Below are 57533 nucleotides of genomic sequence, written 5' to 3'. Positions count from 1 at the left end.
GCTGTCCGCTGGAGCGTACGAAACTGCCCTTGCCGTGACGGACGTCGATGAGGCCTTCCGCGCGCAGAGCCGCGATGGCGTTGCGGACGGTCGGCCGCGACACCTCGTAGCGGGCCATGAGCTGTGCCTCGGACGGCAACAGGGAGTCGGGCGCGAACTCGCCGGACAGGATCGCTTCGCGGATGGCGGCGGCCACCTGCTGGTAAAGGGCGCCGGGACGCTGGATCTCCGACATCTGGGTGTCTCCGTCGGGTTGGGGTCATAGTCACGTCGCACGCGCGACATCACTCGTCAGCATAAGTAGTTGCACTCGTCCCGTACAGAGCTCCATAGTCGTAACTCGTAAGGACAAGTGACGTCAGCACTATAGCTGACGTCCCGACTGGCCAAGGAGGCCGACGAAATGCAGTCCATTCCCGTGGACACGGCACGGCTGGGCGTACTGCGGTGCGCCAACGTGCCCGAAGTGAAGTTCAGTAACTTCGAGACGCAGGAGGTGAAGAAGGACCGAGACGGCAACCCGGTGTACACCGTGGCCGTCATCGTGCGGCCGGACGGGCGGCGTATATCCGTCATCGAGATCGCCGTGAGCGGTGAGCCCCAGGGGCTCGAACCGGGCCAGGCCGTCAAGGTCACCGGACTGACGGCGTTCGTCTGGGCGATGGGCGACCGCAACGGCGTCAGCTTCCGCGCGGACGCCGTCACGCCTGCGCACGCAACTCCCGCGCAGCGCAAGGGCGGTGACGCGTGATGGGACCCATCCTGCTCGCCCTCGGCGTGGCAGCGCTGGCCTGGGTGCTCGTGGTCGGTGACCTGGTTCGCCGGCATCGCCCGGTCTGGCACTGGTACCTCGTCGGCTACATGGTGACCGCGTGCCGGGTGCTCGCGACGTGGCGCAAGGTCGCCATGCTCAATGACCTCGCGGTGTCACGTCGCCCGCCGCGCGGGCTGCTCGGGGACCTGGTGGTCAAGGGCGACCCGCTGCGCCCGGTGGCTCCCCGGATCTCGTTCCCGCGGGCTACCCGCGTGGGCCTGACCGTGACGGTGCGGCTGCACGCGGGCCAGACCCCGGCGACGTATCTGAAGGCAGCTGACGCCCTGGTGCACGCGTGGAAGGTTCACGCGGTCCGGGTCACCTCACCGGAACGCGGCCTCGTGTTGCTGACGGCGACAGCCACGGATCCGCTGGAACGCCCTGGGTTAGCCACGGCCCCGGCCGAACTCCTCTCCGCGCTCATCGGCGTCCTGGAGAGCGGCGGCGCCTGGGTGATGAACCTACGGCTCGTGCCGCACTGGCTGATCGCCGGGGCGACTCGCTCGGGTAAGTCCACGTTGCTGGCACGGCTGATCACCCAACTCGCGGGGCAGCCCGTCGCCCTGGTCGGCATCGACTGCAAGGGCGGCATGGAACTCGGCCTGTTCGCCGGGCGGTTGAGCGCGCTGGCCACGTGCAGGCGTGAGGCGGTGACCGTGCTCTCTGCCCTGGTGGTCGACATGCAAGCCCGGATGAGTGCCTGCCGGACGGCGGGTGTCCGCTCGATCTGGGAGCTGCCCGACAAGCTGCGTCCGGTGCCCGTCGTCGTGATCGTCGACGAGATCGCGGAACTCTATCTTTCCGACGGCACGCGCGAGAGCAGGGCAGAGACGGAGCAGTGCTCGACGCTCCTGCTCCGCCTCGCCCAACTCGGGGCCGCGCTCGGCCTGCACCTGGTCGTCGCCGGACAGCGCGTCGGCTCCGACCTCGGCCCCGGCGTCACCGCCCTGCGAGCGCAGCTCGGCGGCCGGATCTGCCACCGGGTCAACGACCCCGGTACGGCAGAGATGACCTTGGGCGACCTGAACAAGGACGCCGTGGCCGTCGCGCAGTCGATCACGGCGGAGGAACGCGGCGTGGCCGTGTGCACGGGACCGGACGGCGGCTGGAGCCGCGCCCGCTCCCACCTCACGCCGACCGAAGAGGCCATAGCGATCGCGCGGAAGTACTCGACCGTTGCTCCCGTACTGCCCACCCTGCACGGCGCCGTCGAGGTGCTGGAAGGAGACGACCAGTGATCAGCGAAGGAACGGCGGTCACGTTCGCGGTGATCTTCGGGATCATCACCGTCCTCCTCGTCCGCTCCCGTGATGTGCGGGCCTGGGAAGCGGTCTGCGTCGGCCTCTTCGGCCTCTACCTGGGCCAGACCCCGGTGGTCTTCACCATCCACGGACTCGTCACCTGGCTCGTCAGCGGCTTCTCCCACACCTGAGCAGAAAGGACGCACGGCCATGCCGATGCCTCGCGTGAGGTGCCCCCACTGCAAGGGCGACGGAGCCCGCAAGACCTGGACCGGACGGCTGCGGCGCTGCCGCGTCTGCCGGGGCACCGGAACCATCCGCTGAACCCCACCCCGCCTGCCGCACAAGAAAGGTGATCCCCATGACGGACCACGCGCCACCACCCACCCACCGTGCCGCCTCGGCGGCCCACCCCGGAAGGTCACCACCATCACCCCGGACTTCACCCCGGCTGACAGGCGCGCCGTCCTCGACCGCGCGGCGCGCCTGCGTCAGCTTCCCGAAGCAGACCGCGACGCAATCCGCATCGCCCAAGACCCCAAGTTCTCACGCTGGCTGGAGCAGATCACCGCCACCGGCGGCTGCTCCCACCCCATCCACCTCTCCGGCTCGACCACCACCGTGGACGGCACAACCGGCGAGATCCTGCACCACTACGACACCCGCAACGAACCCGGTGAACGCCTCCTCGTCCGTTGCCGCAACCGCCGCGCCACCGTCTGCCCGGCCTGCTCCCGCCTCCACGCCGGAGACACCTTCCACCTGGTCCGCGCGGGCCTCCTCGGCGGCAAAAACGTCCCCGCGACGGTCCGGCACCGCCCCCGGCTCTTCGTCACTTTGACCGCCCCGTCCTTCGGCCCGGTCCACCGTGCCGGAGGGGTCTGCCGTCCTCGCCGCGACGGCGGCAACTGCGAACACGGCCGCCCCCTCGGCTGCGGCACCGTGCACACTCCGGACGCCCCGGCCGTCGGCCAACCACTGTGCCCCGACTGCTACGACTACACCGCCCACGTCCTGTGGCACGCGCACGCCTCCAAGCTGTGGGACCGCTTCGTCATCGACGTCAGGCGGCGCCTGGCCTCCTCGGTCGGCCTCGTACAGTCCCACTTCGCCCGGCACGCTCGGCTGTCCTTCGCCCGCGTCGCCGAGTACCAGAAGCGGGCGGCGGTCCATGTGCACGCTGTCGTCCGCCTCGACGGGCCGGACGGGTCGGGTGACGAACCCCCGGCGTGGGCAACGACCGAATTGCTCACCGACGCCGTGCGCGCCTCTGCCCGCCGCGTCCTGGTCCGCTCGCCCTACAGCCCGGCCACGGGTGAGCTGGCCTTGCGCTGGGGTGCGCAGGTCGACGCGCGGCCGCTGCGCAGTAAGGGCGACGGCCCTGATGACGATGCGGTGGCCGCGTACGTCGCGAAGTACGTCACCAAGGGAGCCAGCGAGACAGGCGCCGGCCTCGACCACCCACTCACCGCCTGGGCAGACATCGAGTCGGCCCCCGTCAGCACACACGTCCGCACCCTCATGCGGGCCTGCTGGCGCTTCGGCGGCCTCCCCGAGTACGAACCCCTCCGCCTCCGGGCCTGGACACACACCCTCGGCTACCGGGGCCACATCCTCACCAAGTCCCGTGCCTACTCCACTACTTACGCGGCCTTACGCGCCCAACGCGCCGATCACATGGGCCACGGCGACGGGCCCGACGCGATCACCGAACGGCAGTGGCGCTACGTCGGCTCCGGCCACACCCCTGGCGCTGCCCTCATAGCCGCTGGAATCGCCGACGACCTAGCAGAGTCGCGACGGCTCTACGTCGAGGCGGTGCAAGGGGCGACAGGGGGGTGGAGCCGATAACGCCTCTGCCCGAGCCTGAGAGCTCCAGGGATGACGGGACCAAGAACCTGATCGAGAGTGAGATCGTGATTGTGGATGAAGACGGCACGGAAAGACCGTTTGACGCCGAGTCGTGGTTCGAGTGAGACACGAAGCCGCCTCCCCCGAAGCTGGGGAAGGCGGCTAATTCGTGTGCGGGCCGGACTAGGGTCAGAGGGCGTCGGCGAAGTCGTCCTCACGGATCACGAGGCGCTCGCGTACATCCTTCGGGATCAGCAGGCGAAGGTGCACCTTCGGGGCTCGGACCTTCGGCACCTTCGTACGGGTGACCTCACACCGGATGCCGACTCGGTACAGGTCTGCGGCCATGGCTTCCATGCCACCTTCCTGCCAGTGCTCACGGAACGTCTTGCCTCCGTGGACGTTGACCCATCGGTCCTTCGCCGTCTCGGGGTCGATGGCTTCGAGTTCTCCGATGAGTTTGTCGAGCGTCGCTTCTGCCTGCTCCTTCGTGAACCGGGTCTTCGTGTATCGGCCTCCGGGTTCGAGTTCCTTCATGTACAGCGCGATGGACTCTTGCAGACGTTTGATCTCTCGGCGTACTTCGGCACCCTCGGCGTACTGGCGCACCTGCACCGGGAAGTCGCCGAGGACCTTGAGCACGTCTTCTACCAGGCGCTCGTAGACCCGGTCGGGGTTGGGCGCTCCGAGTCCGCCACTCTTGCAGTTGCGGCATCGGAGATACCGGTAGGTCCCCCAGGTGTTGTTCGTGATCTGCACGGTCATGTTCGTCTTGCAGTCAGCGCACAAGAGGACGCCAAGGAACTGAGTCGCTCCGCCGACGCGGCGCGGGGGCTGGTTCTTCTTACGCTTGTCGAGGGCGGCGCCGAGCGTCTCGAACTCCTCCTCGGTGAAGATCGGGGGACCAACCTTGATCGGCCTGCCCTCCTTGCCGAGAACAGGCTTCGAGCGCCGTTGCCCTCCCTGCTTGTCCTCCTCTACTCGGTAGCCAAGGAGTGCAGGGTTACGGAGGCGGCGGTGCAGTGTTGCCACTGTGAGCCCTTGGCTCATGAGGCCGGAGCGCTTTAGGCACCGCACCATGAAGCGGGCGGAGCGCCCTCGAAGCGCCATGCGCCGAGCCCAGTGCAAAGCCTTGTACGCGTCGGGATCGATGACGAGCTTGGGCTTGCCCGAACCGTCTTCACCTGTGACGTAGCCGTACGCCGGCTTGCCAATGATCCACTCTTCCTGGGTCTTCGCGTAGTCCCACAGGCTTGCGACGCGGGTGGAGGTGTTGGCCGATTCGATCTCAGCGATACCGCCGATGATCGTGACCATGATCTTTCCAGCTGTTGTTGTGAGATCAAGGCTGTCGTGCTTCGAGACCAGGTTCTTCCCGCGCTTCAGACTCCACTCGATCATCGTCGAGAGATCAGAAAGGCGCCGAACGAAGCGATCCAACTTCCAGAACAGCAGCTCGTCGAACTCGGGGGAGCGGTTGTTCAGCCAGTCCCCGAGCTCCTTCCTCTTCCACGGTGGCACCTTTGTCGCCGACACGTTGAGATCGGAGGCGACGCCGACGACTCGACAGCCGCGCTCTCTGGCGAGGATGCGTAGGTCAAGCTCTTGCCGTACGGGCGATGTGCTTTCGTCCGTCAGTACAGACAGGCGGATGGATAAGAGGGCCCGCGGCGCGTCCTCGGGTAGTAAGGCCTCTGCCTGCTTCAGCTCCTCCAGGAGCGCGAGATCCGCGTCAGTCCACTCGGCCTCGACCGAGTACTGCCTCTGGTCGGCCGCCGTGCGCTTACGTGTACGTGTCACCATGCCTGCGACCGTAGAGCTGGTTTTAAGCGTGTGTCCATATGCCCGCAGATGGACACTTCCATTCAAATCGGCCCGACTGGTAAGAAGTTGCTGCCGCTCACGGTGAAGAACGCGGGTCCGACGCCGGCGGGGAGTGGGCACTCGCATTGAGGAGCCGGCTGTGGGGGATGAGGCGGCTCGCGAGGGCGTCAGAAGGTTTCTGGCTGGGCTCCGCGTCGGGGACGTCTGTCACGGGACGGTCGCTGGGGTCTCCCAGTCCGAGATGTCGGTGACCCTGGACGGTTTCCCTGGCCACCCGCTCGGTTCGGTGGGGTGGTCGGACGGTTCCTGGCAGCGGAGCTTTGCCGACGTGGCTGTGGTCGGACGGAGCATCACCGGTGAGGTGATTGCTGTGGATGTGGATGCCGGCCGGGTGCGGCTGTCGACGGCGGCTACCGAAAACCCGGAACTGTGGGCGTTCCTCAAGAGGCTTCGCCCTGGTGAGCTCGTGGCCGGCACAGTGGCGGCGATCGAGACGTTCGGGGTGTTCGTGGCGCTGGACGAGGGGCCCGACCATCCGGTCTATCCCGGCGTCGGGTTCATCACCCATCCCGAGCTGTCGTGGCGCCGTTTCGAGGAGGCGTCCGAGGTCGTTGAGATCGGGGAGCGGGTGTCGTGCGTGTTCTTGCAGTTCGACACCTGGAACGGGGAGGCCCGGCTTTCTCTGCGGGATGCTCGGCCGGACCCCTTCCTGGGGTTCGCCGAAGGCATGGAAGTGGGCCAGAGACTGAGCGGGCGGGTGACCAAGCTGCTCCCGTTCGGCGTCTTCGTTCAGGTCGCCGATGGCCTTGTGGGCCTGGTGCATGTCTCCGAGTTGAGTGCGGTGCCTGTAACGGCGCCGGAGGAAGTCGTAAAGATCGGCGACCAGTTGACGGTCCTCGTCACGGGCGTCGACAGAGAACGACGCCGGCTGTCGCTGTCTCTGCGACGAGCTTGAGCGGCGGGAGCTCGGAATGCCTGCAGCGGAACAGGTGTCCAGAACAGTGGTCCGGTGCCGACTGCGAGGAAGAGCTGCCGTCATGAAAATGAGTCTGAGGGCTGGTCCCGAAGCAGTACTCGGCTGTCTCTCGGGGGATGGGGTTGGGTTGGATCTCGATGCGTCCGAAGCCGCCGCTGGTGAGGCGGTAAACGCCCCGGTAGTCGCTTTCGCGCTCGGTGAAGTTGGCTTCGAGGAGATCGGTGACTAGCCGGACGAGTTCGCTCGTCGAGTGGACGTCTGTGCCGTAGGTGTCGTATGCGGTCACCGGTCGACCCTATGGCGCGAGGTCAGAATCGGTGAGGGCTGGGGCTCTGGTGCGAGCGGCCTTGGTGGGGTCGCTCGATTCGTGTGTCGTCACCTGAGTGGCCGCTCTGGTTCGCCGTGGGTGTCCTGGCTTCCTAGCGTTGCGGTATTCGCTGCGGAGGAGGTTCGTATGCCGGGGAGTGATCCATCGGTGGGCGGAGGTCCGGAGGGCGGTCCGCAATGGGGGCCCCGCCCGGAAGGTTCCCCGCCGCCTGCCGGGACGTGGGGGCCTCCTCCAGGGCCGCCGCAGAAGAAGGGCCGGGGGCGGGGCTGCCTCTGGGGGTGTGCCGGGGCCGTGGCGGCCGTGATCGTCATCTTGGTGGTCGTGCTGGTGGTGGCAGTCGGGGGCAGCGACGACAGCACCACACCTGCGCCGAGCGCGACCGCCACCCCCAAGGCATCTCCGGGGCAGGCGAAGAAGCCTGCGAGCGAACGAGCCGATCTGATCAGTTTCCGGTTGGACGACCGATCGACAGCCGATATCGCCGATATCTGGGTCGTTTGGACCATCAAGAACAGCAGCGGAGAGAAGTCCGACTACTCATGGCAATGGGAGGCGGTCGACGCCGGTGGCACTCGCCTGGAGAACGGTTCGGAACTGGAGACCGACGTGAAACCCGGCCAGACGGCCCGGGGCGAGGGCATCACGACGCTCAAGAGCGTCAAGGGGATCAAACTCAACATCACCCGCTTCGACCGCACCGCCAGTTACTGAACCGCACAGATCGCGCGTGCTAGGGCAGCTGTTGCGCCAGGCCCACGATGATGCCCTCCGGGCCGCGGAGGTAGCAGAGGAGATAGGTGTCCTCGTAGCGGGCGATCTCGCCGACGAGTTCGGCGCCGTGGGGGCGCAGGCGGGCGATGGTGTCCTTGAGGTCGTCCACGGCGAACATGACGCGGTGCGTGCCCAGGATGTTGTGCGGCTTGTCGCGCGGCTCGGTGGTGATCGCTGTGGGGTTGAGGTACTTCGCCAGTTCGAGCCGGCCGTGGCCGTCCGGGGTCCGGACCATCGCGATCTCGCAGCGCACCCCGTCCAGTCCGGTGCACTGGTCGGCGAAGGCGCCCTCGACCTGCGCCCTGCCCTCCAGCTCCATACCGAGTTCCAGGAAGAACGCCACGGCGGCGTCCATGTCCTCGACGACGATGCCGACGTTGTCCATCCGCTGAATCGCCATGCCAGGTTTCTCCTTCGTACGTGTGCGGCCATCGGCGGCCGCTGACGTCCCTGGGACGGAGCCGGCGGCGCGTTCTCGACATGCGTTTGCCGCTGCCCCGCCACATCGGCAGCGGCATACTGGCAGACATGAATACGGATCCGCTGGATGCGGGACACGTTTCAGCGGACGCTGTCGCCGACGAGCGGGAGCGTCAGGCCGATGAGCGGCAGCGCGTCGCTGACGAGCGGGAGCGCCAGGCCGACGACCGCGAGCAGCGGCTCGCCGCGTGGGAGACCCGGTTGGACACTCAGGCCCGTGCGCAGAACCGGGCGATCCCCAGCCACCGGCAGCGTTCGTACGAGGCGATCGAGCGGGCCCGGGGACTGGTGGAAGCCAGCCGGGAGCGGCTAGACCGCAATGCGGCGGCGCTGCGCCGCGCGGATGCGCGCGACGAGCGGGAGCAGCGCATCGTCGACGGCGAGGCGGCCGACACCCGGCAGCGACAGGCCGACGAGAGGCCGTCCGCGCAACAAAGCGCTCCCGAAGACAGGGCGTGACCCCTACACCTGCACCGGCGCCGACTGTCCGCGCGTCGTTACGGTGATCGTATGACTCCCGAGTCCACCCCATCCGCAGACATCGCTTCCATGCCCACGGCCGAGTTCGGGTTTCCCGGGCCGCTGCGGGACCAGCTCGTCGGAGCGATCCTCAACGGTTCCAAGACGTCCACGACGGGACTGGTCGTCGACTACGAGCACGAGGGAGAGGCTCTTCCGGAGGTCGGGGACCGTTGCGTGGTCGTCGACTCGGACGAGCGTCCCGTCGCCGCCATCGAGGTGACCGGCGTGCGCGTCGTACCGCTGGCGGAGGTGGATCTTGCCCACGTGGTGGACGAGGGGGAGGGGGACACCAGCGTGGCCGAGTGGCGGGCGGGGCATGAGCGGTTCTGGCACAGCGAGGAGGTGCGGGGGGCCCTGGAGGACCCCGGCTTCACGGTGGACGATACGACGCCGGTGGTTCTGGAACGCTTCCGCCTCGTCGAAGACCTTCGCCTCGGCGATTGAGCCCACCTCACCGGTGCCGCCTACCGCGTAGCGTTCCAGGCGTCCGAGCCCTGGCCCTGCCCCTGTCCGGAGGGGCCACCGGCTACCAGTCGATCCCGGCCGGTACGAAGGGCTCGTTCTCCGGTGCCTCTTTACGGGCCTGCAGAAGTCGCTCGGCGGGAGCGCCAACCGGTACGCGCAGTGGGGGCTCGGGCCGTTCCACGGTGTCGGCCACCGCGGCGGCCACCTCCTGCGGCGTGATCAACTTGCCGCGCAGTGCGGGGAGTTGGTCGTAGAGGGGGGCGTAGGGGTCGTCCTCGCGCAGGAACACTCCGGCGCGCTCGGCGCCGCCGGAGGAGACGGCGCCGGGCTGTACGACGCTGACCTTGATGCCGAAGTGGCCCGTCTCGATGGCCAGTGTCTCGGCGAGCGCCTCCAGGGCCCATTTGCTGGCGCCGTACGGCCCGACCATGGGCAGCACCAGCCGCCCCTGGATGCTGGAGACGAAGACCAGGCGACCCGCTCCCCTTTCGCGCATGGCGGGCAGCACGGCCTGTGCCACCCGGAGCGCCCCCAGCGTGTTGAGCTGGAAGAGCCGGTCGACCTCGGCGAGCGGGACGCTCTCCAGGGGCGCGCGCACGGTTTCCCCGGCATTGCTGATCAGTACGTCGACGTCACCGGCGTCCTTGACGGCCCGGTCGACGGACTCCTGGTCGGTGACGTCGAGACGCAGGCGCTGGTCGACGGGCAGGTCGGCCAGGGTCTCCGGGCGCCGGGCGGTGGCGACGACCCGGTGGCCCCGGTGCGCCAGTTCGAGGGCGATGGCCCGTCCTATGCCCTTGGACGCGCCGGTGATGAGTACGGATGACGTGGGTGACATGGGTGACCTCCGGTCGGCGCAAGCCGATTCGCTCGGTTCAGTGAATGAACTGTTCCTGGTGGGGACCGTAGCACAGTAGGTTCAATGATTGAACTGGAGTGGGTACCGGCTCACGGGCAAAGGCGTCGCGCTCTGGCCCACCGCGATCCGGTGTCCAATTCATTTCTCGAAGTCAACTTGCAAAAATGAAGTGTTCGGGCTTACGGTCGCTGTCATAAGCGACCGCTGCTGATTGCCCGAAGGAAGAAGATCGCCATGTCCATTTCCCTGTTCGGCACCACCTTCGACGCCCGTGACGCCAAGGTCGTAGCGACCTTCTGGGCCGAGGCCCTCGGGCGCAGCGTCGACGACGGCGCCGACGAGACCAGTGCGAGTGTCGCCGCGGACCCGGCCGTCGCCGGATCGCGCATCGGGTTCCGTCAGGTCCCCGAGGACAAGAAGGTCAAGAACCGGATGCACTTCGACTTCGTCACCACGGACTTCGACGCCGAGGTGACCCGGCTGACCGGTCTGGGCGCCACCAAGCTCAACGAGGTCGACGCCGGCCTGCACTACGCCACCTTCGCCGACCCGGAGGGCAACGAGTTCGACGTCATCGCAGCCTGAATCACCCTTGGCCCCCGGCCCGCCTTCTGGCCCGGCCGGGGGCCGCGCCCGGACGGAGAAGGGCGCTTGCGCGGAAGTCGCCATAGTCTGACGGCATCACGTGTTCTTCCTCACCCGTCGAACATGCGCCACCGTCGCCCACCGGAGGGCCGATGACTGAGTCGAGCGATCTCCTCACCACGGCACGGCAGCAACACCTGGCGTACTACCGGACGTTGAGCGAGCACCTCCCCGAGCTGGACGGTGACGTGATCGCCGCGGCGCACCAGGCCATCCGCGCCCTGACGTCGCCCCGCCCGGACGCCACCGTGCCGGTGCCCGTCTCCGCCTATGCGCCGGTGATCGAGGCGGTCGCGGCCGCCGTCGAGTACTGCGAGTTCACCGGGCACGGGGAGGGCGTCCGTTACTACAGGTACTGGCACGCACTGCTGCTCGCCGATCAGACCCTGGGCGAGTGACCGATCAGGGATCCATGGGCGCGACCGCGGCGTCTAGCTACGTATGGACCCGCAGAAGCCGCCCGCCGAGCCGCCGGAACACCAGCCCGTACGACAACACCAGCCCGTACGACAGGCGCAGCCCGAGGGATGCCTCGTCGTCGCGATCCGCCTTCCGGTGCGGATCGTCGTACTCGTGCTGGTCCTGCCGGTGCGCATGGTCTGGGACGCGCTCGTCGTCGCGGGGCGCTTCCTGAAGGACACCGTGCTGCGGCCGCTCGGACGGGGGCTGCAGTGGCTCGCGCGGGCCCTGCTCGTCCGGCCCTTCGTCGGGCTGTGGCGCTACGTCGTCGTGCCTGTCGGCAGGGCGCTCGGCCGGCTCGGGCACGTGCTCCTCGTCGTACCTCTCGGCTGGCTGTACCGCTGTGTGCTGACCCCTCTCGGACATGGCCTCATGTGGCTGTACGCGCGTGTGCTGACGCCTCTCGGCCACGCCGTGATGTGGGCGCTGCGCGGGATCGGGAAGGGCCTTGCCCTCCTCGGGGCCGGACCCGCCCTCCTGGCGACCGGTGCGTACGCCGCCGTCAAGTGGCTCGCGCGGTACTTGCTCGTCGTCCCCGCCACCTGGCTCCACCAGCAGGTGCTGGCGCCGGTGGGGCGGGCGATCGCCTGGTGCGCCAGGGGGCTCGCGCACCTCGTGGGCCTGCTCGCCACCGGCATCGGGATCGGCCTGTACTGGATCCTGCGCGTCCTCCTCGTCCTGCCCGCGCTCGCCCTGTGGCGCTGGGTCCTCGTGCCCGTCGGACACGTCCTGGCCGTCGTCGGGCGCGAGGTCGGGCAGGCCCTCGGACATGCCTGGCGGGTCGCCGGACGGATCTCGCTCGCCGTGGGGCGGGCGCTGGGGACCCTCTTCCGGTGGATCTTCGTCGAGCCCGTGCGGTGGGCCTGTCGGACCGTGCTCACCCCCGTCGGTCATGCCGTGCGGGACGTCGTGCTGCGCCCCGCCGCCCAGGCCGCGCGCGGCGTGGCACGCGCGACCAGGATGGCCCTGGCGTCGGCCCGGGAGTCGGTACGGCAGGCCCGCGCCGACTTCCGCCGGATGCTCTTCGGTACCCCCGTGCCGGCCACGACACCGGAGCCCGTGCCGATCGAAGCCGGGGAGCCGCTGTCGGTCGAAGCCGGAGAGCCGTTGCCCGTCGAGGCTGTGGACCGGCGGGAACCTGTGGGCCCCGCGGCACGTACTCTTGGTAGAGGTACGACCGCTCTCACGAAGGACTGAACGACACTGGGCAAGCGACAGCCCGAAGGCCCGCCGCCCGCACCCGCGGTGCAGCGCATCCGACTGCGCTACACCAAGCGCGGCCGCCTCCGGTTCACCAGCCACCGTGACTTCCAGCGCGCCTTCGAGCGTGCGCTGCGCCGCGCCGAGGTGCCGATGGCGTACTCGGCGGGGTTCACGCCGCATCCGAAGGTGTCGTACGCCAATGCCGCACCCACCGGCACGGGCAGTGAGGCGGAGTATCTGGAGATCGCCCTCACCGAGGCGCGGGATCCGGAGCGGCTGAGAGCGCTGCTCGACGAGTCGCTGCCCGCCGGGCTCGACATCGTCGACGCGGTCGAGGCACGCGTCTCCGGACTCGCCGACCGGCTCACCGCTTCCGTGTGGGAGCTGCGGCTGGACGGCGTGGACCCGGCCGAGGCGGAGCGCGCCGTGGCGGCCTTCAACGCCGCCGGGACGGTCGAGGTGCAGCGCAAGACCAAGAACGGCATCCGCGCCTTCGACGCCCGCTCGGCGGTTGCACAACTGGAAACGCACAGTTCGACGGCTGATAGGCCGACCGACCAGCCCTGTGCGATACTGCGGCTGGTTGTTCGGCACGTGACGCCTGCCGTACGACCCGACGACGTCCTGTCCGGTCTCCGCGCCGTGGCCGACCTGGCGCCGCCGGTCCCCGCAGCGGTGACCAGGCTGGCGCAGGGGCTGTTCGATGAAGAGACCGGCACGGTGACCGACCCGCTCGCGCCTGACCGCGAGGCGGCGACGGCCCTACCCATGGCCGACTCCGCTGCCGCCGCGAAGGCGCCGGCGTAAGGAAGGTCCCGCGAAGGACGGTCGTCGAAGCGCCGCCCTCGTACTCGGGAGCCACCTGGGTCGGGCAGCGCACTGACCACAAGACTTTCGCCAGGCCGTGCACACGAGGTGTACGGAACCGGCGAGACAGGACACAGAGAGCTCCCGAGCGGCGCCCGCGCCCCGGACGGCGGCACTGCGCATCGCGCGAGCCGCGGACGTCACCGGCCATCTGCCGGACCAGGTGCGGCGCCCGGGAGCCTGACGGGAGAAATGCCCGCATGCTCGAACCGACCGAACCCGCCGAGGGTTCCGAACTGAACACTCCGAGCGACACCTTGCCGCCGCGTCGTCGGCGCCGTGCCGCTTCCCGCCCGGCGGGACCGCCCGCCGCGGCTGCCTCCGAGACCCCGGAGGAGATCGTCACGCCGGCCATACCGTCCGACGACGATCAGAAGGCCGATGAGGACGAGACCGCTGAGGCCGTCGAGACCGATGAGGCCACAGCGGCTGAAGAAGCCGTAGCGGCCGAACCCGCCGAGGAGGCCGCACCGGCGCGTACGCGTCGCCGTGCGACCCGTCGTGCGTCCGCGCCCGCCGGGACGCCCGCTGCCGCAGACGCGGTCGAGGCTGTCGCACCCGCCGCCCCTGAGGAGGCCGAGGAGACTCCGGCCGTGGCGGGGACTGCCGCCGAGCCCGAGACCGCCGAGGAGGCCGCTCCGCCGCGCACCCGTCGCCGTGCCACGCGCCGTGCGTCCGCGCCCGCCGGGGCACCTGGGACGGTCGAGACGGCCGCCGCCGAGGACACCGAGGCAGCTGCCGCCGCCGAGACCGCCGCCGCGCCCGTGGAGAGTGCCGAGTCCGGTGAGCCGGCCGAGGACGCCGCTCCGCGCCGTACCCGCCGTCGTGCCACGCGCCGTACGGCCGCGCCCGCCGAGGAGGCGGCCGTGACCGCCGCCGAGGACGCGAGTGACGAGAAGGCGGACGAAAAGGCGGACGAGGCGCCCGCGGTCAAGGCGGACGAGAAGACCGCCGACAAGAGCGCCGAGAAGACCGACGACGAGGCCGCCCCGCGGCGCACCCGCCGTCGTACCGCCCGTAAGGCCGCGACCGGGTTCGCCGAGCCCGCCGCACAGCACGCCCGGGCCGCAACCACCGCCGATGCCGCCGAGGAGGCCGACGTCGCCGAGAGCGAGGAGTTGCGCAAGCCGTCGCGGCCCGCCGTGGCCGTCTTCCAGGCCCCGGTGTTCACCGAGCCGAAGTTCCAGACGCCGGAGCGGGCCGCCGCCGAAGCGGCTGCCGAGGCCGGTACGGTCGCGGAGCCCGAGGAGGTCCCGGAGGAGCGGCCCGGCACCAAGCGCCGTCGCCGTCGCCGGGGCGGGACGTTCGGCGAGGAGGGCGAGACGCAGGCCGCCGAGACCGCCGAGACCGCCGCGTCCGCCGCGTCCGCCGCGCCCGTCGACTCCGCCGACGACGAGCCGGAAGAGGCGGACGACCAGGCCGAGGACAGCGCCGAGGGCGACGAGTTCGAGGAGACCGGTTCGCGCCGTCGCCGTCGCCGCGGTGGCCGCCGTCGCCGTCGGGGCGAGACCGCCGAGTCCGCCGGCGAGGACGACTCGGAGGACGCCGAGGAGACCGCCGCCGCACAGGCCGCGCAGGACGCCGAGGACACCGCCGAGCAGGTCGAGGAGGACGACGAGGACGAGGCCGGCGACAGCGGCGGCTCCTCCTCCAGCAGCCGCAGGCGCCGCCGTCGGCGCCGTCGCTCCGGCGACTCCGCCGACACCGAGCCCGGCGATGGCGACCCCGAGCGCACCGTCGTCAAGGTCCGTGAGCCCCGCCCGAAGCCCGAGCCGTCCGACGAGGTGCAGTCCATCAAGGGCTCGACCCGTCTGGAGGCCAAGAAGCAGCGCCGCCGCGAGGGCCGCGAGCAGGGGCGCCGCCGCGTCCCGATCATCACCGAGGCCGAGTTCCTGGCCCGCCGCGAGGCCGTCGAGCGCGTGATGGTCGTGCGCCAGCACGGCGAGCGCACGCAGATCGGCGTCCTGGAGGACGGCGTGCTCGTCGAGCACTACGTCAACAAGGAGCAGGCCACCTCCTACGTCGGCAACGTGTACCTGGGCAAGGTGCAGAACGTCCTGCCGTCGATGGAGGCCGCCTTCATCGACATCGGCAAGGGCCGCAACGCCGTCCTGTACGCCGGCGAGGTCAACTTCGAGGCGCTGGGAATGGCCAACGGCCCGCGGCGCATCGAGTCCGCCCTGAAGTCCGGCCAGTCCGTCCTCGTCCAGGTGACGAAGGACCCGATCGGGCACAAGGGCGCCCGGCTCACCAGCCAGGTCTCCCTGCCCGGACGCTACCTCGTGTACGTGCCCGAGGGCTCGATGACCGGCATCAGCCGCAAGCTGCCCGACACCGAGCGGGCCCGGCTGAAGAGCATCCTCAAGAAGGTCGTCCCCGAGGACGCGGGCGTCATCGTGCGCACCGCCGCCGAGGGCGCGAGCGAGGACGAGCTGCGCCGGGACGTCGAGCGGCTGCAGGCGCAGTGGGAGGACATCCAGAAGAAGTCGAAGAGCGGCAACGCGCCGACGCTGCTGTACGGCGAGCCGGACATGACGGTCCGGGTCGTCCGCGACATCTTCAACGAGGACTTCTCCAAGGTCGTCGTGAGCGGCGACGAGGCCTGGTCGACCATCCACGGGTACGTCGCGCACGTCGCGCCCGACCTGGCCGACCGGCTGTCGAAGTGGACCTCCGAGGTCGACGTCTTCGCCACGTACCGCATCGACGAGCAGCTCGCCAAGGCCCTGGACCGCAAGGTCTGGCTGCCCAGCGGCGGTTCGCTGGTCATCGACCGGACCGAGGCGATGGTCGTCGTCGACGTCAACACCGGCAAGTTCACCGGCCAGGGCGGCAACCTCGAGGAGACCGTCACCAGGAACAACCTGGAGGCGGCCGAGGAGATCGTCCGTCAGCTCAGGCTGCGCGACCTCGGCGGCATCATCGTCATCGACTTCATCGACATGGTGCTGGAGTCCAACCGGGACCTCGTGCTGCGGCGCCTCCTTGAGTGCCTGGGCCGGGACCGGACCAAGCACCAGGTCGCCGAGGTGACCTCGCTGGGCCTGGTGCAGATGACCCGCAAGCGGGTCGGCCAGGGCCTGCTGGAGTCGTTCTCCGAGACCTGCGTCCACTGCAACGGCCGCGGTGTCATCGTGCACATGGAGCAGCCCACCTCCTCCGGTGGCGGCGGCAAGCGCAAGAAGCGCGGTCGTGGCGGCGACACGCACGTCCACGAGCACGAGGGCGCGGCTGCCGTCGAGGCACCCGAGGCCGCCGAGGAGACCGAGGCCGAGGTCGCCGCCGAGGTCGCGGCGCCGGTCGCGCTCGCCGAGCCCGCGTACGCCGTGGACGAGGAGCTCTACAACAGCGCCGCAGAGGCGGAGGCCGCGGCGGGCCGTGGCCGTTCGCGCCGCCGCGCGAGCCGCCGGGCATCGGCCCCGGCGGGTGCGCCGAGGCGCGAGGAGACCAGGAGCGAGCGCGCCGGGGGCGAGGACAAGAAGCGCGAGGAGCCGAAGTCCGAGGCGCCGACCGCTCAGGACGTCACCGCCGAGGCCGAGGTGGAGCGTCCGGTGCAGCCGGAGCGGGCCGCCGAGGCGCTCGCCGAGCCCGCCGCCGTCGAGGACGTGGTCGTTCCCACCGAGGCCGCGCAGGCCCCGGAGGAGTCCGCACCCAAGGGGCGTACGCGCCGTCGGGCCACCCGCAAGGTGTCCGCGCCGGCCGGTTCGCCCGCGGGGGCCGAGGCCTCCGTGGTGACGATCACCGAGTCCGCACCGGTCGCCGACGCGGACACCGCCGCCGAGCCGGCCGCTGCCGCGCCGAGCGAGGCGCAGTCCGAGGCCCCGGCCCCGAGCGCGGCCCCGGCCCGTCCGCGGCGCCGTGCCGTGCGCAAGGAGGCCGCGCCCACCGCGTCCGTCGAGGAGGCCGTCACGGTCGTTCCGTCGGGCACGGCGGACGAGGCGCCGGCCCCGGCGGAGGACGCCGAGGAGGCGGCTCCGGCCAAGAAGACGGCCCGTAAGACGGCCAAGAAGGCCACCGCCAAGAAGGCCGCGACCAAGAAGACCGCGGCGAAGAAGACGGCGGCCAAGAAGGCCACGGCCAAGAAGGCGACGAAGACCGCCAAGACGGCCGCGGCCAAGACGACGGCGAAGAAGGCGGTCTCGGCCGCCGCCGACGAGAGCTGAGCTCTCGGCGCAGCCCGAGCAGTAAGCGTGCGGCCGGTCCCTGTGACCGGCCGCACGTCTGCGGGGCTCGGCCCGGTTTGACCCCCTCGCCACCGGCCCCGTAACCTTGACCCTCGGTGTGTCCGCTGTTGAGGACGCACCACATCCTCGTAAACCTCTTCCTCCAGAGCATCGGGTGCCTCGCACCAACCGCCGCGGAGAGGCCGGACGCGTGCCGGACGGCTGGACTGCGAGGGTGCCGTTCCCGAGCGAGAGAGTGAGATCCGCGTGTACGCCATCGTGCGCAGCGGTGGTCGCCAGCACAAGGTTGCTGTCGGCGACATCGTTGAGGTTGACAAGATTTCCACTGCCAAGGTTGGCGACACGGTCGAGCTCTCGACCCTGCTCGTTGTCGACGGCGACGCTGTGACCAGCGACCCGTGGGTGCTGGCCGGCATCAAGGTCCAGGCCGAGGTCGTGGACCACCACAAGGGCGTCAAGATCGACATCCTTCGCTACAAGAACAAGACCGGTTACCGCCGTCGCCAGGGCCACCGCCAGCAGTACACGGCGATCAAGGTCACTGAGATCCCCACGGCTGCGAAGTAAGGGACTGAGGAGAAATGGCACACAAGAAGGGCGCATCGTCCACCCGGAACGGTCGCGACTCCAATGCCCAGCGGCTCGGCGTGAAGCGCTTCGGCGGTCAGGTCGTCAACGCTGGTGAGATCCTGGTCCGCCAGCGCGGCACCCACTTCCACCCCGGTGCGGGCGTCGGCCGTGGCGGCGACGACACGCTGTTCGCGCTGAACGCCGGTGCGGTGGAGTTCGGTACCCACCGCGGCCGCAAGGTCGTGAACATCGTTCCGGTCGCCTGAATCCCAGGCACCTGACCGGAAGCTCTCGCGAGGCGGACCTCACTTCCCTGGTGGGAAGCGGGTCCGCCTTTCGCGTGTTGACCTGGTAAGACCCGTAAGCAACTGGAGGCACATCCCATGACCACCTTCGTGGACCGCGTCGAATTGCACGTCGCCGCGGGTAACGGAGGCCACGGCTGTGCCTCCGTCCACCGTGAGAAGTTCAAGCCGCTCGGCGGACCCGACGGCGGCAACGGCGGGCGCGGCGGCGATGTGATCCTCACCGTCGAGCAGTCCGTGACCACGCTGCTCGACTACCACCACTCCCCGCACCGCAAGGCCACCAACGGCAAGCCCGGCGAGGGCGGCAACCGCTCCGGCAAGGACGGCCAGGACCTGGTGCTGCCGGTACCGGACGGCACCGTGGTGCTGGACAAGGCCGGCAACGTCCTCGCCGACCTGGTCGGACAGGGCACCTCCTACGTAGCCGCACAGGGCGGCCGCGGCGGGCTCGGCAACGCCGCGCTGGCCTCGGCACGGCGCAAGGCGCCCGGCTTCGCGCTGCTCGGCGTGCCGGGCGATCTGCAGGACATCGTCCTGGAGCTGAAGACCGTCGCCGACGTGGCGCTCGTGGGATACCCGAGCGCGGGCAAGTCCTCGCTGATCTCGGTGCTGAGCGCCGCCAAGCCGAAGATCGCCGACTACCCCTTCACCACGCTGGTGCCCAACCTCGGTGTCGTGACGGCCGGTTCGACCGTGTACACCATCGCGGACGTGCCCGGACTGATCCCCGGCGCCAGCCAGGGCAAGGGCCTCGGTCTCGAGTTCCTGCGCCATGTGGAGCGGTGCAGCGTGCTGGTGCACGTGCTGGACACGGCGACGCTGGAGTCCGAGCGGGACCCCGTCTCCGACCTCGACGTCATCGAGGAGGAGCTCAAGCAGTACGGCGGGCTCGACCGGCGGCCGCGGATCGTCGTCCTGAACAAGATCGACGTACCGGACGGCAAGGACCTCGCCGAGATGGTGCGGCCGGACCTGGAGGCGCGGGGCTACCGCGTCTTCGAGGTGTCCGCCGTCGCCCATCTCGGGCTGAAGGAGCTGTCGTTCGCGCTGGCCGACCTGGTCGCGAAGGCGCGGGCCGCGCGGCCCGCGGAAGAGGCGACGCGCATCGTCATCCGGCCCAAGGCCGTGGACGACGCGGGCTTCACCGTCACGCGCGAGGAGGCCGACGGGGAGCCGCTGTTCCGGGTGCGCGGCGAGAAGCCCGAGCGCTGGGTGCGGCAGACCGACTTCAACAACGACGAGGCCGTGGGCTATCTGGCCGACCGCCTCAACCGCCTCGGTGTGGAGGAGGAGTTGATGAAGGCGGGCGCCCGGTCCGGCGACGGTGTGGCCATCGGACCCGAGGACAACGCGGTCGTCTTCGACTGGGAGCCGACGGTGATGGCCGGCGCGGAGATGCTGGGCCGCCGCGGTGAGGACCACCGCTTCGAGGCACCCCGTCCCGCGGCGCAGCGGCGCCGGGACCGGGAGGCGGAACGCGACGAGTCCAGTCGGGAGTTCGACGGGTTCGAGCCCTTCTGACCGGTCTTGAGCGGCCGGCCGCCGGTCAGCGGCGGCCGGCGCAAGAGCCCGAGAATCGGCTCGAAGCTCTCCTACCGCACATCCTCGCCATGCCCGTCAATTGAGGCGACACGCGACCCGTTGTGACCAGAGCACGTTCATCCACGTTGTTCCTGTGTCGCAACGGGTCTCTCGTTGTCTGCTCATTTGTCATGCACGCGAAGGCTTGCGTTCAGCCCGTGGACCGTCCGGCTGCGTGAGCTTTCACGTGTCCAACTGGCCTGCGAGGCAAGGGAGTCAGCCGATGACCGGAGCAAGCTCGCACGACCGACGCCGCTTTCTGACCGCCGGTACCGCCGTCCTCGGCGCTGCCGCCTCCGCCGTGCTCTGGCTGCCGGGCACCGCCCGCGCGGCCGGGGCCACGCTGCCCGACGGGCTGTTCAGCCTCGGGATCGCCTCCGGCGACCCGTTGCCCGACGGCATCGTGCTGTGGACCAGACTCGCCCCCGACCCGCTCAACGGCGGCGGTATGCCCGACCGCGTGGTCCCGGTCGAGTGGGAGATCGGCGAGGACCCGCGGCTGAGAAAGCCGGTGCGCCGGGGCGTCGCCCACGCCCGCCCCGAGTACGCGCACAGCGTTCACGTGGACGTCCGCGGTCTGCGCCCGGACCGCGCGTACTGGTACCGCTTCCGGGTGGAGGGCCAGGTCTCGCCCACCGGCCGTACCCGCACCGCGCCCCACCCGCACGCGCGCAACGGCTCCCTGCGCGTCGCCCTCGCCTCCTGCCAGAACTGGCAGCACGGCTATTTCACGCCGTACGCCGACATGCTGGAACAGGATCCCGACGTCGTGCTGTTCGTCGGCGACTACATCTACGAGTCCACGCCGTCGTCGGCGGGGCCGCGGCGGCACGAGGGCGCGGGGGAGCCGTACACCCTGGAGCAGTACCGCAACCGGTACGCGCAGTACCACACCGACCCCGACCTGGCGGCGATGCACGCGAACGCGCCCTGGGTGGTCACCTTCGACGACCACGAGGTGGACAACGACTGGGCCGGACAGATCCCGCAGGACCCCGCCAAGCAGCCGCACGACGCCTTCGTGGCCCGGCTGACGGCGGCCTTCCAGGCGTACTACGAGCACGTGCCGGTGCGGGCGAGCGCGATCCCGGACGGGCCGCACATCCAGATGTACCGCCGCCTGGAGTTCGGCCGCCTGGCGCGCCTGAACGTGCTCGACACCCGGCAGTTCCGCAGCGACCAGGTCATCAGCCAGGCGGACGCCGAGGACCCCTCGCTCACGATGCTCGGAGCCGAGCAGAAGGAGTGGCTGCTGGACGGGCTGCACGACTCGCCCGCCCGCTGGAACCTCGTCGCCTCGCAGATCATGATGGCCGAGACCGACCTTTTGCCAGGCGAGGGCAAGCTCTGGTACTACGACGCCTGGGACGGCTACCAGGTCGAACGCAACGCCCTGCTGGAGGAGTTCGCCGACATCCGCAACCCGGTCGTGCTCAGCGGCGACCGCCATCTGACGATGATCAGCGACCTGAAGACCGACTACTCCGACCCGCAGTCCGAGGTCGTGGGCGCCGAGTTCGTCGGCACGTCCATCTCCAGCAACGGCGACCAGGACCAGGCCGCCTTCCACGCCCAGTGGGACCCGCTGAAGGCGGACAACCCGCACTGGAAGCTCATCGACGCCCACCGCGGCTACCACCTCTTCGACATCCGCCGCGACGGCATCGACGCGCGGGTGCGGGTGGTGGACACGGTGGTGCAACCGCAGGCCACGGCGAGCACGCTCGCGCGGCTGCGGGTGGAGAACGGCCGTCCGGGCGTCGAGCCGGTCTGACCCGGCGGTGGCCTGCGCGTAGGCGAAGTGACGGGAGCCTGGGGCTCATCAGCGTCCCAGGCCTCTCTCAGGTAAGTCTCACGTGAGGCTCTTACCATCCTCTGACCATGGAGACCGACTGTACGAAAGATGACGCCCGGGTGGAGGGCGCCGCCCGCCCCGCCCCGCTGCCCGCCGGCACCCGGCTGCTGCACATCGGCCCGCACAAGACCGGCACGACCGCGATCCAGGGCGCGTTGTTCGAGGCACAGGACCGACTGCCCGCGCACGGCGTCGAGTTCCCCGGCACCACCCGGCACCCCATGGAGGCCGTCCTGGCCGCCGTCGCGCGCCCCGCGATGATGGGCGACGTCGTGCCCACCGAGCAGCACTGGGCCGGACTGGTGCAGCAGGTGCGGGCGGCCGGCCGGCGCACGGCCGTGATCAGCAGCGAGTTCTTCGCCGACGCCGAGGACGACACCACGATCGCCCGGATCGTCGAGCAGCTCGGCGGGGACCGGGTGCACGTCCTGGTCACCCTGCGCCCGCTGGCGCGGATCATGCCCTCGCAGTGGCAGCAGTACGTGCAGAACGGTCTGCGCATGGGCTACGAGGACTGGCTCCGGCACATGCTGCGCAAGGCCCCGTACGAGCAGCCCACCCCCAGCTTCTGGCGCCGTCACCGGCACGACCGGCTGGTCGAGCGGTGGGCGCGGGCGGTCGGACCGGAGCGGGTCACCGTCGTCGTGGTCGACGACCGGGACCGGGACCGGCTGATGCGCACCTTCGAGGCGCTGCTCGGACTGCCCGAAAATCTCCTGCAGCCCGTTCCGGACACCGCGAATCGGTCACTTACCCTCGCCGAGACCGAAATGCTGCGGAATCTTAACAAGGAATTCCGCGGCAATGAGCTGCCGGACGAGCTGTATTCCAAGCTCGTACGCAACGGCGCGGTCATGCATATGAAGAACACGTGCAGTCCCACGCCCGAGGACGTGAAGATCTCGACCCCGCGGTGGGCGGTCGAGGAGGCCGCCCGGATCGCCGGCGAGATGATGGACGGCATCACTCGTACGGGCGTACGCGTCCTCGGCGACCCCGCGCTGCTGTCCGCCGTGCCGGAATCCGCCGGTGAGCGGCCCGAAAAGCCGCGGATCGCCCCCGAGGTGGCCGCGCACGCCCTGTACGGAGCACTCGCCGCGGCCGCCGGGGTGCCGGTGCGGCACTCCGCCCCGGCCAAAGCGCGTACGGTTCACCAGACGTCCTCCGTGGAACTCGTGAAGGTGCTCGGCCACCGCTGCCTGAAGAAGCTGCGGCGGCGCTGACCGCCTGTGCAGTTACTCACAGCAATTCCACGGGAACTCGCGACGGACGCCCCGGCGTCACCAGCGGTGCGAGGTGAATACCAGGTAGCGCGCACATATGCAGCGGACGGCGCTCACCTTGCACAGCGGTAACCGCAAGTGGGACCATTTCCCCGTTCCCTGACGCCCCAAGGTAGGTCCTCTGTGTCCCAGCACATAGCCAAGCCCCGTACCACCGCAGTGATCCTGGCCGGTGGCACCGGCCAGCGGGTGGGTCTCTCGATCCCCAAGCAGCTGCTGAAGATCGCCGGCAAGGCAGTCATCGAGCACACCATGACGACCTTCGAGAAGGCCGACTCGATCGACGACATCATCGTGCTGATGGCGCCCGGATACGTGCCCGACATCGAGAAGATCGTCGCCAAGGCCGGCTTCAAGAAGGTCAAGAAGATCATCGAGGGTGGCTCCACCCGCAACGAGACCACCGAGCGCGCCATCGAGGCCCTCGGCGAGGGCTTGGCCGAGGGCGAGGACGTCAACGTCCTGTTCCACGACGCCGTGCGCCCGCTGCTCTCGCGGCGCGTCATCGACGACTGCGTGACCGCGCTCGAGCGCTTCCAGGCCGTCGACGTCGCCATCCCGTCCGCGGACACCATCATCGTCACGCGCAAGCACGGCGAGGACGGCGAGTTCATCACCGAGATCCCGGACCGCTCCCGGCTGCGCCGCGGCCAGACCCCGCAGGCCTTCAAGCTGTCCACGATCAAGCGGGCCTACGAGGTCGCCGCCGGCGACCCCAACTTCCAGGCCACGGACGACTGCTCCGTCGTGCTCAAGTACCTGCCGGACGTGCCGATCCACGTCGTGGCGGGCGACGAGTACAACATGAAGGTCACCCAGCCCGTCGACGTCTTCATCGCCGACAAGCTGTTCCAGCTGGCCTCGACCGCCGCGCCCGAGCAGGTGGACGAGGCGGCGTACCGCGAGCTGCTGACCGGCAAGACGGTCGTGATCTTCGGCGGCTCGTACGGCATCGGCAAGGACATCGCCGAGCTCGCCGAGTCCTACGGCGCCAAGGTGTACGCGCTCGGCCGCTCCACCACCGGCACCCACGTGGAGAACCCGGAGGAGGTCGACGACGCGCTGTCCAAGGCGTACGCGGAGACCGGCCGGATCGACCACGTCGTCAACACCGCGGGCGTCCTGCGCATCGGCAAGCTCGCCGAGACCGACAACGCGACCATCGAGGAAGCGCTGAAGGTCAACTACCTGGCGCCGGTGCAGATCGCCCGTTCCGCGTACAAGTACCTGGCGGAGACCAAGGGCCAGCTGCTGCTGTACACCTCCAGCAGCTACACCCGCGGCCGGGCCGAGTACAGCCTCTACTCCTCGACCAAGGCCGCCATGGTGAACCTCACCCAGGCCCTGTCGGACGAGTGGGCCGGCGACGGCATCCGGGTCAACTGCATCAACCCGGAGCGCACCGCCACGCCCATGCGCACCAAGGCATTCGGCCAGGAGCCCGCGGGTAGCCTGCTCTCCTCCGAGGCCGTCGCCCGCACCTCGCTGGACGTGCTGCTCTCCGAGCTGACCGGCCACGTCATCGACGTCCGCCAGCAGGACCCGACGGCGGGTGCGGCGAAGGCGTCCGGGTTCGAGCATGCGCTGGCCTCGGTTCTGGACCGACAGGACGGCGTGTAATATTCGACAGGAATTAGCCTTCCGTTATTCAGGCCTCTGCTTTCCGGTGTTAATGCGTTTGCGTTGACCGGGCGTTCGCAGGGGCCTGAATCCGTACACCCGTCGAATTACTACACACCCTGCGCAGTCCAGAACAAAACCGGCACTCCCCCTCCCAGAGCAGGTTCTCCGTGATATCCACCGCTATTCGCGTCGCCCGGGTGGGCAGCGCGGCCGAGCTGGCCGCGGCGGCGCTCATGATGCTGGGCTTCCCGGCCCTCATGCTGGCCGCGCTCGTCCCGAGCGTCTACGCCTTCGCGGCCGCGGCCGCCGTCACGTATCTGGCGGACCACTATCTGCACCGCAAGGGCAGTTACCTGGTCAACCGGCTCAGCAAGGTCCGCGCCGGCCTGTCCATCCGCTTCCTGATCCGGCAGCTGCTGCTGATACTGCTGCTGGCCCGGATGTCGTTCGCGGACAACCTGATCTACTACGGCGCGATCGCCTGCTTCATCGCGTTCTACGGTCTGCAGGCCCCGCACGGTGCCCTGGTCACGCTGATCCGCAACCGCCGCCGGATGCCGGTCGCCACCCGCAACGTGGATCTGAAGTCGCGCATCCGCATTCCGGACGCCCCGCCGCGCTTCCTGCTGGACCGCTCCGCGGAGAAGATGCTCCACCTCGACCTCGCGGCCGTTGTCGGCATCCTGGTCGCCGCGGCCATGAAGTGGTCCGTGCCCGGCTTCATCGGCATCGGCGTCACCCTGTTCCTGGGCTGCCTCTACGTCGGCGCCCTGGTGCCGTACATCCGCGGCAGCAAGATCCCGCCGAACGCGGAGCAGGTGCTCGCGGCCGTCGACGACTGGCTGCGCGAGTACGGCCCCGAGACGGTGCTGTACTTCTCCGGCTCCAAGGACTCGGCGTACCAGGTCAACATGTGGCTGGAGACCATGGAGCAGCTGGACTCCAAGCCGCTGGTCATCCTGCGCGAGCGGGTCATCCTGGCGAACCTGGCGCCCACCACCGCCCCCGTGATCTGCGTGCCCGGCGGTGTGCACCTGATGAACATGGAGCTGTCGACGGTGCGCGTCGCGCTGTACGCGGCCAACGTCGGCAAGAACATCCACATGCTGCGCGTGCCCACCATGAAGCACGTCTTCATCGGCCACGGCGACAGCGACAAGCTGGCCAGCGTCAACCCGTTCAGCAAGGTGTACGACGAGGTGTGGACCGCCGGACGCGCGGGCCGCGACCGCTACGCCATCGCCGACGTCGGCGTCCGTGACGACGACATCGTCGAGGTCGGCCGCCCGCAGCTGGCGCCGATCCGGACCCGGCAGAGCGCCCCGGACGGCCCGGCCGCCGACGGACGTTGCCCGACCGTGCTGTACGCGCCCACCTGGGAGGGCTGGGACGGCAACCCGGGCAACACCTCGCTGGTCCTGGCCGGCGAGAACATCGTGAAGAAGCTGATCACCGCCGACCCGCCGGTCCGTGTCCTGTACAAGCCGCACCCCTTCACCGGCACCGTCAGCAAGGAGGCGGGCGCCGCGCACCGGCGCATCACCGCCCTGGTCGAGAAGGCCGCCGCCGAGCGCGCCGCCGACCCCCGCTTCGCCCCCGACGCGGCCGCCCTGCAGCAGGCCAGGAGCGATCTGGCCCGGATCGAGGCCCGCCTCGCCGAGCTGTCCGGCACCGCGGGCGACCGCGGCGACGAGGCCGAGGCCACCCGCGACGGCGTGGTCGACCTCGGCAGGCACGAGGAGGTGGCCCGGTTGCGCGGCGAGTGGAACGACGCGTACTGGCGTTCCTTCGGTGCCGCCGAGCACCGCGTCATCTCGGGCGCCGAGCCGCGTCTGTACGACTGCTTCAACGTCTGCGACGCGATGGTCTCCGACATCTCCTCCGTGGTCTCCGACTTCATCGCGAGCGGCAAGCCGTACGCCGTCACAGACTCCGCCGAGCTGGGCGTGGAGGAGTTCAAGCGGCAGAACACCGCCGTGCGCGCCGCGGTGATCCTCTCCAACAGCGCTGCCGAACTGGGCGAGTTGCTGAGCGCGGTGCGCAATCCGGCCGCCGACGCGCTGGCCGAGGACCGCAAGGAGCTGAAGGAGTATCTGCTCGGCCCGGACGAGCCCTCGTCCATCGAGCAGTTCAATGCCGCGGTGGCGGACCTGGCGCTCAAGGCGCATTCGCGCAACCTCGGCCAGGAGTCCCGCAGCGCGGGCGGTGCGCCCGGGGCCGACGAACTGTCCGACCAGCTGTCGCCGGCGCAGCCGGTGCCGGCGACCGGGGAGCCGGACGGCACCAAGCAGCACTGACGGCCCTTTCCGCACTTCGCACGAAGAGCTCGGCCCCGAGGAAGCGATCCTCGGGGCCGAGCTCTTCCCCGTTTCTTACCGCTTTGCGGACCTCCCCGTGAGCAACTCTCACCCTTCCTGCGTACTTTCCGGTGTCTGTCCTTTCCTGCGGTTTGTGCCGCCCGTGTCTCCTGTGACGTACCTCACCAAAATCGAGCAGTAAGGCAACCTCCTCAAGTGGCCACCCGTCTAACAGGTAGCCAATATGTGGATTCGGGGGAAATGCACCTTGACCAAGGGGGAAATGTGACCGTCGCGCAGCCTGATGTCAGCGTGATCATCGGGGCGTACGAAGCGATGCCGTATCTGATCGAGTGCCTCGCGTCCGTGGAGGCACAGACCATCGACTCGGAGCGCATCGAGGTCATCGCGGTGGACGACGGGTCCACGGACGGGACGGGGGAGTACCTGGAGGAGTTCGCGCGGCGGGCGTCCATGCCGGTCACGGTGATCCGGCAGGACAACTCCGGTGGCCCGAGCGGGCCGCGCAACGTCGGACTCGGCAAGGCCGCCGGACGCTACGTCTTCTTCCTCGACGCCGACGACCGGCTCGGCCCCGAGGCACTGGAGCGGATGGTCGCGATGGGCGACCGCAACGGCACGGACGTGGTGCTCGGCCGGGTGGAGGGCATCAACCGCAAGCCGCCGCGGTCGATGTGGGGCAAGACGCTGGAGCGCACCGACGTCTTCTCGTCGAACATCAAGTTCACCCTGAGCGCGCAGAAGCTGTTTCGCCGGCAGTTCCTTGAGCAGCACGGAATGCGGTTCGACGAGTCCCTGTGGACCGGCGAGGACGCGCTGTTCACGATGGAGGCGTATCTGCGGGCGGGCGGGGTGTCCGTGCTCGCCGACTACACCTGCTACTACCTCGTCGGCCGCGAGGACGGCAAGCATGTGACGAAGAGCGGCGGTTACGCCCTGCGCTTCGACTCCGCGCGCGCCCTGATGAACCTGATAGCCGAGCACGTCCCGGCGGGGGAACGCCGTGACGCGCTGATGATCAGGCCCTTCCTGGTGACGCTGCTGCCGCAGTTCGGGCCGAGGTACCTCAAGGACAGTGAGAAGGTGCGCCGGCACAAGTTCGAGCTGGCGAAGCCGCTGATGGAGCAGTTCTGGGACGAGGGCGTCGCCCGCCGACTCAAGGTCGAGGAGCGGCTGCGGCTGCATCTCGTCGCCGAGGAGCGGCCCGAACTCCTCAAGGAGGTCGTGGAGTTCATCAAGGCGAAGAAGCAGCCCGCGGCCCTTCTGGAGAAAAGGGGCCGCCACCTCTACCTCGCCTACCCCCACTTCCGCGACACCTCGGCGGGCATACCCGACACGATCTACCTCGCCTCACCCCGCGAGGCCCGCCCCTTCCCCGGCTACCGCGAACACTCCGCAGGCGGCACAGTCCTCCGCCGCGCAGCCCGCAAGGCCCGCCGAGTACTCAAGCCCCGCACCCCCAGGCCGGGTTCACGCACTCCGGGGGGATCGGCGGCGGCGGCCTGAAGGGGGGTGCTGCCGCCGGCTCGACGGGAGGTGCCTGAGCGGGGGCGGCTGCTGCGGGGCGGCATGCGCCCCTGGGCGGCTCGCGAGGGGTGCCGGGCGCGGCGGTTCCGGCACGAGCGGGGTACTGCGGCGTGGCCGGGACGGGGCGTGTTCTGGTGTCGGCGGGCGCTGCGGTGAGCCGGGTTGGGATGGCTGTCGTACGGGTGCCGAGTCCGGCCGGACCGGTCGCGGTCCCTTGGTCTGTCGGCGATGCGCGCCGGGCGTGGTGGAGCGGGCTGACGGGTCGGCGTGGGCGGGGTGCTGCCGCTCGGCCGGGGCGGGGCGTGTTCGTGCGCCGACGGCCGCTGCGGTCAGCCGGGTTCGTCATACGGGTGCCGAGTCGAGCCGGATCGGCGCGGGCCGTCGCCCTCCGGGCCGCGCGCAGGAGGCCTCTGTGAGTCGGCGGCCGCTGCGGTGAGCCCGGGAGGCGGTGTCGTCGTACGGATGCCGAGTCGGGCCGGATCGGCATCGGGTTGCCATTGCCTCACCGGTTCGGGTCAGCGCCGGGGCCCGGCCGAGCGCCCCGCACGACCCTGGCCCTGCGCGGCAGCGGCGTCCGGCCCGGTCGGGACGCTTTCGTGAGGCGGGTGGCAGGGCGCTTGCGTTTGTGCGGGGTCCCGCACGGCCCTTGCCCCTCGCCGGAGCTGTGCCCGGTCCGCCAGAGCTACTGCTTACCGGCCTGCAGTGCGCGGCGGATGGGGCGGCCCACTGCGCTTCTGGCGCGGCGGTAGACGGAGGATGAGCCCGGGGTGGCCGTTTTGGCGGCCCTCCGCTCCAGTTCTCGCTTCAACTGGGCGTTGTCCAGGGTCAGTTCGCTGATGCGGGTGTGCAGCCAGCCGAAGCGGGAGGTCAGGGAGGTGATGTCGGTGTCGTTCCAGGGGCGGACGCCGGGCGGGAAGTCCAGGGAGCGCAGGCGGGCCTCGAAGGCGGCGCCGCCGTCGCCGTGCGTGAACGTGTTCTCCAGGCCGTTGCGCTCCAGGAAGCCCGTGAACCGCTCGAAGCGCTCCAGGTGATTGCCGGTCAGACCGGTGAAGTCGGCCTCCTCGTACAACTGCGCGGGATCGAGCCCCGGGGTCTGCTTGTCGATGCGGCGGTGCGGGATCTCGAAGTACCGGCACAGCTCCAGCGTCCGCGAGTCGCCGCACAGCACGGTGGCGGGTGTGCCCGCGAGCAGCGCGGCGATGTTGCCGTGGATGCGGGAGCCGAAGGAGAAGTCGTAGTCGCGCAGGTCGTCGATCCAGGTCACCGGGTCGACGTACACGCGGACCTTGTCCTCGCGGAACATCGGGTGGTCGGGATGCGTCGGTATCCCCGTCACGGCGGCGTTCGGGTGGGACAGGTCCCGCCAGTGCAACTGCCGTGCGTCGCTGAGGTTCTGGCCGACGAAGGTCAGGTTCGGATAGCGGGCGTGGGTGCGCTCGATGAGCTTGTCCAGGCCCTGCTTCTGCACCACGCTGTGCGACCCGTTGATCGCGATGCGGGAGTCGGCGGTCAGCGCCGGCGCCCGCTTGTCCACGGCGAGTTCCTTGCCGTACATGAACAGCGACGGGCAGCCGATCACCTCGACGTCGCGGTACCCCAGGTCCTTGAGGTACTTCTCGGTGAACTCCCCGCGCACCCCGATGGAGGCGCTGCGGTCGAGGACCGCCGAGACGAAGGCGCGCACCGACTCCTCCATCGGCTTCAGCCGCGCCGCGTTGTAGTTCAACCCGGCCTGCGCGCCGATGCCCACCACCACGACCGGGATCCGCAGTCTGCTGATCAACCGGGTCAGCCGCTTCAACGAGATCTCGAACGAGGGCCGGAACGCGTTGGCCAGCGGCACGACGAAGGCGTCGTACTCCTCGTTGATCTGCTCCGCCGCCGCCACATCGGTCCGCATGCCGTTCGCCACGACCTCGGTGCCGGGTGCCTCGAGGATCTTGTGGGCGGCGTCACTGAAGATCAGATTGCCGGAGTTGGTGGCGATGACGTCCTGATGGAGGGCCTCCTCCACGGGAAAGACGTCGAAGGGACTCTTGCCCGAGCGCAGCAGGATGCGCTTCACACGGCGAACTTCGTTGGGTTGCACATCGTTCAAACTAGATTTACCTGCACTTTGATTTCTATAGGCAACCAGTGCAACCTTTTTGCCGTGCGCAATGCGTGAGCAAACGGTTACGTCATGTCTGTCCGGCAACTGGACCGGCACGCGAGACCCGGTCCCCTTCGCGTAGATTGCCGGTCGGGAAGCCGGAATGCGCGAGGGGACGGAAGACCAAGGTGGCAGGGGCAAGGCAGGCCGTGAGCAAGGCCCGCAGGATCGTCGTCAAGGTGGGTTCCTCGTCGCTGACCACCGCCGCCGGCGGTCTGGACGCCGACCGGGTCGACGCGCTCGTCGACGTACTCGCCAAGAGCCGCAGCGGGGGAGAGAAGGAGATCGTCCTGGTCTCCTCCGGCGCCATCGCCGCCGGACTCTCCCCACTGGGCCTGCGCCGCCGCCCCCGTGACCTCGCCCGCCAGCAGGCCGCCGCCAGCGTCGGCCAGGGCCTGCTCGTCGCCCGCTACACCGCCTCCTTCGCCCGCTACGGCGTCCGGGTCGGCCAGGTGCTGCTCACCTCCGACGACATGAGCCGCCGCGCCCACCACCGCAACGCCTCGCGCACCCTCGACAAGCTGCTCGCGATGGGCGCCCTGCCCGTCGTCAACGAGAACGACACCGTCGCCACCGACGAGATCCGCTTCGGCGACAACGACCGGCTGGCCGCACTCGTCGCCCACCTCGTCCACGCCGACCTGCTGGTGCTGCTCTCCGACGTCGACGGCGTCTACGACGGCGACCCCGCGAAACCCGGCACCTCGCGGATAGCGCAGGTGCGCGGACCGCAGGACCTGGCGCACGTGGAGATCGGCAGCGCGGGCAAGGCGGGCGTGGGCACCGGCGGCATGGTCACCAAGGTCGAGGCCGCCCGGATCGCGGCCGCCGCCGGCATCCCCGTCGTGCTGACCAGCGCCGTCCACGCGGCCGACGCCCTGGCGGGCAAGGACACCGGCACCTACTTCCACCCGGCGGGCAAGCGCTCCGCCGACCGGCTGCTGTGGCTGCAGCACGCCTCCACCCCGCAGGGCTCGCTCACCCTGGACGACGGCGCGGTGCGAGCGGTGGTCGAGCGCCGCACCTCGTTGCTGCCGGCCGGAATCGCCGCCGTGGAGGGCGAGTTCAGCGCCGGGGACCCGGTCGAGCTGCGCGACGGGGAGGGCCGCGCGGTGGCCCGCGGACTCGTCAACTTCGACGCCAAGGAGATCCCCCAGCTGCTCGGGCGTTCGACGCGAGAGCTGGCACGCGAGCTGGGCCCGGCCTACGAACGCGAGGTCGTGCACCGGGACGACCTGGTGCTGCTGCATCCCTGACAGCCGCGCACACACGAAACACACGCCACGCCGAGCAGTGGCCGAAAACAGGGGGAACGCCCGTTTCACGAGTCGCCCTGAGGTGGACGTTCCGCAAAAGCGCCCCGCGAACCCTTGCGGCCTGCTCAACTTTGTCCCAGGGACACATTCGGTACGAGCGCTGCTCGGCCGTCGCGTGAAGGAGGCCGTCGTGAGACGAGTGCGCCCTGGGACGGTGTCCCGAGGCGGCACCGGGGGCGCCCGGGGCGCCAGGAGTGCCGTCTCCCGCGCGGTCGGCGAGGAGCGCGCCCTGACCAGCGTCGCGACCGGCGACCGGTACGAAGGGCCGGAGGACCTGCCGCGCCTGTGGCACGTCACCCTCAGCGTCTCCGGCGAGGAGGCCCCCCTGAAGGAGGTGCGGCGCGGCCTCGAACAGCTCGCCCACGACCACCCCTTTCTGCTGACCAGCAGGTACGCCAACGACCACGCGGAGATCCGCTACTGGGAAGAGGCCCGCGACCTGCACGACGCCGCCGCCGTAGCGCTGCGCCTGTGGGGCGAGCACCGCCAGACCGCCAAGCTGCCGCCCTGGGAGATCGTCGGCCTGGAGGTCATCGATCGCGAGACCTACCACCTGCGGGTCGCCGAGGGCTTCGGCCCGCCGCCCGCGAGTCCGGTGGGCGTGCACCCCTTTTAGGGCGCCTTCGGCGGGTGTCTCGGGGTTTGGGATGCCCGGTGGACGGCCCCCCGGGGCGCACTACGCTTCCCCCATGACCACGCTCTCGCCGTACGACTCGATGTCCCCGGTCACGCAGGCCGCCTACCGCGCCAAGTCCGCCGCCGCGGACCTCGCCCCGCTGCCCCGCGCGGAGAAGGACGACGCGCTGCTCGCCATCGCGGACGCCCTGGAGGTCCGTACGAGCGAGATCGTCGAGGCCAACGCCAAGGACATCGCCAAGGCCCGCGAGAACGGCACCAGCGAGGCCATCATCGACCGGCTCACGCTCACCCCGGAGCGGGTGCGCGCCATCGCCTCCGACGTGCGGGACGTCGCCGCCCTGCCCGACCCGGTCGGCGAGGTCGTGCGCGGCTCGACCCTCCCGAACGGCATCGACCTGCGCCAGGTCCGCGTCCCGCTCGGCGTCGTCGGCATCATCTACGAGGCCCGCCCGAACGTGACCGTGGACGCCGCCGCCCTCTGCCTCAAGTCCGGCAACGCGGTCCTGCTGCGCGGCTCCGCCTCCGCCTACGAGTCCAACACCGCCCTGGTCAGGGTCCTGCGGGACGCCGTCGGGGGCGCGGGGCTGCCCGCCGACGCCGTTCAGCTCGTGCCCGGCGAGAGCCGCGAGAGCGTGCGCGAGCTGATGCGCGCCCGCGGCCTGGTCGACGTCCTGATCCCGCGCGGCGGCGCCTCCCTGATCCAGACGGTCGTCGCGGAGTCCACCGTCCCCGTGATCGAGACCGGTGTCGGCAACTGCCACGTCTACGTCGACGCGGCCGCCGACCTCGACATGGCGATCGACATCCTGATCAACTCCAAGGCCCAGCGGCCCAGCGTCTGCAACGCCGCCGAGACCCTCCTCGTGCACCAGGACATCGCCGCCGAGTTCGTGCCGCGCGCCCTGGACGCCCTCGCCGAGGCCGGGGTGACCGTGCACGCCGACCCGCGTGTGCTGGCGTACGCCAAGGACTCCAAGGCGACCGTCGTCGAGGCCACCCCGGAGGACTGGGACACCGAGTACCTCTCCTACGACATCGCCGCCGCCGTCGTCGACTCGCTGGACCGGGCGGTCCAGCACATCCGGCTGTGGTCGTCCGGTCACACCGAGGCGATCGTGACCTCCTCCCAGCAGGCCGCCCGCCGCTTCACCAAGCTGGTCGACTCCACCACGGTCGCCGTGAACGCCTCGACCCGCTTCACCGACGGCGGCCAGTTCGGCTTCGGCGCCGAGATCGGCATCTCCACGCAGAAGCTGCACGCGCGCGGTCCGATGGGGCTGCCGGAGCTGACCAGCACCAAGTACATCGTCACCGGCGACGGCCACATCCGGCGCTGAGATCCGGGCAGGCGGATGAATTTCCATACCGTCTGCCCAAATTGACCCCCCAGGTCTACTCTGGACATGTGCCGGAGGACGTGGGGGGCACGCCGTTCCCTGACGGCTGGGAGCCCGACGACGACCACGACCGCGGGGTGTCGGACGAAGAGTTCGCCTCCGTGGTGTTCGACGAGGCCTTCGTACGGGCGGCCGTGGTGCACGAGCCCACCGCCGTCGAACGCCTCCTTGCCGCCGCCCAGGCCAGAGCCGAGGCCTCCGAGGCGGAAGCCCGCCGGGCCCACGCCAGGGGCGAGCGGTACGAGGAAGGGTTCGGCTCCGACGACCGCACCGGTTTCGGCCATGATCCCGAGTTCGACGACCTGGACGACGCCGACGTCCTCGAAGGCCGCTACGGCACCTCGGGGACGTACGGGAAGCAGGTCCGCTGGCACCGCCCCGTCGCCTGGATGCTCGCCATCGTGATGGGCATCGGCATGGTCGCGCTGGCCTTCGCGGCGGTCTACCGCGGCGCCTCCTCGGGCAACCGGGACCAGGTGCCACCGCCCGCCTCGACCGGCCTGGAACAGGGCAGCGCGTCGGCCCCCTCCGCTTCCGTCGACACCTCCCAGCCCGCCATCCCGGTGATCCCGCGCAGCCCCTGAGCGGCGCCCGGAACCGCCCCCCGGCACCGCTGTCGGAACCTGGTGAGAACCTGTCAGAAGTTGTCGTGCAGCAGGGCGTTTACCGCGGGTCCCGGAGACCTACCCTGAAGGTATGGGAGGGCCTGGAGACCCACCTGAGGGGACACCCGAGGGCGCCCCCGGAGGTGGCGAGGACGAGTACCGATCCGTCGTGTTCGACGAGTCGTTCGTCCGTGCTGCCCGCCTCCAGGAGTTCTCCGCGCAAGAGCGCATGGCCGACCACGCGCCCGCCGTGCGCCGCCGTCCGCCGCTGCACCGGGGCCTGTCCCGGCAGGCGCTGATCCTCGTCCTGCTGATCGCGGTGGCCTTCGGCACCGCGATCTACATGGGCGTGCGCCACCCGTACCAGACCCCCGTCGCCCGGCAGCCCGTGGAACCCCTGCGGATGACCGTCATCCCGCTCTCCCCGCAGGGCCGCGTGCCGGGCGCCACCGATCCCGAGTTCCTGTACGCGCACAGCCCGGCCGCGCGGTTCCGCATCGGCGCCGAGGGCATTCCGCTGCCCGCCGCCCGGCGCACCGCGCACTTCTCGGACAGCCAGGTGGTCGCCGCCCTGAGCGCGGCCAAGGACTACATCGTGAAGTCCGCGCTGTATCCCGAGGTCATCGGCGGCCAGGACGTCCATGTCGTGCGCGTCCTGCTCGACGGCGCCCAACTCGACCAGTTCGACCAGAGTTTCGAGCATCCGGCGGCCGACGGGCGGCACCAGCCCACCGGATGGCTGGTTCGCTTCGACCAGACCCGCGCCGAGCTCGCCGACGACAGGATCCGCGTCCAGGGCAGCCTGCAGGTCGCCGAGACCGACGCCTCGACGCTCGAGGTCACCGCGGACCACACCTTCGTCTACGCCCTCAGGCCGACCGGCTCGGGCGCCAAGGCGCAGGCCTCGCTGTTCACCGTCCGGCGCGAGCTGCACTTCCGCTTCGACCGCGACGACCTGCGGCTGCGCCAGGCCCAGCTGACCGTCTCCTATGTGCAGGCCGGCCCGCTGTCCTGCGCCGAGGACTCGACGAACCACCTGCGCCCGCTGCTGGCGGGCCAGACGGCCAGGGCGGGCGGCCCGGCAGGCACCGACCCGTACGCGACGGGCGGGTTCACGGCTTTGTGCGGGACGTTGGCCACCGGGGCGCAGCCAAAGGTGTGACGGGGGCGCAGGGGGCTGCCCACCGGACGCGCACGGCCGGTCGTCCACCGCGGCCCGGTGGGGGCCGGTCGCGCAGTTCCCCGCGCCCCTGAGGGCGGAGCAGTCGCCCGGAGGCGCTCAGTGTTCCTCCTCCGTGGGCGGCTCGTCCTTCGGGGGGTGCTCCTGCGAGGTCGACGAGCCCGTGAACCCGTCGAAGCCGCGCCGCACGCGCCCGCCCAGGCCCCCGGCGCCGCCGGCGATGTCGCTGACGAGCTTCATCAGGGGGTCCTTGGAACTCTTCACATGGCCGGCGTAGCTCGCCGCGGACTCGCGGAAGGAATCGGAGACGGAGGTGTTCTTGTCCTCGTCGCGGCGCGGGTAGTGGCCGTCCATGATCCGCTGGTGGTCGCGGGACTCGGCCCACTTCTTCAGCTCGGCCGCGCGGACGGTGGTGAAGGGGTGGGTCCGCGGCAGCACATTCAGGATCTTCAGCACGGAGTCGCGCAGGTCGCCGCCCGCCTCGTACTCCTCGGCCTGCTTGAGGAAGGCGTCCACGTTCATCTCGTGCAGGTGGTTGCCGCCGGCGATCTTCATCAGGCCGCGCATCGAGGCCCGCAGGTCCTGCCCGACCAGCAGCCCCGCCCGGTCGGCGGAGAGCTCCGACTTGCGGAACCACTCGCGCAGTGCCGTCACGATCGCCATGATCGCGAGGTTGCCGAGCGGGATCCAGGCGACCCGGATCGCCAGCTGGGTCAGGAACAGCAGGATCGTGCGGTACACGGAGTGGCCGGACAGGGCGTGGCCCACCTCGTGCCCGACGACCGCCCGCATCTCCTCCTCGTCGAGCAGCTCGACGAGCCCGGTGGTGACCACGATGATCGGCTCGTCCAGGCCGATGCACATGGCGTTCGGCTGCGGGTCCTGGTTGACGTACATCGGCGGGACCTTCTCCAGGTCCAGGATGTAACAGGCGTCCCGCAGCATGTCGTTGAGGTGCGCGAACTGCTCGTCCGAGACTCGCACCGAGTCGGACAGGAACAGCAGCCGGAGACTGCGCTCGGGCAGCAGCCCGCTGAGCGCCTTGAAGACCGTGTCGAAGCCGCTCAGCTTGCGCAGCGCGACCAGGGCGGAGCGGTCGGCCGGGTGCTCGTACGCACGCGAGGAGATACCGGGGAAGCGCCTGCGCTGCCTGCTCGGTACGTTCTCGGGTCCGTTGTGCTCGTGGCCGTCGTCGGACATGTGTCCCCCATGTGCGTGTGAGTGGCCCCGTGCGGGCCCTTGTGCGGCCTTACGCGCCCCCGAAGCAAGCACCAGCCTAGGCGGAGTTACCGTGGACGGGCACTACACCGAAGGAGTCCAGCACCATGGAGCACACCGCAGCCGCCACGTGGCTCGCAGAGGCCGCGAGCGCCGCCCCGCACCAAGGGCCGGGGAATCTGCTCCGGATCGTGCTGATCGTGATGATCGTGGGGTGCGCGCTCACCGGGTGGTTCCTGATGCGGGGTTACAAGCAGAAGGACGACTGAGGACCGCCCCGGGTTCCCCAACGGCGGAGTCGGCGTGATCGCGGCGAGGGCGCCCGATTACGATTGGCCGACATCTTTGTCCCGCCCACACCGATAGGTTCTGTCGATGACGAGCTTCCACAGCGCTGCCGCCCAGTTGCTTCCTCTCGCCGCCGAGGGCGAGCACGGCGGCAATCACGAGAGCCTCAGCCCCTACCTCACCGGCGGCGGCGCCCTGTTCGTCCTGCTGCTTCTGCTGTGGATCACCACCCGTTTCAACCGCGACCGCTGAACCCCCTGCGGACCGCCCCGAAGGACCGGCCGGGCCGGACCTCTCAGGCCGGGCCGGTAGGGTCTGCACGCATGGGAGAGCAGGACATGCCTACCGGTCCGGTGAAGGGCGCGGCGAACAACGGCAAGCGCCGCCTGGGCGTCATGGGCGGAACGTTCGACCCGATCCACCACGGGCACCTCGTGGCGGCCAGTGAGGTCGCCGCGCAGTTCCAGCTGGACGAGGTGGTGTTCGTGCCGACCGGCCAGCCGTGGCAGAAGACGCACCGCGACGTCTCCCCGGCCGAGGACCGCTATCTGATGACGGTGATCGCGACGGCCGAGAACCCGCAGTTCTCGGTGAGCCGCATCGACATCGACCGGGGCGGCGCCACCTACACCGTGGACACCCTGCGCGACCTGCGGGCGCTCAACCCCGACACGGACCTGTTCTTCATCACTGGCGCAGACGCCCTCGGCCAGATCCTCACCTGGCGGGACTCCGAGGAGCTGTTCTCGCTGGCACACTTCATCGGCTGCACCCGGCCCGGCCACCATCTGACCGACCACGGCCTGCCCGAGGGCGGCGTCTCGCTCGTGGAGGTTCCCGCGCTGGCCATCTCCTCCACGGAGTGCCGTGCGAGAGTCGCCAAGGGGGACCCCATCTGGTACATGGTCCCGGACGGGGTCGTGCGCTACATCGACAAGCGCGAGCTGTACCGCGGCGAGTGAACCGAAAGGGGCACCGGTGAACGACCGATACGACGCGGGGTACGGCGGCGACCAGGGCGACCAGTACGAGGTCGTCGGCTACGACGAGTACGGCCGGCCCATATACCGGCAGATCGCCGCGCAGCAGGCGCCCCAGCAGAGTTACGACCCGTACGCGCAGCAGCAGGGCTACGGCTACGACCCATACGCGACCGGCACCCAGCAGCCGGTGCCGCAGCAGTACGACCCCTACGGCACCGGCCAGCAGCCCGTCACGCCGTCCTACGACCCCTACGCCACCGGCGGCGCGCCCCAGCAGCCGTACGACCCCTACGGGCAGGCCGCGGCCGGCGGCCGGCAGCCCCGCGTCGCCGAGCAGACCGCCCAGACCGCCTACATCCCGCAGCAGGCCGGTCCGGCCGAGGACACCGAGGCCCCCGAAAGGCCCGAACAGGACTACCACACCGAGCAGTTCGCCTTCGTCGAGGAGCCCGACGGGGACTCCGAGGACGTCATCGACTGGCTGAACTTCACCGAGAACCGCACCGAGCGCCGCGAGGAGGCCAAGCGCCGCGCCCGCAGCCGCCTCATCGGTCTCGTCGTGGTCCTGGCGCTGGTCGCGGTCGGCGGCGTGGGCTACCTCTGGTACGCCGGGAAGCTGCCGGGCCTGTCGTCCGGCTCGAAGAAGGGCGGCACCACGACGGCCGCGGGCGCCCAGAACCGCGACGTGATCGTCGTCCACCTGCACAACACCAAGGGCGGCGGCACCTCCACCGCGCTGCTCGTCGACAACACGACCACCAAGCAGGGCACCACCGTGCTGCTGCCCAACTCCCTTTCCCTGACGGACGACGACGGCACCACGACCACGCTGTCCAAGTCGGTCGACGACGACGGCTCCTCCGGCACCCGCGACTCCCTCGACACGGTCCTCGGCACCGACATCGAGGGCACCTGGCGGCTGGACACCCCGTATCTGCAGAACCTCGTCGACCTCGTCGGCAACATCGAGGTCGACACCAACACGGACGTACCGGACCCGACCGCCAAGAAGAAGGGCACCGAGCCGCTCGTCCACCAGGGCAAGGACCAGACCCTCAGCGGCAAGGCGGCCGTCGCCTACGCCACCTACCGCGCCTCCGGCGAGGCCCAGAACGCCCAGCTGCAGCGGTTCGGCCAGGTCATGGCGGGCGTGCTGCGCAAGCTGTCCTCCGACCCGACGGCCGCGACGACCACCGTGCAGACACTGGCCCAGATCCTGGACCCGTCGCTGACCGACAAGGACCTCGGCACCTTCCTCGCCAAGCTCGCCGACCTCGCCAAGGGCGGCGACTACAAGACCGCCCTGCTGCCGGTCCAGAGCGACGGCACCCTGAGCGCGCAGGCCAGCGCCAGCGTGGTCAAGGACATCCTCGGCGGCACCGCGAAGAGCCCCGACCAGGGCTCCGCGGTCCGGGTCTCGGTGCAGAACGCCAGCGGGGTCAAGGCCAACACCGACAAGGCCCGCGTGGTGCTCCTCAACGGCGGCTTCACCTTCCTGGAGGGCGGCACCGGCACCGCCAGGGCCACCTCCGAGGTCGTCTACGCGGACGCCAAGGACAAGGAGAACGCCACCGAGGTCGCCAAGACCCTGGGGCTGCCCGCCGGCTCGGTGAGCAAGGGCAAGACCACCTCGAACGCCGACGTCTCGGTGGTCCTCGGCCAGGACTACAAGCCGTCGTCGTCCTGACCGGCGACAACCGCCCGGCCCCGACGCCCCACGTGATCCGATAATCACGTGGGGTGCTCCCGGCGCTCCGTGAGACCCTTGATGTCAACAGACCGCCGACCGAAAGCCACGTAGTGACCGCCACTGACCGTTCCCTCGAGCTCATCAACACCGCCGCCCAGGCGGCCGCCGACAAGCTCGCGCACGACATCATCGCCTACGACGTCAGCGACGTCCTGTCGATCACGGACGCCTTCCTGCTGGCCTCCGCACCCAACGACCGCCAGGTCAAGTCGATCGTCGACGAGATCGAGGAGCGGCTGAACAAGGAGCTCGGCGCCAAGCCCGTACGCCGCGAGGGCGACCGCGAGGCCCGCTGGGTCCTGCTCGACTACGTGGACATCGTCGTCCACGTCCAGCACAGCGAGGAGCGCGTCTTCTACGCCCTCGAGCGGCTGTGGAAGGACTGCCCCGAGCTGGAGCTGCCCGCCGACGCGAAGGCCACCCGCGGCAAGGCCGAGGAGCACGCCAGGACGCAGGCCGCCGAGGAGGCGGCCGATCTCGGCGGTGAGTGGTGAGCGCCACCGGTGAGGTGTCCGCGGGTCGTCCGGGCCGCGGGCGCCGCGTCATCCTGTGGCGGCACGGCCAGACGCTGTGGAACGTGGAGCGCCGCTTCCAGGGCACCACGGACGTCGCGCTCACCGAGACCGGCATCGCCCAGGCCCGCCGCGCCGCCCGGCTGCTCGCCTCCCTCGAGCCGGACGCGATCGTCGCCTCCGACCTGCGGCGGGCCGCGGACACGGCGGCCGAGCTGGCCGCGCTCACGGGCCTGGAGATCGCCCACGACGAGGGGCTGCGCGAGACCTACGCGGGCGACTGGCAGGGCCTGACGCACGAGGAGATCATCGCGCGCCACGGCGAGCAGTACGCCGCCTGGAAGCGCGGCGAGCCGGTCCGCCGCGGCGGCGGCGAGCTGGAGACCGAGGTGGCCGATCGGGCCGCCCCCGTGGTGCTGCGGCACGCCGAGAAGCTGCCCGACGACGGCACGCTCGTCGTGGTCAGCCACGGCGGGACGATCCGCACCACCATCGGCCGTCTGCTGGGCCTCGAGGCCCACCACTGGGAGAGCCTCGGCGGGCTGTCGAACTGCTGCTGGTCCGTCCTGGGCGAGGGTGCCCGAGGCTGGCGCCTGCTGGAGCACAACGCCGGCACCCTGCCGGAACCGGTGCTCGGCGACGACGACTGAGCGGATTTCACTTTCCGGCAGGTCGCAGGCTAAAGTTCTTCTTGTTCGCCCCGCCGAGCGGGAAGAACCTGATGGGGCTATAGCTCAGTTGGTAGAGCGCCTGCATGGCATGCAGGAGGTCAGGAGTTCAATTCTCCTTAGCTCCACAACAAGATCCCGTCTCCGTCAGGAGGCGGGATTTTCTGTCTGTTCCTGTCCGGCCTGAGTCACTTGGGGCGCGCAGGCGTATACCTCTGTGGAGGCGCTCTGGGCGGTGCGTGTCCGTACTGGTACTGAGGCGTCGCTGACCGTATTGGTCCGGCCGTGGCAGAATCAAACGGCCGGAAGGGAGCGCGGCCCGACGGGAGGGAGCTGTGATGCCTGCGTGCATCCTCGAGGAGGTCGGCCACCTCCTCGAAGCGGCGTCGACACGGGACACGGTCACCCGTCTGAGCTGCCCTTCCTGCGGTTCCGTCCATGTCGCCCAGGTCCTCGGTGACAACGGCGGAATCTCCTACGTGTGCACGGCCTGCGGCCACAGCTGGAGCTGATCGATGGGTGCACACAGGCGCAAGTGCGATTGGTGCGGCAGCGGTACGCCGATCGTCCGGGACATGGAGCCCGTCAACCCCGACTACCAGTACTGGTGCGAGGAGTGCGCGCGGGCGCTGATCATAAAGGGCGACCCGATCGAGACGTACCGCGAACTGGAGGGCGAGCCGATCTACGGGCGCCTTCTGGAGGAGCACTGCACGCTCAAGAGGTTCTACTCGTTCGTCACCGCGTGACGCCTCGGCCCGGTCCCTGGGCCGGGGAAACGATTTGGTGTTGCCCCCGGGGGAGCGTGTAATGTTGGCGTCGCCGCCGGGGAGACCGGGCGGTCCACGGCACGGGGCTATAGCTCAGTTGGTAGAGCGCCTGCATGGCATGCAGGAGGTCAGGAGTTCAATTCTCCTTAGCTCCACAGCAGATCCCGCCGGATCATCACGATCCGGCGGGATCTTTGTCTGTGCGGGGCCGGTTGCCCGCCGCTCAGCGGCCGAGCGCCCGCCGTCCGCGGCCCTGGGAGACGACCGGCAGATTGCGCGACGGCGCCTTGTCGCGCGGCGTCTCCTCCTCGATGCGCAGGGCCAGTGCCGGGCAGCGGCGCACCGCGCGCAGCGCCTTGGCCTCGGCGTAGCGCGGCACCTGTGCCTGGGCGACGGTCGGGAAACCGTCGGCGCCGAGCTCGAAGACCTCCGGGAGGATGTCCGCGCACAGGCCGTGGCCGCGGCACAGCGTCCAGTCGACGTAGATCTTCTGCCGGCTGGCTCCGGTCTCCGCGGGCTCCGCGCCGCCCGGGATGCCCGTGGGCATCTGACCGCCCTCGAAGAGCGGCAGGACGCCCTCCACGGGCCGTCCGCAGCCGTTGCCGAGGACATGCGCCGCGAGGTCGTCGGTGAACGCCTTGACGGTGGACTCCAGGAACATCGCGGAGCCGTCCGGGTGCGAGCACGCGCCGCGCCGCTTGACGTTCTTGGCGACCTGCTTGAGCGCCTCCAATGCGGCGGGGCCACCGCCGTTGAGGATGTCCTCCATGCCGCGCGCCGCGGCCGGCAGACCGAGGTAGCAGGGGCCGCACTGGCCCGCGCTCTCCTCGGCCAGCCACTGCGCCACCCGCAGCGACTCGCCCAGTGGGCAGGTCTCCTGACTGATCGGCAGAATCGCTCCCGCGCCGAGCGAACCGCCCACCGCGTCAAGGGAGTTGCGAGAGACGACCGCCTCGTTGACTGTCGCCGCGTCGATCCACTTGCCGTGGTAGCCGCCGGTCAGCACGCCCTGCGGGACCGGCGGGGCGCCGGCCAGCTGCAGGACGTAGCGCAGCGGTACGCCCGTCGGAACCTCGATCACCATGGGGCGGGCGACCGCGCCGGAGACCGTCAGCATGACGGTGCCGGGCTCGTCGTAGAGGCCGGTGTTGCCGTAGCGCTCGGGGCCGATGCGGGCGGCGATGGCGAGTTGGGCGAAGGTCTCGGCGTTGGACAGCAGGGTGGGCGCGCCGCCGACGCCGTTCTGCGAGGCGCTGACCTTGCGGCCGGGCGGGATGGCCGGGCCGCCGTCGATCGAGCGGATCAGGGAGGCGGCGGCGCCGGTGACCATGCGCACCGGGTTGCGCTGCACCCAGGCCTTCAGCGCGGAGCGGCGGCCGTTGCTCAGGCCGCGTTCGGAGAGCGCGGCCTCCATCGAGCGCTGCGTCGACTCACGGGTGACCCCCACCACGAGCGTGCGGGCACCCAGCGCCTCCGCGACCAGCAGAGCGCCGTCCAGGATCAGGTGCGGGGCACGGTTGATCAGCACCGTGTCCTTGCGGCAGGCCGGTTCGTCCTCGCTGCCGTTGACGACGACGACCGGGCGCACACCGCGCTTGATCGCCGACTCGGCCACCGAGCGCAGCTTCTTGTGGAACGGGAAGCCCGCTCCGCCGCGGCCCTTCAGATTGATGTTCTCGGCCAGCTTCGCGAGTTGCTCGCCGCCCAGGGGCTCGAGCGGGCCGTGCACCTTGAGGTGCATGGACAGGTCGAGCCGTTCGACAAGGTCGAAGCCAGACGTGAGTTGCGGAAGCCCGACCACGCGGACTTCTGGAACGTCGGGCAGGGCCTCGTTCACCTATAGCCTCCGGAAGGCGTGTTCCAAGGTTCGCCCGAACCCGGTGTGTCGTAGGACGTACCGGGCGTTGATTCATTGGCGGGACCGCTGTTGTACGTGTCGTTCGGGTTGTACGTGCCGTAGAGGTTGTTTGTCTCACCGGTGTCGTACACATCACTGTTGCGATAGGCGGCCGTGCCCGAATTGCCATAGGCCGGGATGTTGTATCCGGTGTCCTGCATCGGGTCGTACGCCGACGGGGGCGCCTCGCCGACCGGCGGGGGCGAGGGGACCGGCCAGCTGCCGGTGCCGCCGTCCGCGCGCGGGATCGGCCCCGTCGCCTGCATGTCCTGGGGCAGGTCCATGCGGGCGGTCTGGTCGGCCCCGTAGGACTGCCCGCCGCCCTGCTGTTGCGGGGTGACGGCGCGGTAGGCGGCCGCGAAGCCGTTCGCGGCCTCCGGGGTCATGGTGCGGGCGGCCGGGGCCTCGTAGCGGGGCATGCTGCCGGTGTCGGTGGCGGGCTGCTTGGGGGCCCGCCGGCCCTCGTAGCCGGGCAGTGCGGAGGGGGCCTCGGAGGCGCGTGCGCGGCTGGTCTCCAGGTCGTCGCGGACCGGTACCGGCTCGTTGCCCAGGAACAGGGCGAGGCGGTCGGCGACCTTCCGCTTGAACGGGCGCGGAGCCGCGCGCAGGGCGAGGGCCGCGGCGACGGCGACCACGCACAGCTCGTACGAGACCATGAAGAACGTCTTCGCCGGGCGTCCCGCGTACAGGCCGTGGATCAGGGCCGCGCACCAGGACGGGTAGGCCAGCATGTGCATCGCGCGCCAGCGGGCGGCGATCGGGGCGGGGGAGGCGAACTGGTTGCGCAGGGCGCCGGTGATGCCGACGAAGATCATGAGGTAGGCGGCCAGCGAGCCCATGCCGATCAGGGTGGCGCTGCCCGGGTTGGCGCCGCCGGTGCCGGTGAACAGCCAGCCGAAGGGGATCAGGGCGGCGATCCAGTCGGCGTGGTCCAGGGCGAGCTTGACCCCGATGTGGATCAGGAGGAACGCGATCGAGGCGACGGCGGTCACGCGGTGGATGCCCTGCGCCACGATGCGCTGGCGGATGTTGAGGATGAGCCGGTCCTGGGCCACCAGGCCCCAGATCACCGAGCAGGTGAGGCAGACGAGCGACAGGACGCCCGCACCGAAGTTGAGGAACTGCTGCAGCCAGTCGCCGCCGAGGAGGACGACGACGGGTATGAGCAGCAGGATGACAGCCGACGCCACCCCGTAGGCCGACCGGCCCGGTTTGGGGAGCGTGCTGTTGCTACGACGAGGGTTCATGGGGGCAACTCCGAGCAGTTTCGGGAAAGCGGTCCCGCTGCCGAACTCTAGGTGGCGCCATACCGATGGGTACGAGGTTTGAGTTATTGGGTTGTTATGCAAGGGCAGTGGAGTCGTTGTGTTGTCCTGGTGTCGGGTGTTACGCGAAGTAACTTTTGACTTCTGTTCAGTTGTTGTCCGGATCCGGCACCGGGACCAGAGACCCATACGGAAGCGCGTCGCATCGTGCTCAAGCGCTGCGGTACCCTAACCGCATGCGTGCCGTACGCCTTCTGCTTAGCGAGCCGCGCTGATCAGTCCCGACCGCCGGGCGACCCGGATGGTCGGAATCGGCGCGGCGTCCCCTCCTGTGCGAGGGGATTTTTCATTTCCGGGAAGTCGCAGCAGTCGGCAGAGACGATCGATGGAGCTTTGAGGACCATGAGCGAGACGAACCCCGCTGCCGCCGCCGAGGTGGCAGCGCCGCACCGCTACACGGCCGCCATGGCGGCCGAGATCGAGGCACGCTGGCAGGACGTCTGGGACGCCGAGGGCACCTACGCGGCGCCGAACCCCGAGGGCGATCTGGCCGGTGACCCGGCCGTCGTCGCGCGGCCCAAGAAGTTCATCATGGACATGTTCCCGTACCCCTCCGGTGCGGGCCTGCACGTCGGCCACCCGCTGGGCTACATCGCCACCGACGTCTACGCCCGCTTCCAGCGCATGACCGGGCACAACGTCCTGCACACCCTGGGCTTCGACGCCTTCGGCCTGCCCGCCGAGCAGTACGCCGTGCAGACCGGCACGCACCCGCGCGTGTCCACCGAGTCCAACATCGTGAACATGAAGTCCCAGCTGCGCCGGCTGGGCCTGGGCCACGACAAGCGCCGGTCGTTCGCCACGATCGACCCGGACTACTACAAGTGGACCCAGTGGATCTTCCTGCAGATCTTCAACTCCTGGTACGACGAGGAGTCCGGCAAGGCCCGCCCGATCGCGCAGCTGATCGCCCAGTTCGAGTCGGGTGAGCGCGCGGTTCCCGGCGGCCGCACCTGGAGCGCGCTGAGCGCCGGCGAGCGCGCCGACATCCTGGGCGAGTACCGCCTGGCGTACGCCTCCGACGCCCCCGTCAACTGGTGCCCGGGCCTGGGCACCGTGCTGGCCAACGAGGAGGTCACCGCCGACGGACGCTCCGAGCGCGGCAACTTCCCCGTCTTCAAGGCCAAGCTGCGCCAGTGGAACATGCGCATCACCGCCTACGCCGACCGGCTGCTGGACGACCTGGAGGAGCTGGACTGGCCCGAGGCGATCAAGTTGCAGCAGCGCAACTGGATCGGCCGCTCCGAGGGCGCCCGCGTCGACTTCCCGATCGACGGTGAGCGCATCACGGTCTTCACCACGCGCCCCGACACCCTGTTCGGCGCCACCTACATGGTGCTGGCCCCCGAGCACCCGCTGGTCGAGAAGTTCACCCCGGCCGCCTGGCCCGAGGGCACCCACGACGTGTGGACCGGCGGTCACGCGACCCCGTCCGAGGCCGTCGCCGCCTACCGCGCGCAGGCCGCCGCCAAGTCGGACGTCGAGCGGCAGGCCGAGGCCAAGGACAAGACCGGCGTCTTCATCGGCGCGTACGCGACCAACCCGGTCAACGGCGAGCAGATCCCCGTCTTCATCGCCGACTACGTCCTGATGGGCTACGGCACCGGCGCGATCATGGCCGTCCCCGCCCACGACACGCGTGACTTCGAGTTCGCGCGCGCCTTCGAGCTGCCGATCAAGTGTGTCGTCGAGCCGACCGACGGCCGCGGCACCGACACCTCCGCCTGGGACGAGGCCTTCGTGTCGTACGACGCGAAGATCGTCAACTCCACGGGCGAGGGCGTATCCCTGGACGGCCTGGGCGTCGTGGACGCCAAGGCGCGCATCACCGAGTGGCTGGCCCGCAAGGGCATCGGCGAGGGCACGGTCAACTTCCGACTGCGCGACTGGCTGTTCAGCCGCCAGCGCTACTGGGGCGAGCCGTTCCCGATCGTCTACGACGAGGAGGGCATCGCCCACGCGCTGCCCGAGTCCATGCTGCCGCTGGAGCTGCCCGAGGTCGACGACTACTCGCCGCGCACCTTCGACCCGGACGACGCCGACACCGAGCCCGAGACGCCGCTGTCGCGCAACGAGGACTGGGTGCACGTCACCCTGGACCTGGGCGACGGGCCGAAGAAGTACCGGCGCGAGACCAACACCATGCCCAACTGGGCCGGTTCGTGCTGGTACGAACTGCGCTACCTGGACCCGCACAACAGCGAGCGGCTGGTCGACCCGGAGATCGAGCAGTACTGGATGGGCCCGCGCGAGGGTCAGCCGCACGGCGGCGTCGACCTGTACGTCGGCGGCGCCGAACACGCCGTACTGCACCTGCTGTACGCCCGCTTCTGGTCCAAGGTCCTGTTCGACCTGGGGCACGTCTCCTCCGCGGAGCCGTTCCACAAGCTGTTCAACCAGGGCATGATCCAGGCCTACGTCTACCGCGACAGCCGCGGCATCGCGGTGCCCGCCGCCGAGGTGGAGGAGCGCGACGGCGCGTACTACTACCAGGGCGAGAAGGTCTCCCGGCTGCTGGGCAAGATGGGCAAGTCCCTGAAGAACGCGGTCACTCCGGACGAGATCTGCGCCGAGTACGGCGCCGACACGCTGCGCCTGTACGAGATGGCGATGGGCCCGCTGGACGTCTCGCGGCCGTGGGACACGCGCGCGGTGGTGGGCCAGTTCCGGCTGCTGCAGCGGCTGTGGCGCAACGTCGTCGACGAGGCGACCGGCGCCGTGACGGTGGTGGACGCCGAGCCCGACGAGGACACGCTGCGCGCCCTGCACAAGGCGATCGACGGCGTACGCCAGGACCTGGAGGGCCTGCGCTTCAACACCGCCATCGCCAAGGTCACCGAGCTGAACAACCACCTGACCAAGGCGGGAGGCCCCGTGCCGCGCTCGGTCGCCGAGCCGCTGGTGCTGCTGGTCGCGCCGCTGGCCCCGCACATCGCCGAGGAACTGTGGCGCAAGCTGGGCCACACCGACTCGGTCGTCCACCAGGACTTTCCGGTCGCCGACCCGCGCTACGTCGTGGACGAGTCCGTGACCTGCGTCGTGCAGATCAAGGGCAAGGTCAAGGCGCGGCTGGAGGTCTCGCCGTCCATCTCCGAGGAGGAGCTGGAGAAGGTCGCGCTGGAGGACGAGAAGGTCGTCGCGGCACTGGACGGGGCGGGCATCCGCAAGGTGATCGTGCGGGCGCCGAAGCTGGTGAACATCGTCACGGCGTAGGGCTATGGCGTCGGCGGGAGCGCGGGCGCCGGCGGCCTGGGGCGTGAGCGCATCCGGGTAGTCCCCTACGGGCAGGTTCGGGGTTCTTCTGGAACTCCGTACCTGCCCGTCTCGTTTACCGTGGAAGAGCGGCGCGGGCGTGCCGCGGGTGCCGAGGAGGAGCGACGTGGAAGCAGTGATCGCAGTGTTCGCGCTGCTCTTCGTGCTCTTCCTGGGCCTGGGGGTCTACGCCACGGTGAAGGTGGTGGGCGCCGCCAAGCGCGGCGTGGACCGGACCATCTCGCAGGCCCGCCGCACGGTCGAGGACCACACCCTGCGCGCCAAGTCCATCGCCCAGCCGGGACCGGCGGGCGAGCTGGCCCAACTGCGCCTGAAGCTGCGCACGTCGATGCGCGCGACCCAGGACGCGCTGTACGCGGGCGTGCCCGAGGACGAGTCCCTCAAGGAAGCCGTGGGCCTCTTCGAGCGCCTCAGCGCCCACGGACACGAACTGGACGGCGAACTCAAGCGCCTGGAGGCGGAGCCGGACCGCAAAACGCTCGCCGAGCGGCTGCCCGGCCTGCGCGAGCGCACCGAGCGCATCACGCACTCCGCGGACTCGCTGCGCTGGGCCGCACGCGACCGGGCGCACCGCTTCGCCGACGACGACCTGGACGCCCTGAGCACCCAGATAGACGTGGAGGCCGGCGCCCTGCGGCACTGGACGCGCGAGGAGCCCGCGGCCGCGCCCTCGCAGTGGCCCGACGCCCCGCCCGCCGACCTGGCGACGGCGCAGCAGACCTGGCCGGAGACACCCCGGTCGGCCACGGCCGAGGAGCCGACGCGGGCCGCCATCACCCCACCGGGACAGCGCCCGGCCTACCCATGGCAGAAGAAGCCCCGCCCCGAGAGCACTACTTGATCCGGTCAAGGGCATACCAGGTGAGAGGGGCCGGGCTGCCGCCCGGCCGCTACGGCAGGTAACCTCCAGCTCATGTCCCGCCATGTCGCGATCGTCACCGATTCAACGGCCTACCTGCCGCCGCGGACGATGGAGCGCCACGGCATCACAGCGGTACCCCTGACGGTGGTCCTCGGTGACCGGGCACTGGAGGAGGGCACCGAGATCTCGACCCGGTCGCTGGCCCAGGCCCTCCAGAAACGGCGTCCCGTCACCACCTCGCGCCCGAGCCCCGAGCTGTTCGCCGAGACCTATCGCAAGGTCGCCGAGTCCGGCGCGAGCGGCATCGTCTCCCTCCATCTGTCGGCCGAGCTGTCGGGCACGTACGACGCCGCGGTCATGGCGGCGCGCGAGGCGCCGGTGCCGGTGCGGGTGGTGGACACCGGGACGGTCGCGATGGCCCTCGGGTTCTGCGCGCTCGCCGCGGCGGAGGCGGCGGAGTCGGGCGGCACGGTGGACGAGGCCGTCACGGCCGCCGAGAAGCGGGCCTCCGGCACATGCGCCTACTTCTACGTCGACACCCTCGACTACTTGCGCCGCGGCGGCCGGATCGGCGCCGCCCAGGCCCTGTTGGGCTCGGCGCTCGCCGTGAAACCGCTGCTGCAGCTGGACGACGGCCGGATCGAACTCCTGGAGAAGGTGCGCACCGCGTCCAGGGCGATCGCTCGCCTCGAAGAGATCGCGGCCGACCGTGCCGGCAGCGCGCCGGTCGACATCGCGGTCCACCATCTCGCCGCCCCCGAGCGGGCGTCGGCCCTCGCGGACCGGTTGCGGACGCGGGTGACCGGGGTGGCGGATCTGCATGTGAGCGAGGTGGGAGCGGTGATCGGGGCGCACACCGGGCCCGGGTTGCTCGGGGTCGTCGTCTCGCCGCGCTGACCTGCCGCGCGCCTGCCCCCGCCCGTCCGGGTGAGGGAGTTTTCCACAACCGCCCGGCCGTCCACGGGAATTGAGCAAGATCATCGCGAGTTCGGTGATCTGTCCGATCCTCGCCGCATGGCACTTCGATCACACTCACCACGTACAGCGACCGTCTCCAGCGGGCCGGGGCGGGGTCCCGCCACCGATGGGCGGATCCGTCGACAGCGGTTGCCGATCCACGGCGGGGCCGGGCGGCGGCGGCATGGATCGGCCGAGGAGGTCCGCAGGCGCGCGGAGTTGTTGTTTCCGGGGCGGGGGCAGGAGTGGCGGGAGTGGCGGGAATCGGGGGCGGGGCCGCCGAGGGATCCGGGGGATTCGGGGCCTCCGGGGGGTTTGGATCCTGCTGAGCAGGAGCCGGGGCCTGTCGAGGAGCCGGGGTTGTCGGCGCCTCGTGTTGAGGAGTGTGGGCGGCCGGATCTGCGGCAGCCCGCGTCGGGGTTCCGCGCGTCCTCCGGAGCCTGGCGGGCGCGGGCCGGGCTGGCTCTGCGGGAGCGGATGCCGTTGTGGCTGCAGACGCGGTGCGGGCTGGAGCGGCGCAGTGTTCTCGCGCTCTCGGTGCTGCTCGTCGTCGCCGCCGTCTTCGCCGTCCAGCACTTCTGGACCGGGCGGACACAGTCCGTGCGGGCGCCCGAAGTGGTGCGGGCGGCAACCCCGTTCGGGGAACGGAAGGGGAGCGGTGCGTCCGAGCCGGACGGTCCGACCGGGGCGCCCGGTGCCCCGCGCTCGGCCGGGGCCGAGATCGTCGTGGACGTCTCGGGCAAGGTTCGTGAGCCCGGGATCCACCGGCTGCCCGCCGGGTCGCGTGTCGTCGACGCGCTGCGCGCGGCCGGAGGGGTGCGTCCCGGCACGAAACTGGACGGGCTGAACAGGGCCCGTTTCCTCGTGGACGGGGAGCAGGTGATCGTCGGCGCCCCCGCGGCTCCGGCGCCTGCCGCGGCCGCCGGCGGCTCGTCCGGTACGGCGGCGGGAGGTGCGCCCGCGGCCCCGGTCTCGCTCAGCACCGCCACCGTGGACCAGCTCGACACCCTGCCCGGCGTCGGCCCCGTGCTCGCCCAGCACATCGTCGACTACCGCACGCGGCACGGCGGCTTCCGCTCGGTGGACGAGCTGCGCGACGTCAACGGCATCGGCGACCGCCGCTTCGCCGATCTCCGCGATCTCGTACGGCCATGAGGCGCGCTCCCGCTCCTCCGGCTCGCCAGGCCGTCCATGCCGCGGCCGCGGGACGGCTCGGCGCGGCGCACCCACGGCAGGAGGGGCCGACGGATCTGCGTCTGGTACCGCCCGCGCTCGCGGCCTGGGCGACGGCCGCGGCGACGCTGGGCGCGACGCCGGGGTGGGTCACGGGTGTCGCGGTGGTGTGCACGGCCGCGGCTGCGGTGCTGCTGGCGGTGCGCCGACGAGGGGTGCTCCTGGGTGTGCCCGGTGGCCCAGGGCGGTGGCCGCGGGTCTCTGCCGCCGCCGTGCTGCTCTGCGTCGCCGGGGCCGCCGTCTCCGCCGGACTGCACGGAGCCGATGTAAGGCGCGGACCCGTGCCCCAACTGGCGCGGCAGTACGCCATGGTGATTGCCGAGGTCGAGATCACCTCCGACCCCCGGCTCACCCGGCCCCGGATCAGAGGGGACCACGCGGTGCCGGCCTCCGTGGTGATGGACGCGGAGGTACGGCGGGTGGAGAAGGCGGACGGGACGGCGGTGGTCACGCGTACGCCGGTGCTGGTGATCGTGGATGCGCGAGCGGGCGGGCCTGGTTCGGAGGGGGGAGCGGATGGGTCCGGTTCGGTGGCGGAGGCGGAGGGGAAGACGGGGGCGGGGAAGGGGGCGGAGGCGGGCGATGGGCGGGCCCCCGCTTCGGGATCACGCTCGCCCTGGCTCGACCTGCTGCCCTCCACCCACGTGCGGATCAGGGCCAGGTCGGCGCCCGCCGCGGTCGGGGGTGACCGGATCGCGGGGGTGCTGCGGGTACGGGGGCACGGGCCGCCGGAGGTGGTGACCGGTCCTTCGGGGGTGCAGCGGTTCGCGGGGCGGCTGCGGGCCGGGCTGCGGGAGGCGACCGACGGGTTGCCGGGCGACGCGCGGGCGCTGCTGCCGGGACTGGTCGTCGGGGACACCTCGCGGATCACCCCGGAGCTGGACGAGGCCTTCAAGGAGACCGACCTCACGCATCTGCTCGCGGTGTCCGGCAGCAACCTCACGATCATCCTCGCCCTGCTCCTCGGACCGCCGGGCACGGCCCAGCGGGCGGAGCGGCGGGGGCTCGCACCGCGGCTCGGCATTCCGCTGCGGACGACCGCGGTGCTCGGCGGGGCGCTGACGCTCGGGTTCGTGGTGGTGTGCCGACCGGATCCGAGTGTGCTGCGGGCGGCGGCCTGCGGGAGCGTCGTGCTGCTGGCCCTGGCAACCGGACGCCGCAGGTCGCTGATCCCGGCGCTGGCGGCGGCGGTGCTGCTGCTCGTGCTCTACGACCCCTGGCTGTCGCGGAGTTACGGCTTCCTGCTCTCCGTACTGGCCACCGGCGCCCTGCTCACGGTTGCTCCGCGCTGGAGCGAGGCGCTGCGGCGGCGCCGGGTTCCGCCGAGGCTCGCCGAGGGGCTGGCCGCGGCGGCGGCAGCGCAGGTGTTGTGCGCGCCGGTCGTCGCCGTGCTGTCGGCGCGGGTGAGTCTGGTGGCGGTGCCGTGCAATCTGCTCGCGGAGGTCGCGGTGGCGCCTGCCACGGTGCTGGGATTCGCGGCGCTTGCGACGGCCCCGGTGCTGATGCCGGCGGCCAAGGCGCTTGCCTGGTGCGCGAGTTGGCCCGCCTCCTGGATCGCGGACATCGCCCGCACCGGGGCCGCGCTGCCGGGCGGGGGAGTGGACTGGCCGGGCAGCTGGAGCGGGGCGGCCCTGCTCGCCCTGGCCACGGCGGCCGTCCTGCTGGTCGGCCGACGGCTGCTGAGACATCCCTGGCTGTGCGCGGCCTGCGGGGCGCTGCTCGTGCTCGTCGTCGTGCAGCCGCCGCCCCTGACCAGGGTGATCACGGGGTGGCCGCCTCCGGGATGGCGGTTCGCGGTGTGCGATGTGGGGCAGGGCGACGCGACGGTGCTCGCGGCGGGGGACGGCAGTGGCGTCGTGGTGGACGCCGGGCCCGATCCGACGCTCGTCGACCACTGTCTGCGCACGCTCGGCATCACCCGCATCCCGCTCGTCGTGCTGACCCACTTCCACGCCGATCATGTGGCCGGGCTGCCCGGTGTGCTGCGGGGGCGTTCGGTGGGGGCGATCGAGACGACAAGCTTCGAGGAGCCGGCGGACCAGGTGGCGTCGGTCCGCAGGGAGGCCGCGGCCCGGCACATTCCGCTGACCGTGGCCACGGCTGGGGAGGAGCGGCGCACTGGTTCGCTGTCCTGGCGGGTGCTGTGGCCGCCGCCGCGCCCGGCACCGGATCCGGACGGGCCGAACGACGCGAGCGTCGCCCTGCTGGTCAGGACCGCCGGGCTCCGCCTGCTGCTGCTCGGGGATCTCGAACCCCCGGCTCAGCAGGCCCTGTTGAGGTCACCGCAAGGGGCACTGCTGGGTGGCGTGGACGTGCTCAAGGTGGCGCATCACGGCTCGGCGTACCAGGACCCGGAGCTGATACGCAGGGTGGCGCCACGGCTGGCGCTCATCAGCTGTGGTGAGCACAACCTGTACGGCCATCCCGCTCCCAGCACGGTCGCGGCGCTGCGGGCCGAGGGTGCGGTGGTGCTGCGGACGGACCAGGACGGGGCGCTCGCGGTCGCGGGGGCGGGCGGGGGGTTGCGGGTGGCGACAGACTGAGGGCATGGACATCGAACAGGCCGACGCCTACCTCAGCCGCCTGGGGATCGGGCCTGCGGACCGGCCCACCACTCCCACCGCCGAGGTGCTGCGCGAGCTGCAGCTGCGCCATCTGCGGACCGTGCCCTTCGAGAACCTGTCGGTGCACCTCGGCGAGGAGATCGTGCTGGAGGAGGACCGGCTGGTGGAGAAGGTGGTGGGGGCGCGGCGGGGAGGGTTCTGCTACGAACTCAACGGTGCGTTCGGGGCGTTGCTCAAAGAGCTCGGGTTCGGGGTCACGCTGCTCGCGGCGCGGGTGCACGGGGACGAGGGGCGCCTAGGGATCCCGTACGACCATCTCGCGCTGCGGGTGCGGACGGCGGACGGGGCCGAGTGGCTGGCGGACGTGGGCTTCGGGGCGCACAGCCACTATCCGCTGGCGTTCGCGGAGAGGGGGGAGCAGAAGGACCCGGCCGGTGTGTTCCGGATCGTCGAGGCCGGGCCCGACCTGGATGTGCTGTTCGACGGCAGGCCGCAGTACCGGCTGGAGGTGCGGCCCCGTGAGCTCGGTGACTTCGTGGCCGGGGCGTGGTGGCACAGCACCTCGCCCAGGTCGCACTTCGTGCGGTCGCTGGTGTGCTCACGGGTGACGGAGGACGGCGGGAGGATCACGCTCAGCGGGCGCACCTTCAAGAGCACCGGTGCCGATGGGGTGCGGGAGGAGCGGGAGTTGGGATCGGACGAGGAGGTGCTCGGGGTGTACCGGGAGCGGTTCGGGATCGAGCTGGGGTCGGTGCCGACCGTTCGCAAGGGGTGACTGTCCGTTCGCGAGGGGTGACTGTGCATTGGCCTGTGCAGCGACCTGTGCGGTGCCCTGCGCGTCTGTCGGACAATGGCCGGTGTGAGTGATGTGAGACATGTGCTGGTGCTGCCCGACCGGGATGCCGCCGAGGAGGTGGCTCAGGAGCTCGGGGAGCGGTTCGGGGTCATGGAGGAGCCGCAGCTGGTGCGGGATGCCCTGGCCGGGGAGGACGATGCCGAGGACGCGCAGTGGTTGGTTGTTCTGCGGGATGAGGCGGGGCGGTTGGATCCCGGGGAGCTGGATGCTTTTGCGGGGGAGTGGGAGGGCTGGCGCGAGGAGCCGTAGGTTTTGGCAATTCCGCCGGTTCCGCCGGGTCAGCGTGTGCCGCCGGTTCGCCTTGGGCCTGCCCGTTCAGTGGCGGCTGCGGGTCGGGTGTGGCTGGGCGCGCAGTTCCCCGCGCCCCTTGCGGTGCGGCCGTGGACGTTGCGTTGTCAGTGCTGCGTGACATGCTGGGCGCGATGGCCAGGAAGACTTCGAATGACGATCCTCTCGCCCCGGTGACGCTTGCCGTGGGCCAGGAGGAGCTTCTGCTTGATCGTGCTGTGCGGGAGGTGGTGGCTGCTGCCCGGGCTGCCGACGCCGACACGGATGTGCGGGACCTGGCTTCGGACCAGTTGCAGCCCGGCACGCTCGCCGAGCTGACCAGTCCCTCGCTCTTCGCCGAGCGCAAGGTCGTGGTCGTGCGCAACGCGCAGGATCTCTCGGCCGACACGGTCAAGGACGTGAAGGCGTATCTCGGGGCGCCCGCCGAGGAGATCACCCTCGTGCTGCTGCACGCGGGCGGAGCCAAGGGCAAGGGGCTGCTCGACGCCGCCCGCAAGGCCGGTGCGCGGGAGGTGGCCTGTCCGAAGATGACCAAGCCGGCCGACCGGCTGGCCTTCGTGCGCGGTGAGTTCAGGGCGGCCGGGCGGTCGGCAACGGCCGAGGCCTGCCAGGCACTCGTCGACTCCATCGGGAGCGATCTGCGGGAGCTTGCGTCCGCCGTCTCGCAGCTGGTCGCCGACGTGGAGGGGACCATCGACGAGGCGGTCGTCGGGCGGTACTACACCGGGCGGGCCGAGGCCTCCAGCTTCACCGTCGCCGACCGGGCCGTGGAAGGGCGGGCGGCCGAGGCACTGGAGGCCCTGCGCTGGGCCCTGTCGACCGGCGTCGCGCCCGTGCTGATCACCAGTGCGCTCGCGCAGGGTGTGCGGGCGATCGGCAAGCTCTCGTCCGCGCGCGGCGGGCGCCCGGCCGATCTGGCGCGGGAGCTGGGCATGCCCCCGTGGAAGATCGACCGGGTGCGCCAGCAGATGCGGGGCTGGACACCGGACGGAGTGTCGGTCGCGCTGCGCGCGGTGGCCGACGCCGACGCCGGGGTGAAGGGCGGCGGGGACGATCCCGAGTACGCCCTGGAGAAGGCGGTCGTCACGATCGCCCGCGCCGCACGCAGCCGGCGTTAGCCCCTCAGCTCCTCAACTACTCAGCCCGGTCCCGCCCCTCACGCCGGTCCCCCCGGCCCCGCTCGCCCCGGTGCTCATGCCGCCTCCTGCCAACTGGTCGGGTGGGTGTAGGACGGGCGGCGCCAGGCCGCCAGGGGGGTGACCGGGGCGGGCATCGGTTCCGGGGTGTTGAGGGCCAGGAGGACGACGGCGAGGGCGGCGAGTTCGGACTCGGTGGGTGTGCCGCGCACCACGCGGAACAGTGGTTCGTCGGACAGGGGCATACGGTCTCCTTCGCGGTGGACTGCCGGTGCGGTCACTGGGGCTGGTTGCCGTGCTTGCGGGCCGGAAGGTCCGCGTGCTTGGTGCGGAGCATCGCCAGGGCCGAAGCCAGCACCGCCCGCGTCTCGGCGGGGTCGATCACGTCGTCGACCAGGCCGCGCTCGGCCGCGTAGTAGGGGTGCATCAGCTCCGTCCTGTACTCCTTGATCTTCTGGGCGCGGACCGTCTCCGGGTCGTCCGAGGCGGCGATCTCGCGGCGGAAGATGACGTTGGCGGCGCCCTCCGCGCCCATCACCGCGATCTCGTTGGTGGGCCAGGCGAGGGTGAGGTCGGCGCCGATGGACTGGGAGTCCATGACGATGTAGGCGCCGCCGTAGGCCTTGCGCAGGATCAGTGAGATGCGGGGCACGGTCGCGTTGCAGTAGGCGTAGAGGAGCTTCGCGCCGTGGCGGATGATGCCGCCGTGCTCCTGGTCGACGCCCGGCAGGAAGCCCGGTACGTCGACCAGGGTGACCAGCGGGATGTTGAAGGAGTCGCAGAACTGCACGAAGCGGGCCGCCTTCTCGCTCGCCCCGATGTCCAGCACACCCGCAAGGGACTGGGGCTGGTTGGCGATCAGTCCGACGACGTGGCCGTCGAGCCGGGCCAGGGCGCACAGCACATTGGGCGACCAGCGTTCGTGGATCTCCAGGTACTCGCCGTTGTCGACGATCTCCTCGATCACCCGGCGCATGTCGTAGGGCCGGTTGCCGTCCGCCGGGACCAGCTCCGTCAGGGCCTCGGTGCGCCGCGCCGCCGGGTCGCCGCCGTCGGCGGTGGGTGGTGCCTCCCGGTTGTTCTGCGGGAGGAGGGAGAGGAGGTAGCGGA

General features: G+C 70.5%; 52 protein-coding genes and 2 tRNA genes (1 of these 54 running past the window's edge). 44 read left to right on the top strand and 10 right to left on the bottom strand.

The genetic code is table 11. The annotated features are described in order from the left end of the window. Window positions 1–235 carry the 5' end (the start) of a GntR family transcriptional regulator gene (locus JYK17_RS24140; RefSeq protein ID WP_222811158.1) on the bottom strand. Its footprint begins 545 nt before the window's first position, so 235 of the gene's 780 nt are visible here — the first part of the coding sequence; it begins with the start codon at window positions 233–235; its stop codon lies off the left edge, out of view. 168 nt (window positions 236–403) lie between these two features. Between JYK17_RS24140 and JYK17_RS24135 the strand changes: the two genes are divergently transcribed. From JYK17_RS24135 to JYK17_RS24120, 4 genes are all read left to right on the top strand, one after another. Next, a complete protein-coding gene (locus JYK17_RS24135; protein WP_222811157.1) occupies window positions 404–751 on the top strand; it encodes an SCO3933 family regulatory protein in 348 nt (115 codons plus the stop codon). Next, window positions 751–2052 carry an FtsK/SpoIIIE domain-containing protein gene (locus JYK17_RS24130; RefSeq protein ID WP_222811175.1) on the top strand — a complete coding sequence of 434 codons (1302 nt, stop codon included), beginning with the start codon at window positions 751–753 and terminating at the stop codon, window positions 2050–2052. The genes JYK17_RS24135 and JYK17_RS24130 overlap by 1 nt, the downstream gene beginning before the upstream one ends. Next, entirely contained in the window at window positions 2049–2246 is a 198-nt protein-coding gene (locus tag JYK17_RS24125) for a hypothetical protein (RefSeq protein WP_222811156.1), read from the top strand. The genes JYK17_RS24130 and JYK17_RS24125 overlap by 4 nt, the downstream gene beginning before the upstream one ends. A 295-nt stretch (window positions 2247–2541) precedes the next feature. Next, the gene (locus tag JYK17_RS24120; protein WP_222811174.1) at window positions 2542–3906 is read left to right on the top strand and encodes a replication initiator; all 1365 of its coding nucleotides are present in this window, start codon (window positions 2542–2544) and stop codon (window positions 3904–3906) included. 189 nt (window positions 3907–4095) lie between these two features. Here the strand turns inward: JYK17_RS24120 and JYK17_RS24115 are convergent, their stop codons facing one another. Further along, complete coding sequence (locus tag JYK17_RS24115) at window positions 4096–5709, bottom strand: recombinase family protein (RefSeq protein WP_222811155.1); 1614 nt, start codon at window positions 5707–5709, stop codon at window positions 4096–4098. Window positions 5710–5977: 268 nt separating this feature from the next. On the opposite strand from JYK17_RS24115, the gene JYK17_RS24110 reads away from it, so the two are divergent. Together JYK17_RS24110 and JYK17_RS24105 are read left to right on the top strand one after the other, a co-directional pair. Beyond that, the gene (locus JYK17_RS24110; protein WP_234548458.1) at window positions 5978–6685 is read left to right on the top strand and encodes a S1 RNA-binding domain-containing protein; all 708 of its coding nucleotides are present in this window, start codon (window positions 5978–5980) and stop codon (window positions 6683–6685) included. A gap of 640 nt (window positions 6686–7325) precedes the next feature. Further along, entirely contained in the window at window positions 7326–7745 is a 420-nt protein-coding gene (locus tag JYK17_RS24105) for a hypothetical protein (RefSeq protein ID WP_234547801.1), read from the top strand. Between the two features lie 19 nt (window positions 7746–7764). Here JYK17_RS24105 and JYK17_RS24100 read toward each other — a convergent pair whose 3' ends face one another. After that, window positions 7765–8205, bottom strand: a complete 441-nt coding sequence (locus tag JYK17_RS24100; protein ID WP_108014657.1) for a VOC family protein — start codon at window positions 8203–8205, stop codon at window positions 7765–7767. Between the two features lie 128 nt (window positions 8206–8333). On the opposite strand from JYK17_RS24100, the gene JYK17_RS24095 reads away from it, so the two are divergent. Continuing rightward, the gene (locus tag JYK17_RS24095) at window positions 8334–8744 is read left to right on the top strand and encodes a hypothetical protein (protein WP_128802928.1); all 411 of its coding nucleotides are present in this window, start codon (window positions 8334–8336) and stop codon (window positions 8742–8744) included. 51 nt (window positions 8745–8795) lie between these two features. Continuing rightward, the gene (locus tag JYK17_RS24090; RefSeq protein WP_108014655.1) at window positions 8796–9251 is read left to right on the top strand and encodes an ASCH domain-containing protein; all 456 of its coding nucleotides are present in this window, start codon (window positions 8796–8798) and stop codon (window positions 9249–9251) included. A gap of 82 nt (window positions 9252–9333) precedes the next feature. On the opposite strand, the gene JYK17_RS24085 is transcribed toward JYK17_RS24090, so the two are convergent. After that, window positions 9334–10110: an SDR family oxidoreductase gene (locus tag JYK17_RS24085; RefSeq protein WP_108014654.1), complete on the bottom strand. Its 777-nt coding sequence runs from the start codon at window positions 10108–10110 to the stop codon at window positions 9334–9336. A 255-nt stretch (window positions 10111–10365) separates the two neighbouring features. Here JYK17_RS24085 and JYK17_RS24080 point away from each other — a divergent pair, with 255 nt between their 5' ends. The 13 genes from JYK17_RS24080 (at window position 10366) to JYK17_RS24020 (ending at window position 28533) form a co-directional block, all read left to right on the top strand. After that, a complete protein-coding gene (locus JYK17_RS24080) occupies window positions 10366–10716 on the top strand; it encodes a VOC family protein (RefSeq protein ID WP_222811154.1) in 351 nt (116 codons plus the stop codon). A gap of 152 nt (window positions 10717–10868) precedes the next feature. Then, entirely contained in the window at window positions 10869–11174 is a 306-nt protein-coding gene (locus JYK17_RS24075; RefSeq protein ID WP_222811153.1) for a hypothetical protein, read from the top strand. Window positions 11175–11217: 43 nt separating this feature from the next. Next, window positions 11218–12432 (top strand): phage tail tape measure protein, encoded by a 1215-nt coding sequence (locus JYK17_RS24070; protein ID WP_222811152.1) that lies wholly within the window; start codon window positions 11218–11220, stop codon window positions 12430–12432. Between the two features lie 48 nt (window positions 12433–12480). Beyond that, on the top strand, window positions 12481–13245 hold the full coding sequence (locus JYK17_RS24065; RefSeq protein ID WP_108014651.1) for a TIGR03936 family radical SAM-associated protein: 765 nt from the start codon (window positions 12481–12483) through the stop codon (window positions 13243–13245). A gap of 260 nt (window positions 13246–13505) precedes the next feature. Continuing rightward, a complete protein-coding gene (locus JYK17_RS24060; protein ID WP_222811151.1) occupies window positions 13506–17468 on the top strand; it encodes an Rne/Rng family ribonuclease in 3963 nt (1320 codons plus the stop codon). A 267-nt stretch (window positions 17469–17735) separates the two neighbouring features. Further along, window positions 17736–18056: a 50S ribosomal protein L21 gene (gene rplU, locus JYK17_RS24055; RefSeq protein ID WP_099928855.1), complete on the top strand. Its 321-nt coding sequence runs from the start codon at window positions 17736–17738 to the stop codon at window positions 18054–18056. Window positions 18057–18070: 14 nt separating this feature from the next. Beyond that, window positions 18071–18325: a 50S ribosomal protein L27 gene (rpmA, locus tag JYK17_RS24050; protein ID WP_007381992.1), complete on the top strand. Its 255-nt coding sequence runs from the start codon at window positions 18071–18073 to the stop codon at window positions 18323–18325. A gap of 117 nt (window positions 18326–18442) precedes the next feature. Next, the gene (gene obgE, locus JYK17_RS24045; RefSeq protein ID WP_108014649.1) at window positions 18443–19888 is read left to right on the top strand and encodes a GTPase ObgE; all 1446 of its coding nucleotides are present in this window, start codon (window positions 18443–18445) and stop codon (window positions 19886–19888) included. Between the two features lie 283 nt (window positions 19889–20171). Then, complete coding sequence (locus JYK17_RS24040) at window positions 20172–21722, top strand: alkaline phosphatase D family protein (RefSeq protein ID WP_108014648.1); 1551 nt, start codon at window positions 20172–20174, stop codon at window positions 21720–21722. A 107-nt stretch (window positions 21723–21829) separates the two neighbouring features. Beyond that, complete coding sequence (locus JYK17_RS24035) at window positions 21830–23026, top strand: hypothetical protein (RefSeq protein WP_222811150.1); 1197 nt, start codon at window positions 21830–21832, stop codon at window positions 23024–23026. A gap of 183 nt (window positions 23027–23209) precedes the next feature. Beyond that, window positions 23210–24706 carry a bifunctional cytidylyltransferase/SDR family oxidoreductase gene (locus JYK17_RS24030; RefSeq protein ID WP_108014646.1) on the top strand — a complete coding sequence of 499 codons (1497 nt, stop codon included), beginning with the start codon at window positions 23210–23212 and terminating at the stop codon, window positions 24704–24706. A gap of 170 nt (window positions 24707–24876) precedes the next feature. Next, window positions 24877–27006: a CDP-glycerol glycerophosphotransferase family protein gene (locus JYK17_RS24025; protein ID WP_241662387.1), complete on the top strand. Its 2130-nt coding sequence runs from the start codon at window positions 24877–24879 to the stop codon at window positions 27004–27006. Window positions 27007–27291: 285 nt separating this feature from the next. Next, on the top strand, window positions 27292–28533 hold the full coding sequence (locus tag JYK17_RS24020; RefSeq protein ID WP_128802933.1) for a glycosyltransferase family 2 protein: 1242 nt from the start codon (window positions 27292–27294) through the stop codon (window positions 28531–28533). Window positions 28534–29236: 703 nt separating this feature from the next. On the opposite strand, the gene JYK17_RS24015 is transcribed toward JYK17_RS24020, so the two are convergent. Then, complete coding sequence (locus tag JYK17_RS24015) at window positions 29237–30619, bottom strand: polysaccharide pyruvyl transferase family protein (RefSeq protein WP_108014643.1); 1383 nt, start codon at window positions 30617–30619, stop codon at window positions 29237–29239. A gap of 236 nt (window positions 30620–30855) precedes the next feature. On the opposite strand from JYK17_RS24015, the gene proB reads away from it, so the two are divergent. From proB to JYK17_RS23990, 5 genes are all read left to right on the top strand, one after another. Then, on the top strand, window positions 30856–31962 hold the full coding sequence (gene proB / locus JYK17_RS24010; RefSeq protein WP_108014642.1) for a glutamate 5-kinase: 1107 nt from the start codon (window positions 30856–30858) through the stop codon (window positions 31960–31962). 199 nt (window positions 31963–32161) lie between these two features. Beyond that, window positions 32162–32638 (top strand): DUF8830 family protein, encoded by a 477-nt coding sequence (locus JYK17_RS24005; RefSeq protein WP_372465269.1) that lies wholly within the window; start codon window positions 32162–32164, stop codon window positions 32636–32638. A gap of 73 nt (window positions 32639–32711) precedes the next feature. After that, a complete protein-coding gene (locus tag JYK17_RS24000; RefSeq protein ID WP_108014640.1) occupies window positions 32712–33998 on the top strand; it encodes a glutamate-5-semialdehyde dehydrogenase in 1287 nt (428 codons plus the stop codon). A 68-nt stretch (window positions 33999–34066) separates the two neighbouring features. Further along, complete coding sequence (locus JYK17_RS23995; RefSeq protein ID WP_234547800.1) at window positions 34067–34642, top strand: SCO2584 family spore wall biosynthesis protein; 576 nt, start codon at window positions 34067–34069, stop codon at window positions 34640–34642. Window positions 34643–34754: 112 nt separating this feature from the next. Next, window positions 34755–35825: an SCO2583 family membrane protein gene (locus JYK17_RS23990; RefSeq protein ID WP_108014638.1), complete on the top strand. Its 1071-nt coding sequence runs from the start codon at window positions 34755–34757 to the stop codon at window positions 35823–35825. Between the two features lie 117 nt (window positions 35826–35942). Here the strand turns inward: JYK17_RS23990 and JYK17_RS23985 are convergent, their stop codons facing one another. Next, on the bottom strand, window positions 35943–37043 hold the full coding sequence (locus JYK17_RS23985) for a M48 family metallopeptidase (RefSeq protein ID WP_108014637.1): 1101 nt from the start codon (window positions 37041–37043) through the stop codon (window positions 35943–35945). A 125-nt stretch (window positions 37044–37168) separates the two neighbouring features. On the opposite strand from JYK17_RS23985, the gene JYK17_RS23980 reads away from it, so the two are divergent. The 10 genes from JYK17_RS23980 to JYK17_RS23935 all read left to right on the top strand — a co-directional run bounded on the left by JYK17_RS23980 (window position 37169) and on the right by JYK17_RS23935 (window position 42187). Further along, the gene (locus JYK17_RS23980; protein WP_164932240.1) at window positions 37169–37330 is read left to right on the top strand and encodes a hypothetical protein; all 162 of its coding nucleotides are present in this window, start codon (window positions 37169–37171) and stop codon (window positions 37328–37330) included. Window positions 37331–37436: 106 nt separating this feature from the next. Then, window positions 37437–37601, top strand: a complete 165-nt coding sequence (locus JYK17_RS23975; protein WP_164932241.1) for a hypothetical protein — start codon at window positions 37437–37439, stop codon at window positions 37599–37601. Window positions 37602–37672: 71 nt separating this feature from the next. Further along, window positions 37673–38311 (top strand): nicotinate-nucleotide adenylyltransferase, encoded by a 639-nt coding sequence (gene nadD, locus JYK17_RS23970; protein ID WP_108014636.1) that lies wholly within the window; start codon window positions 37673–37675, stop codon window positions 38309–38311. 16 nt (window positions 38312–38327) lie between these two features. Then, window positions 38328–40019, top strand: a complete 1692-nt coding sequence (locus JYK17_RS23965; protein WP_128802935.1) for an LCP family protein — start codon at window positions 38328–38330, stop codon at window positions 40017–40019. Window positions 40020–40132: 113 nt separating this feature from the next. Further along, window positions 40133–40576 carry a ribosome silencing factor gene (gene rsfS / locus JYK17_RS23960; protein WP_016435231.1) on the top strand — a complete coding sequence of 148 codons (444 nt, stop codon included), beginning with the start codon at window positions 40133–40135 and terminating at the stop codon, window positions 40574–40576. Beyond that, a complete protein-coding gene (locus JYK17_RS23955) occupies window positions 40573–41244 on the top strand; it encodes a histidine phosphatase family protein (protein WP_108014782.1) in 672 nt (223 codons plus the stop codon). Before rsfS ends, JYK17_RS23955 begins: the two co-directional genes overlap by 4 nt. Window positions 41245–41317: 73 nt before the next feature. After that, window positions 41318–41390, top strand: a tRNA-Ala gene (locus tag JYK17_RS23950). A gap of 210 nt (window positions 41391–41600) precedes the next feature. Continuing rightward, window positions 41601–41774, top strand: coding sequence for a hypothetical protein (locus tag JYK17_RS23945; protein WP_016435233.1), 174 nt, complete (start codon window positions 41601–41603; stop codon window positions 41772–41774). Window positions 41775–41777: 3 nt separating this feature from the next. Continuing rightward, window positions 41778–42011: a hypothetical protein gene (locus JYK17_RS23940; protein ID WP_003976229.1), complete on the top strand. Its 234-nt coding sequence runs from the start codon at window positions 41778–41780 to the stop codon at window positions 42009–42011. Window positions 42012–42114: 103 nt separating this feature from the next. Next, window positions 42115–42187: transfer RNA gene (locus JYK17_RS23935), tRNA-Ala, on the top strand. Between the two features lie 68 nt (window positions 42188–42255). On the opposite strand, the gene JYK17_RS23930 is transcribed toward JYK17_RS23935, so the two are convergent. Together JYK17_RS23930 and JYK17_RS23925 are read right to left on the bottom strand one after the other, a co-directional pair. Next, window positions 42256–43869 (bottom strand): NADH-quinone oxidoreductase subunit NuoF family protein, encoded by a 1614-nt coding sequence (locus tag JYK17_RS23930; RefSeq protein WP_108014634.1) that lies wholly within the window; start codon window positions 43867–43869, stop codon window positions 42256–42258. After that, window positions 43866–45176 carry a ferric reductase-like transmembrane domain-containing protein gene (locus JYK17_RS23925; RefSeq protein WP_181362596.1) on the bottom strand — a complete coding sequence of 437 codons (1311 nt, stop codon included), beginning with the start codon at window positions 45174–45176 and terminating at the stop codon, window positions 43866–43868. The genes JYK17_RS23930 and JYK17_RS23925 overlap by 4 nt, the downstream gene beginning before the upstream one ends. A gap of 420 nt (window positions 45177–45596) precedes the next feature. On the opposite strand from JYK17_RS23925, the gene leuS reads away from it, so the two are divergent. From leuS to holA, 8 genes are all read left to right on the top strand, one after another. Further along, complete coding sequence (leuS, locus tag JYK17_RS23920; protein ID WP_108014632.1) at window positions 45597–48467, top strand: leucine--tRNA ligase; 2871 nt, start codon at window positions 45597–45599, stop codon at window positions 48465–48467. A 166-nt stretch (window positions 48468–48633) separates the two neighbouring features. Then, window positions 48634–49368: a hypothetical protein gene (locus JYK17_RS23915; RefSeq protein WP_108014631.1), complete on the top strand. Its 735-nt coding sequence runs from the start codon at window positions 48634–48636 to the stop codon at window positions 49366–49368. Window positions 49369–49440: 72 nt separating this feature from the next. Beyond that, complete coding sequence (locus JYK17_RS23910; protein ID WP_108014630.1) at window positions 49441–50286, top strand: DegV family protein; 846 nt, start codon at window positions 49441–49443, stop codon at window positions 50284–50286. A 117-nt stretch (window positions 50287–50403) separates the two neighbouring features. Further along, a complete protein-coding gene (locus JYK17_RS23905; RefSeq protein ID WP_108014629.1) occupies window positions 50404–51501 on the top strand; it encodes a ComEA family DNA-binding protein in 1098 nt (365 codons plus the stop codon). Further along, window positions 51498–54122 carry a ComEC/Rec2 family competence protein gene (locus JYK17_RS23900; RefSeq protein ID WP_222811149.1) on the top strand — a complete coding sequence of 875 codons (2625 nt, stop codon included), beginning with the start codon at window positions 51498–51500 and terminating at the stop codon, window positions 54120–54122. The genes JYK17_RS23905 and JYK17_RS23900 overlap by 4 nt, the downstream gene beginning before the upstream one ends. Window positions 54123–54126: 4 nt before the next feature. Continuing rightward, window positions 54127–54918 (top strand): arylamine N-acetyltransferase family protein, encoded by a 792-nt coding sequence (locus JYK17_RS23895; RefSeq protein WP_108014627.1) that lies wholly within the window; start codon window positions 54127–54129, stop codon window positions 54916–54918. An 84-nt stretch (window positions 54919–55002) separates the two neighbouring features. Continuing rightward, window positions 55003–55248 (top strand): hypothetical protein, encoded by a 246-nt coding sequence (locus JYK17_RS23890; protein WP_108014780.1) that lies wholly within the window; start codon window positions 55003–55005, stop codon window positions 55246–55248. A 173-nt stretch (window positions 55249–55421) separates the two neighbouring features. Next, entirely contained in the window at window positions 55422–56405 is a 984-nt protein-coding gene (holA, locus tag JYK17_RS23885; protein ID WP_181362595.1) for a DNA polymerase III subunit delta, read from the top strand. A gap of 74 nt (window positions 56406–56479) precedes the next feature. Here holA and JYK17_RS23880 read toward each other — a convergent pair whose 3' ends face one another. Beyond that, window positions 56480–56668: an acyl-CoA carboxylase epsilon subunit gene (locus tag JYK17_RS23880; RefSeq protein ID WP_108014626.1), complete on the bottom strand. Its 189-nt coding sequence runs from the start codon at window positions 56666–56668 to the stop codon at window positions 56480–56482. A 32-nt stretch (window positions 56669–56700) separates the two neighbouring features. Then, a partial coding sequence (locus JYK17_RS23875) for an acyl-CoA carboxylase subunit beta (RefSeq protein WP_308011700.1) occupies window positions 56701–57533 on the bottom strand: 833 nt, incomplete at its 5' end.

The sequence above is a fragment of the Streptomyces plumbidurans genome, assembly GCF_019857225.1.
Lineage (GTDB): Bacteria > Actinomycetota > Actinomycetes > Streptomycetales > Streptomycetaceae > Streptomyces > Streptomyces plumbidurans.
This window is presented reverse-complemented; position numbering and strand designations above follow the sequence as displayed.

What these genes read in the sequence shown, in the direction of transcription:
- JYK17_RS24135 (WP_222811157.1), top strand. Translation starts at nt 404, where the DNA reads ATGCAGTCCATTCCCGTGGACACGGCACGGCTGGGCGTACTGCGGTGC.
- JYK17_RS24130 (WP_222811175.1), top strand. Translation starts at nt 751, where the DNA reads ATGGGACCCATCCTGCTCGCCCTCGGCGTGGCAGCGCTGGCCTGGGTG.
- JYK17_RS24115 (WP_222811155.1), bottom strand. Translation starts at nt 5,709, where the DNA reads ATGGTGACACGTACACGTAAGCGCACGGCGGCCGACCAGAGGCAGTAC.
- JYK17_RS24100 (WP_108014657.1), bottom strand. Translation starts at nt 8,205, where the DNA reads ATGGCGATTCAGCGGATGGACAACGTCGGCATCGTCGTCGAGGACATG.
- JYK17_RS24095 (WP_128802928.1), top strand. Translation starts at nt 8,334, where the DNA reads ATGAATACGGATCCGCTGGATGCGGGACACGTTTCAGCGGACGCTGTC.
- JYK17_RS24090 (WP_108014655.1), top strand. Translation starts at nt 8,796, where the DNA reads ATGACTCCCGAGTCCACCCCATCCGCAGACATCGCTTCCATGCCCACG.
- JYK17_RS24085 (WP_108014654.1), bottom strand. Translation starts at nt 10,110, where the DNA reads ATGTCACCCACGTCATCCGTACTCATCACCGGCGCGTCCAAGGGCATA.
- JYK17_RS24080 (WP_222811154.1), top strand. Translation starts at nt 10,366, where the DNA reads ATGTCCATTTCCCTGTTCGGCACCACCTTCGACGCCCGTGACGCCAAG.
- JYK17_RS24075 (WP_222811153.1), top strand. Translation starts at nt 10,869, where the DNA reads ATGACTGAGTCGAGCGATCTCCTCACCACGGCACGGCAGCAACACCTG.
- JYK17_RS24070 (WP_222811152.1), top strand. Translation starts at nt 11,218, where the DNA reads ATGGACCCGCAGAAGCCGCCCGCCGAGCCGCCGGAACACCAGCCCGTA.
- JYK17_RS24060 (WP_222811151.1), top strand. Translation starts at nt 13,506, where the DNA reads ATGCTCGAACCGACCGAACCCGCCGAGGGTTCCGAACTGAACACTCCG.
- rpmA (WP_007381992.1), top strand. Translation starts at nt 18,071, where the DNA reads ATGGCACACAAGAAGGGCGCATCGTCCACCCGGAACGGTCGCGACTCC.
- obgE (WP_108014649.1), top strand. Translation starts at nt 18,443, where the DNA reads ATGACCACCTTCGTGGACCGCGTCGAATTGCACGTCGCCGCGGGTAAC.
- JYK17_RS24040 (WP_108014648.1), top strand. Translation starts at nt 20,172, where the DNA reads ATGACCGGAGCAAGCTCGCACGACCGACGCCGCTTTCTGACCGCCGGT.
- JYK17_RS24035 (WP_222811150.1), top strand. Translation starts at nt 21,830, where the DNA reads ATGGAGACCGACTGTACGAAAGATGACGCCCGGGTGGAGGGCGCCGCC.
- JYK17_RS24000 (WP_108014640.1), top strand. Translation starts at nt 32,712, where the DNA reads ATGACCACGCTCTCGCCGTACGACTCGATGTCCCCGGTCACGCAGGCC.
- JYK17_RS23990 (WP_108014638.1), top strand. Translation starts at nt 34,755, where the DNA reads ATGGGAGGGCCTGGAGACCCACCTGAGGGGACACCCGAGGGCGCCCCC.
- JYK17_RS23985 (WP_108014637.1), bottom strand. Translation starts at nt 37,043, where the DNA reads ATGTCCGACGACGGCCACGAGCACAACGGACCCGAGAACGTACCGAGC.
- JYK17_RS23980 (WP_164932240.1), top strand. Translation starts at nt 37,169, where the DNA reads ATGGAGCACACCGCAGCCGCCACGTGGCTCGCAGAGGCCGCGAGCGCC.
- JYK17_RS23975 (WP_164932241.1), top strand. Translation starts at nt 37,437, where the DNA reads ATGACGAGCTTCCACAGCGCTGCCGCCCAGTTGCTTCCTCTCGCCGCC.
- nadD (WP_108014636.1), top strand. Translation starts at nt 37,673, where the DNA reads ATGGGAGAGCAGGACATGCCTACCGGTCCGGTGAAGGGCGCGGCGAAC.
- JYK17_RS23945 (WP_016435233.1), top strand. Translation starts at nt 41,601, where the DNA reads ATGCCTGCGTGCATCCTCGAGGAGGTCGGCCACCTCCTCGAAGCGGCG.
- JYK17_RS23940 (WP_003976229.1), top strand. Translation starts at nt 41,778, where the DNA reads ATGGGTGCACACAGGCGCAAGTGCGATTGGTGCGGCAGCGGTACGCCG.
- JYK17_RS23925 (WP_181362596.1), bottom strand. Translation starts at nt 45,176, where the DNA reads ATGAACCCTCGTCGTAGCAACAGCACGCTCCCCAAACCGGGCCGGTCG.
- leuS (WP_108014632.1), top strand. Translation starts at nt 45,597, where the DNA reads ATGAGCGAGACGAACCCCGCTGCCGCCGCCGAGGTGGCAGCGCCGCAC.
- JYK17_RS23910 (WP_108014630.1), top strand. Translation starts at nt 49,441, where the DNA reads ATGTCCCGCCATGTCGCGATCGTCACCGATTCAACGGCCTACCTGCCG.
- JYK17_RS23905 (WP_108014629.1), top strand. Translation starts at nt 50,404, where the DNA reads ATGGCACTTCGATCACACTCACCACGTACAGCGACCGTCTCCAGCGGG.
- JYK17_RS23900 (WP_222811149.1), top strand. Translation starts at nt 51,498, where the DNA reads ATGAGGCGCGCTCCCGCTCCTCCGGCTCGCCAGGCCGTCCATGCCGCG.
- JYK17_RS23895 (WP_108014627.1), top strand. Translation starts at nt 54,127, where the DNA reads ATGGACATCGAACAGGCCGACGCCTACCTCAGCCGCCTGGGGATCGGG.
- holA (WP_181362595.1), top strand. Translation starts at nt 55,422, where the DNA reads ATGGCCAGGAAGACTTCGAATGACGATCCTCTCGCCCCGGTGACGCTT.
- JYK17_RS23880 (WP_108014626.1), bottom strand. Translation starts at nt 56,668, where the DNA reads ATGCCCCTGTCCGACGAACCACTGTTCCGCGTGGTGCGCGGCACACCC.